We start from the raw sequence: 56,697 nt of genomic DNA on the forward strand, positions 1-56,697 counted from the left end.
GGGGGCAGCGGAGTGAGATAGTTCCACGCAGTGTCGGGTTCAATGGTGCCGGTATAGACCCGACTGTCGGAGAAGATGCACTCCACAAGTTCCAGAACTTCCTCGCGGCCTGCACAGTTCGCGTTATAGTCATTCGCCCCGGGTGCTCCTGTCAGGGGTATCCAGTCCCGCATCTCATGAATCTCGTCCAGTACGTTTCGCACCGTGCCCCGGTTCGGCGCCATGACCTCAACGCCTCCTTTGATCGACAGCCATGTCTGACCGTACCCCGAAAGTATTACCGGCCTTCGTCCTGGCGAACTGACAAAACCCCAGGTCGCGGAAAGTTCAACCGGCAGAAACCGGTAACACTTTCACCGACCCGGGGTTTCCCCCGTGATTGGAAGCCGCCCAGGCCCCTACAGCACCCCGATGAGGTACAGCACGATCAACGGGATGAGGATGACCAGGAAGATCGTGATCGCCCACGTCGAGGAGATCACCCGCGACTCCATCATGTGCCGTGCCACCCAGGAGATGAAGACCTGCGCGTCCAGGGGCAGGGACTGCCCCGCACCCTCGAACTGCACGTGGATGTTCTTCAGCGCCCCGGACTCTGACTGGAACTGACCGATCTTCGTCGCCGCGGCGAGATCCAGCTCCTCCTGCCCCGGACCACCCTTACCGGAGGCGTCGAGGATGATGAACTCCTTGCGCGACTCCTGGTGCACCACCACCTGGTGACGGTCGACCGTGCAGAGCACGTTCTTCGACCGGCCGAAGGACTCGGCGTCCCCGGTGGCGGTGAAGACCTGGGAGCCGGTGTCCGGCGAGGTGGTCGCCCGCATCACCGGCTGCTTACCCGCCTCCAGCTGCCAGGTGTCCCCGGCGAAGCGGAGGGTGGCCGTGTCGCGCTCGACGCAGAACTCACCGACCCGCTCCATGTCGGCGACAGCGCCGGCGTAGATCGGGAAGGTGTGACCGTCTGACGGCGCGGTCCAGCGGATGTCCGGATTCGGCATGTCGTGTCCGGACTAGCAGCCGGCGAGCTCGGCGGCGAGGTAGCTCTGCAGCTTGTCCAGGCTGACGCGCTCCTGGTTCATCGTGTCGCGCTCGCGCACGGTCACCGCGTTGTCCTCGAGGGTGTCGAAGTCGACGGTCACGCAGAACGGGGTGCCGATCTCGTCCTGGCGACGGTAGCGGCGTCCGATGGCACCGGAGGTGTCGTAGTCGACGTTCCACAGCGCGCGGAGGTCATCGGCGATCTTCTCGGCGGTCGGGGTCAACGTCTCCTTCTTGGACAGCGGGAGCACGGCGACCTTCACCGGGGAGAGGCGACGGTCCAGGCGCAGGACGACACGCTTGTCGACGCCACCCTTGGTGTTCGGGGCCTCGTCCTCGGAGTAGGCGTCCACCAGGAAGGCCATCATGGCGCGACCCAGGCCCGCCGCCGGCTCGATCACGTAGGGGATCCAGCGCTCGCCGGTGGCCTGGTCGAAGAACGACAGGTCCTCACCGGAGTGCTCCATGTGGGTCTTCAGATCGTAGTCGGTGCGGTTGGCGATGCCCTCCAGCTCGCCCCACTTGGAGCCGGTGAAGCCGAAGGCGTACTCCACGTCCACGGTGCGCTTGGAGTAGTGGGACAGCTTCTCCTGCGGGTGCTCGAACAGACGCAGGTTCTCCGGGTCGATACCCAGGTTGACGTACCAGTTGTACCGGTCGTCGATCCACTTCTGGTGCCATTCCTCGTCCTCACCCGGCTTGACGAAGAACTCCATCTCCATCTGCTCGAACTCGCGTGTACGGAAGATGAAGTTGCCCGGGGTGATCTCGTTGCGGAAAGACTTGCCGGTGTTCGCGATACCGAACGGCGGCTTCGACCGGGACGCACCCATGACGTTCTTGAAGTTGATGAAGATGCCCTGGGCGGTCTCCGGACGCAGGTAGTGCAGACCCTCCTTGTCGTCCACCGGACCCAGGTAGGTCTTCATCAGACCGGAGAAGGCCTTCGGCTCGGTCCACTTGCCGGGCTGGCCGGTGTCCGGGTCGTTGATGTCCGCCAGGCCGTTGGGGGCCTCGTGGCCGTGCTTCTCCTCGTAGGCCTCGAGGAGGTGGTCGGCACGGTAACGCTTGTGGGTGTAGAGGGACTCGACCAGGGGGTCGGTGAAGACCTTGACGTGGCCGGAGGCCTCCCAGACCTGACGCGGCTGGATGACCGAGGTGTCCACACCGACGACATCCTTGCGGGAGGTCACCATGTGACGCCACCACTGGCGCTTGATGTTCTCCTTGAGCTCCACGCCCAGGGGACCGTAGTCCCAGGCGGAGCGGGTACCGCCGTAGATCTCGCCGGCCGGGAAGACCAGGCCCCTGCGCTTACAGAGGTTGACGACGGTATCGATGCTGCTGGACGTCATGTGTTTCGGCACGCTCCTCGAGAGGCTCACGGTGGATAATCAGGACCATCCTACCGGGGTTCCACGCCGAAGCCACTTCCCGGGGTACCCACCGGAAAAAGGCATTAAAAAAGGGCCCGCGAAGTTGGGGGGGATTATCGCGGGCCCCGGCCACGCTGTCCTCGAAAGGATGGGGCCTTGTCCCCCGTAAAGTGGCCGCGGGCGTTGGGGGGGGGTTAACGCCCGCGACCGGGGAACTGCCACTAATCTACGTTCCGTCGGAAGGTCTGTCAAATACTTCGTCCGGGGATTAGGGTGGGGTCATCATGGACACTGCACGAGACACATCAGGAGCCCTCCCCCGCATCGGTCAGCGCACCACGAAGCAACGCACCGCGGTGGTCGCGGCACTCGGTGAACTGACCAGTTTCACCAGTGCCCAGGACATCCACTCCGCCCTCACCGCCGACGGCCGGAAAGTTGGCCTGACCACGGTGTACCGCACCCTCCAGCAGCTCACTGCCGCGGGCATGGTCGACACTCTCCAGGACGATTCCGGGGAGATGCTCTACCGCAGCTGCACCACCGACCATCACCATCACCACCTGGTCTGCACCTCGTGCCGGAAGACCGTCGAGATCGACGGTGGACCGGTCGAATCCTGGGCCGCCACAGTCGCCGCCGCGCACGGGTTCACCGTCACCGGGCACACTGCCGACGTCTTCGGTCTGTGCCCGGACTGCGCGGCCTCCGCTAGCCGGTAGCTACGTCGAAGACGTTACCCAACGCGAAGGTCACGGCGGCCGCCCCCAGGCCGATCGCCAGCTGACGCAGCGCACGCATCAGCGGCGGCTTGCCGGACAGCAGCCCCACCAGGGCACCGGTGCACAGCAGGGCGACGCCCACGAGCACCGCAGCCACCACCATCGAACTGAGTCCGGTCATGCCGAAGATCAGCGGCAGCACCGGGATGACCGATCCTGCGGCGAAGCACAGGAAGCTCGACAGTGCCGCGGACAGCCCCGACCCGCCCTGCTCGACCTCGGCCTGCGCGCCGTCAGCCACGGGCTCCCCGTCGGTCTCCACGGCAAGGGCGTCGTTGACGTCACTCATCCGTTCGAAGACGAGGTGCGCCTTCTCCTGCGCGGCCTCGGGCTCCATGCCGCGGGCACGGTAGACGAGTTCCAGCTCATTGCGTTCCACGTCGAGCTTCGGCAGCGCCTCCTTCGTCCCCGGATCCGGGATGGACGCGTCCAGCAGTTCCTTCTGGGAGGTCACCGACACATACTCGCCGGCCGCCATCGACAGCGCGCCGGAGAGCAGGCCGGCGATACCGGCGGCGAGCATGGTCGACTGCCCGGCACCGGCACCGTACATGCCCAGCACGAGGGCGAAGTTGGAGACCAGCCCGTCATTCGCGCCGAAGATCGCCGCCCGGAAGTCGCCGGACATCCGCGAGCGGCCCCGGGTCGCCAGGCCACGGACGATCTCTGCGTGGATCTTCTCGTCGGCGGCCATCGTCGCCAGATCGTCACTGCGCTCGGAGTCGGTGAGGTAGTTGTTCCGGTCCTCGGCGGACTGCATGAGTGCCAGGACGAACACCGACCCGAACCGTCGGGCCATCCACGCGGTCAATCGGGTACTCAGGCTGGCACGCAGCGGCAGCCCGACCTCGTCGCCCAGGCGGTCACGCCAGTACTGCTCGTGGCGGGACTCCGCCTCCGCGATCCCCAGCAGGATCTCGCGCTCCTCACCGGTCTTCTTCCGGGCGAGTTCGCGGTACACCGCCCCCTCGGCACGTTCGTCGGCGAGGTAGCGGCGCCACCGCCTGAGCTCCTGTCGCGTGGGCTGCTTCTCCGGCTCCGTCATTTCACACCTCCGAAGCGCCGGTCGCGCCGCGCGTACTCGTACACGGCGTCCTTCAGGTCCGCCCGCGTGTAGTCCGGGAACAGCACGTCCTGGTACACCATCTCGGCGTAGGCGGACTGCCACAGCAGAAAGTTCGAGATCCGCTGCTCCCCGGAGGGACGCAGGAACAGGTCGACATCCGGCAGCCCCGGCTCATCGAGATAACTCTCGACGACGTTCTCGTTGACCTCGCGGGGTTTCAGCTTCCCGGCGGCGACATCACCGGCGATCGCCCGGGCGGCGTCCGTCAGTTCCGCGCGCCCACCGTAGTTCACGCACATCACGAGGGTCATCCTCGTGTTGTCCTTCGTCTGTACCTCGGCCTTCTCCAGCTCGGAGATCACCGAGCGCCACAGCCGGGGTCGCCGCCCGGCCCAGCGCACGCGCACGCCCTTGGCGTCCAGTTCGTCCCGGCGTCGCCGCAGCACGTCCCGGTTGAAGCCCATGAGGAAGCGCACCTCATCGGCGCTGCGACGCCAGTTCTCCGTGGAGAAGGCGTAGGCGCTGAGCACGTCCACCCCCAGCTCCAGGCACTCGTCGACCATGTCCATGAGTACGGCCTCGCCCCGCTTGTGCCCCTCGGTGCGCGGCAGCCCCTGTTGGGTGGCCCACCTGCCGTTACCGTCCATCACCAGGGCGATGTGGCGGGGGATCAGTTCGGCAGGGATCTCGGGGCGCGACTCGGAGGCATTCACGGCACCTGAGTCTACAGGGCCGCGTAGGCCGGACAGCCGCTCTCCGTCTGGTACCTTGTGTGCGCCAGCAGCAGCCGGTGGGAGGACGCCAGGGTCTGCGTCCCCCCGGGCGAGGCCGCCAGTTCAGCCACCGCCGCCTCTCGCCCGTGCGCCAACCACCACAGGGCACGCACCGCCGCGGGATCAGGCTCCACCGCACCCGGCGGCCGGCAGCGCACACACACCGCTCCCCCGGCGTGCGGGTGGAAGGCCCGGTGTGGCCCCCGCGCCCCGCACTGGGCACAGTCCACCAGGGAGGACGCCCAACCGGCGACCTCCAGTACCTGCAGTACGAGACGGTCCGCCTGCGTTCGGGGGGGCAGCGGCGAGACCCCGAGATCCCGCAGTGCGGCGTCCAGCAGGTCGAAGATCCGGGTGGCGTCCTCCCCCTCCCCGTAGTCCCCGCGGACCGTCAGTTCGGCGATCTCCAGCATTGCCACCGCAGCGTAGTACCGGTCGACGTCGGCGACGATCGGCGGGGCGTAGGTCCGCACCGCGGCGGTGTCCGACAGAGTCGCCAGTCCACCGTCGATCTTCGCCCGGTTGCGGCCCGGGTAGATGAGCACATCCACCCGGCAGAACCGGTCGAGCCGGGCGCCGAACCGCGACTTCGTCCGGCGCACCCCCTTGGCCACGCCACGGACGATGCCGTGGTGGCGGGTGAGCAGGACGATGATCTGGTCGGCCTCGCCCAGGTCGTGGGTGCGGACGACGAAGGCCTCGTCCCGGTAGTTGGGACGGGCCATCTCTCAGAACCCGAGCTTGCCGAGCTGCTTCGGGTCGGACTGCCAGTTCTTCGCGACCTTCATCCGCAGGTCGAGGAAGACGTTCTGGCCCAGCAGGTCAATGAGCGATTTCCGGGAGTTGTGGATGATCCGGCCCCAACGACGGTTGTCCTTACCGCGCAGGATCCTCTTCTGGCCCTCACGCTCGAGGAAGATCACGGCGTGGATCTCGAGGACGCCCTCGCGCTCCTCGGAGGGGAAGACCTCGTCGATCTGCACGGCCACCGAGTGCGGCAGCTCGTCGTGCAGGCCGGACAGGGCGGCCTCACGGATCAGCTCGGACATGCGGGTGTCGCGGTCGTCGTCGGTGATGTGGTCGTCGGGGTAGAACTTCGGGCCCTCCGGCAGTTGCTCGGTGATGACGTCCAGCAGGACGTCCAGCTGCACCTGCTCCTTGGCGGAGACCGGGATCACCTCGCCACCGTCCAGCAGATCGTGCAGCTCCATGAGCTGCGCACCGACCTGGTCCTTGGACGTCTTGTCGAGCTTGGTGACGATGCCGATGACCGGGGTCTTCGGTGCCGAGGCCCGCACCGCGTCGAGGATCCACCGGTCACCGGGGCCGATCTTCTCGTCGGCGGGGATACACAGGCCGATGACGTCGACGTCGGCGTAGGTCTCCTTGACGACCTCGTTGAGCCGCTCGCCGAGCAGGGTGCGCGGCCGGTGCAGACCAGGGGTGTCGACGACGATGACCTGGGAGTCCCGCCGGTGGACGATACCGCGGATCGGGTGGCGGGTCGTCTCCGGCTGATCGGCGGTGATCGCGATCTTCTCCCCGACCAGGGCGTTGGTCAGCGTGGACTTGCCGGTGTTCGGCCGACCCACGAAGCTCACGAAGCCACTGCGGAAGCCGTCCGGCGTGCTGAAGTCGACCGGTGCCGCGGCAGCGTCGGGCAGGTCCTCCGGGATATCGGGGAAGTCGAAACTGTCACTGCTCATCGGTTGCTCCGTTGTCTGTGTCTGGCGCGCTGTTCACGCGGTTGTCTTCGCTCTGCTCGGGCCGTACCGGCCCGGTCACCACGATGGTGCGTACCTTGATCCTGCCACGTCGGTCCCGTCCGCCCTCACACACGAGGTGCAGTCCGGCGACATCGACCTCCGCGCCCGGCAGCGGGACACGGTCGAGTTCGAAGGCGACGAGGCCGGCGACGGTCTCGACATCCTCGTACTCTTCCTCGTCGAACTCCACGCCGGTGTCCTCGTAGAGTTCCCTCAGGTCGTCGAGGCTAAGCCAGGACACGACCCGGAACTCGCCGGGGCCGAGAGCCTCGACATCGCCGACGTCGCCGTGATCGTACTCGTCGCTGATCTCACCGACGATCTCCTCCAGGATGTCCTCGATACTCACCAGCCCGGAGGTGCCGCCGTACTCGTCGATGAGGACGGCGATGTGGATCTGGTCGCGTTGCATGTCCTCCAGCAGATCGGCCAGCATCCGGGAGTCCGGGACGAAGAAGGGTTCGCGCATGAGATCGCTGACCGGGACCGAGCGCTGCTCCGCCGGGGCGTCGAAGGTGGCGGTGACGAGGTCCTTGAGGTAGACCACGCCGACGACGTCGTCGACGCTTTCCCCGACCACCGGCACACGCGACAGTCCGGACCGGATGCACAGCCGTGTCGCCTGGTCGGCGGTCTTGTGCTGTTCGATCCACACCATTTCCGGCCGCGGCACCATCACCGTGCGCACGGTCGTGGTCCCGAGGTCGAAGACGGACTGGATCATCTTCTGCTCGTCGACCTCCACGACGCCGCGCTCCGAGGCGATGTCCACGGCCTCGCGCAGCTCGATCTCGGAGGCGAACGGGCCGGCCTTCAATGCACCGCCACCGGCGAACAGGCCGCCGACGCGGATGAGCAGCCGGGAGATCGGCGACAGGATCTTCGCCGATACCAGCAGCACCGGTGCCGCCTTCAGCGACAGCGAGTAAGGGTTGCGGCGTCCTGCGGTCCGCGAGATGACGCCGACGATGACGTAGATCAGCAGGGACGCCACGACCACCGCCACGGCGACGGCCCATCCCGTGGGTTCGATGAGGTCCTCGGCGACGATGGTCACCAGGACTGCGGCGCCGGCCTCCAGCACGGTGCGGATGAGCACCAGGAGGTTGATGTGGTCGGGTCGGTTGTCGATGACCCGCTGCAGCCGGGCGGCCCCGGGGCGTTCATCCTTGACGAGCGACTCGACGCGGGCGACCGAGAGCTGCGCGAGCGCGGTCTCCACCGAGGAGACCACACCGGCCACCGGCACCACCACGGCGGCGACGGCGAGCAGGACGACAAGGGTGAGTCCGGTCATGAGTCGGCGGAGTCGTCCCTGTCAGCGGCGGTCGGGAACGCCCCGGCGCCGGTGGGCTTCGGGGCGAAGCTCACGCCCCGCTCCTCCTGCGAGTCGTACCAGTTGGCGAGGATCTCGTTCTGCAGCGCGAACATGCGCTGCTCCTCCTCCGGCACGACATGGTCGAAACCGAGGAGATGGAGGACGCCGTGCACGGTGAGCAGGTCGAGCTCATGGGCCAGCGGGTGGCCTGCCTTGTCCGCCTGCCCCTGGGCGAAATCGGGGCACAGCATGATGTCGCCGAGCACACCGGGCCCCGGCGGCGGGCCGTCCTTGCGTCCCCAGCCGGGGGTGAGCTCGTCCATCGGGAAACTCATCACATCGGTCGGTCCCGGCAGGTCGAGCCAGCGGACGTGGAGGTCGGCGATCGTCTCCAGGTCCACGATGTGGATCGACAGTTCCGCACTGGAGTGGACGTCCAGGCTCCACAGGGCGAAGCGGGCGACGTCGATGAGCTCCTCCTCGTTCACCTCGCCCATGCCGGACTCGTTGTAGACCTCGATACTCATGCCTTGTCTCCTTCCTGTTCCGCCTCGAACAGGTCATAGGCCTCGATGATGCGTCCGACCAGGTGGTGGCGGACCACGTCGGAACTGTCGAACCGGGTGACGGTGACCCCGTCGATGCCCGACAGCACCTGCCGGGCCACGGTCAGGCCGCTGACCTGGTGGCGGGGCAGGTCGACCTGGGACAGGTCACCAGTCACGACGATCTTCGACCCGAAGCCCAGCCGGGTGAGGAACATCTTCATCTGCGCCGGGGTGGTGTTCTGTGCCTCGTCGAGGATGACGAACGCACCGTTGAGGGTGCGGCCGCGCATGTACGCCAGCGGGGCGATCTCGATGACACCGGACTCGATGAGCTTGGGCACGGCCTCCGGGTCGAGCATGTCCCCCAGGGCGTCGTACAGCGGGCGCAGGTAGGGGTCGATCTTCTCACCGAGGGTGCCCGGCAGGAAGCCGAGCTTCTCGCCGGCCTCCACCGCGGGCCGGGTGAGGATGATACGGGTGACCTCGCGCTTCTGCAGGGCCTGGACGGCCTTGGCGACGGCGAGGTAGGTCTTGCCGGTACCGGCCGGGCCGACACCGACGACGACGGTCGACCGGTCGATGGCGTCGACGTAGTCGCGCTGGCCCTGGGACTTCGGGCGCACGGACTTCCCCCGACGGGTGACAATGGCGTCTCCGGCGATGCTGGTCAGGGTCGTGGCCGCGGTCACCGGCGTGGTCTCGGCGTCATCGTCGTCGACGAGGTCGACGGCGCGTCGCGTGAGATCGGGGGTGATGACGTGCCCACGGGAGGCCATGGACTCGAGTTCCCGCAGGACGCGGCGGGCGCGGGAGACCTGGGCGGCCTCGCCGCGCAGGGTGACGTGGTTGCCGCGGCTCAGCAGGTCGGCGGCGACATGGTCCTCGATGATGCGCAGGTTCTCGTCGGCGGTGCCGGCGACGGCCTGTGCGGTGGCCGGGTCGAGTTCGACCGTGGTGGAGGCGATGCGCCTCGGTGGTTGCTTCACATTTCTCCTGTGTACTTCTTCCGACCGTTGCAGTCTATCGCGCCCACCGCGAGGTGAGCACTCCGATCGCACCGAGGGCGACGGCGGCGGCGCTGGCGGTCCGGTACACTTCCGGTCCCAGCACGACCGGCTGCCCGGCCTCCACCTCACGCGGCGAGACCCCGCCCTCTGGTCCGATGACGAGGACGATCTCGTCGACGTCGAGGTCGAGCTGCACCAGCGGGGTCGCAGCCTCCTCGTGCAGCACCAGGATCAGGACGCTGTCGACGGGCTCCGCCCACGGCCGGTCGGCGAGGGCGTCCGCCAGGTCGTCGATGTCGGTGAGCAGGTCACCGACATGGGCCCCGTCGAGCCGACGGGACTGCTTCATCGCGGAGACCGCCGCGGCCTCCCACTTCGCCCGGGCCTTCTCGGCCTTACCGGGCTTCCCGTCCCACTTCGCGATACAGCGGTCGGACTGCCACGGGATGATCCGGTCTGCCCCGGCCTGCACGGCCAGATCGACGGCGAGCTCGGAACGCTCGGACTTCGGGATCGCCTGCACCACCGTGACCCGCGGACGCGGCGACCGGGCCGGCAGCACACCGGAACCTGTCACCGTGTCCGCGGTGCCGAACGCGGCACTGACCCCCCGCCCGGAACCGTCGGTGAGCACCACCGGTTCCCCGGTGCGGATCCGCTTGACGGCGGCGTGCTTCGCCTCGGCGGCGGGCAGTGTGAACTGACCGACCTCCCCGACCCGTTCCAGCTGGTCGGCGAGGTCCGGGACGAGAAAGACGGGATCAGTCACCGGTTACCTGCTGAACTTCCCGCGCAGCCGCGAGAACAGGCCGCCGGAGCGCTCGTTCTCGGTGGTGCGCACACCGGCGGTCTCGCCGGACCTGTTCTGCAGTTCCTCGAGGAGCTCACGGGAACGCTTGTCGAGGTCGGTAGGCACGGTGACATCGACATGCGCGATGAGGTGGCCGGCGCCCTCGCGGCGCAGGTGCGGCATACCGGCACCCTTGACGCGCACCACGGCCTCCGGCTGGGTGCCGGGATCCACGGCGACGGTGGTGGTCGAGCCGTCGAGCATCCCCACGTCGACACTGGTACCCAGGGCGGCGTCCACCATCGGGACGTGGACGGTCACGTGCAGGTCGTCGTCCTCCCGCACGAAGCACGGGTGCTCGGCGACATTGACCTCGACGTAGAGGTCACCGGCAGGTCCACCGCCGGGGCCGACCTCACCCTTGCCGGACATGCGGATACGCATACCGTCGCGGATACCGGCGGGGATGTTCACCGGGATGTCACGGCGGGCCTTGACCCGGCCGTCACCGGCGCACTCCTCACAGGGATCCGGGATGATCTCGCCGGTGCCCTGGCACCGCGGGCAGGCCCGGGCGACCTGGACACGGCCGAGGATGGACTGCTGGATCTCCATGACCTGGCCCTGACCCTGACAGGTCGGGCAGGTGTCCGGATCGGCCTTCGTCTTCGAGCCGGTGCCGTCGCAGACGTCACAGAGCACGGCGGTGTCCACCGTCACCTCACGCTGGACACCGCTGAAGCACTCCTCCAGCGTGAGCTCCATGCGCAGCAGTGCGTCATTGCCGGGACGCACCCGGGAGGCCCGCGGGCCGCCACCGGTTGCTCCGCCACCGAAGAAGGCGTCGAAGATGTCACCGAATCCGCCGCCGCCGAAGCCGCCGGGGGCACCTCGGCCGTAGCCGGGATCCTGGGGGTCTCCGCCGGCGTCGACGATGCGTCGCTTCTCGGGGTCGGTCAGGACCTCCTGCGCGACGGACGCCTCGCGGAACTTTTCCGCGGCTTCCTCGGAGGGGTTCACGTCCGGGTGGTACTTGCGGGCGAGTCGACGGTAGGCCTTCTTGATCTCGGCGTCCGTCGCGTCATGCTCGACGCCGAGGGTGGCGTAGTAGTCACGAGCCAAGGGAATACTGCTTCCTTTACGTTCTAGGAGTGGTTCCAGAGCATTCTACTCCCCCGCCAGTATCCTGCTCACATAGTGGGCGACCGCATGCACCGAACTGATTGTCCCAGGGTAGTCGAGGTACGTCGGACCCAGCACACCCATGCCGCCGAGCACCGCCTCGCGCGAGCCGTACCCGGTCGACACCACCGTCGCGGACTGCAGCTCGGCGGTCGAGTTCTCCTCGCCGATGGTGACGTTGACGCTGAGGTCACCGAGGTCGCGGACACCGGACAACAGTCGCAGCACCACGACCTGCTCCTCCAGTGCATCGAGGACGCCCTCGAGCTCCCCGACCCGCACGATATTCGGCGTGCCGGCGATGACCAGCCGGTCGTTCGGCCGGTTGAGCAGGGTGTCGACCAGGACAGTGGCGCAGGTCAGGGCGGCGTCCTGCAGTTCGGCGGGGACGCGCGGATCATCACCGGCGGCCATCGCGGCGATCTCCGCCGACGCGTCGTCGAGGGTGTGGCCGACGAGTGTGTCGTTGATGAGGTCCCGTAGCCGCGGCAGGTCCTCGGCGGGCAGGGCCGTCATCAGGTCCACGTTGCGCTGGTCGACCTGGCCGGTGTCCGTGATGAGCACGAGCAGCAGGCGGGTGTCCGCGAGCTGCACGACCTCACAGTGCTTGACCCGACCACGCCGCAGGTCGGGCAGCTGGGCGACGGCGACCTGGCGGGTGAGCTGGGCGAGCAGCTGCACACTGCGGCGCAGCACGTCCTCCATGTCCACCCCGTCCTCGAGGAAACTGAGCACCGCCCGGCGTTCCGGCGGGCTCAGCGGCTTGATCCGGTGGATGCCGTCGACGAAGACCCGGTAGGCCTTCTCGGTCGGGATCCGCCCGGAGCTGGCGTGCTGCTGGATGATGAATCCCTCGGACTCCAGCACCGCCATGTCATTGCGCACCGTCGCCGAGGACACCCCGAGACTGTGCCTGTCGACGAGCGCCTTCGACCCCACCGGTTCCTGCGTGGAGATGAAGTCGGCGACGATGGCCCGCAGGACTTCACTGCGCCGCTGATCCGCCGTACTCACTTTCGCCATGCCCGACAGTCTAGTCGTCTCAGTCGTCCTCTTCGACGAGGATGTCGGTGATGATGCCGTCGGCCAGCAGGCGTCCTGCGTCGGTCAGCCGCGTCCGTCCGTCGACCTGCTCCAGCAGGCCGAGCCCGACGTGCCGGGCGACAGCCTGCGGTGCGTGGGCGACCATGTCGTCCGGCAGTCCCTCGGCCAGTCGCAGACCCGTCATGATGCGTTCGGTGTGCACGTCGGCGTCACTGAGCGGCTCGGTGGTGACCACCGGAGAGTCGCCCGACGCCAGGGCCTCGGCATAGCGGCGCGGCAGTTTCGCGTTGACCAGGCGGGTGATGCCGGTGCTGCTGCCGTCACCGTGCAGCCGGACACAGCCGTGGGCGCCGGGGCCGGCACCCCACCACTGCCCGCCACGCCAGTAGACGAGGTTGTGGCGGCACTCCCCGCCCTGCCTCGACCAGTTGGAGACCTCGTACCAGCCCATGCCGGCGTCCTGCAGGGCCGCGTCGATCATCTCGTATCGGTCGGCGTAGACGTCCTCGTCCGGGGCAGGCAGCTGCCCCTTGCGCACCTTGCGGGCCATCGCGGTGCCGTCCTCGACGATGAGCGAGTAGGCCGAGATGTGGTCCACCCCGGTCGACAGCGCGGCGTCGATACTTCGTCGCAGGTCATCGTCGGTTTCCGTCGGCGTTCCGTAGATGAGGTCGAGGTTGACGTGGTCGAAGCCGGCAGCGAGTGCCTCCTGCGCCGCGGCGGTCGCCCGCCCCGGGGTGTGGTTGCGTTCCAGCACCTTGAGGACATGGGCGGACGCCGACTGCATGCCCAACGAGATCCGGGTGTACCCCGCCTCGAGCAGGGCGCTGAAGAACTCCGGGGAGGTCGATTCCGGGTTCGACTCCGTGGTGACCTCCGCACCGGGGGCGAGTCCCAGGCTGCGTCGGACCGCGCCCAGGACGCGGGTCAGGCCGTCCGCCCCCAGCAGCGAGGGCGTCCCTCCCCCGAGGAAGACGGTGGACGGCGGTCCCGGCCGGTCCCACTCGGCCGCGGCCCGGTCGAGCTCGGCCTCCAGCGCGTTGAGGTACGTCCCGACCGACGAGGTGCCGTCCTCGCCGGGGGTGTAGGTGTTGAAGTCACAGTATCCGCAGCGGGTGGTGCAGAACGGGACGTGAATGTACAGGCCGGTGTCCACGGGGTCGAGGGTACTCACCCGGCCGCTGAACGCCGACGCCGGGCCCGGACCCTGGCCAGGACCCGCTCGACCCGGGCACGTTCGGCGAGGAACTCCGGCGGTGCCTCACCACGCATCTCGGCAACGAGAACGGGATGGTCGCCGACCACCTCACGTTTCCAGGCGGCGACGGTCTCCCGGGTCTGCGTCCACGACCGGGCGAAGGACTGGGGCAGCAGCACACTCTGGTGCTCGACCGCCTCCCCGGTCTGCGCGACAACCCACTCCGCGAGCTCTGTGAGATCGGCGGCAAGTTCGGTGTTCCGCCGGCGCAGCGACATCCGCAGCGTGGCGGTGCTGACCACCGGGCTGGTGGGTACGGCGGCCGGCACGGTCACCGGCGGCGGGTCCTGGTGCGGATGGAGAAAGGAGAGGGTGCGACCCGGGTGGAAGTAGTTCCCTTCAGAGGCCGACAGCGTGCCGGAGTTCACGCCGGAGACGAAGGCCTGGCGCAGACCGTTGATCTCCGCGAGGTACTGCCGCACCTCGCCGCGTCCCTGCTCGACAGCGTCGGAGAGTTCGTGCATGCAGTCGTCGACGAGTCCGGTGTCCCAGTCCGCCATGGACGCCGCGACATTGTCGATGCCTTCCGCGATCTCGTCGCCGATGTCGTAGACCCCCTGGGTGAGATCGCGGAGACGCAGGCGCGCGGCATCGTGCACGTCGGTCTCCTCTCGTCAGGGGGTCTTGCCGGTGTGGAACGTGACAACCATAAGACAGCGGACACCCCGGCACCGGGAGGCGGGGCCGGGGTGGGACGGGTGTGAAAGGTGTGTCAGTGGGAGTTGTAGATCCAGGCGATGTCGTCAGCGAAGTGCTGGGAGACGACGAAGCGCTTGACCTTCATCGACGGGGTCATCTCGCCGTCCTCCTCGGTGAAGTCGCGGGCGCAGATGCGGAACTTCTTTATCCCCTCGGCGTGGGACACGGTCTCGTTCGCCTCGTTGATCGCGTCCTGGATCTCGGCGCGCAGCACCGGGTTCTTCGCCAGCTCGAGGACGCCGGTGTGCTCCGGGACGTTGTTGCGCTTCTTCCAGGCGGGGAGGGCGTCCTCGTCGAGGGTGATGAGGCTGCCGATGAACTTCTGGTCGTCGCCGACGACCATGGCCTGGGAGATCAGCGGCGCAGAACGGAGGATGTCCTCCAACGGCCCCGGGGAGACATTCTTGCCGCCGGCGGTGACGATGATCTCCTTCTTGCGGCCGGTGATCTTGAGGTGACCGGTGGGCAGCAGCGCGCCGAGGTCACCGGATCTGAGGAAGCCGTCCCCGTCGAAGGTGTCCTTCGTGGCCTCCTCGTTGTTCCAGTAGCCGTCGAAGACGACGGTGCCCTTCATGAGGATCTCGCCGTCCTCGGCGATGCGGACGGTGTTGCCCCCGACCGGCTTGCCGACGGTGCCGATGATGTTGTCCGGTTCGAAGTTCACCGCAATAGCCGCGGTAGTCTCGGTCATGCCGTAACCCTCGTAGATCCGGACGCCGATGCCACGGAAGAAGTGCATGAGTTCCGGGTTCAGCGCGGAACCGCCGGAGATGCAGTACTGCAGGGAACCACCCATGGCGGCGCGGACCTTGCCGTAGACGAGCTTGTCGAAGACGGCACGCTTCGCCTTGAGCAACGCACCGGGGCCCTGCTTCGTGTCGAGAGCCTTGGAGTACTCCACGGCGGTCTTCTCGGCGAGCGGGAAGATCTTCGCACCGATGCCGCCACCGTCGACGGCCTTGGACTTCACACCGGCGTGGACCTTCTCGAAGACGCGGGGGACGCCGAGGATGAGGTGCGGCTGAGCACGGGCGAACTCCGGGACCAGGGTGGCCATCTCGGACCAGTGGGACTGGGTCGCGCCACCGAGGGTCGAGGCCAGGGACACGGCACGGGAGAGGACGTGCGCCAGCGGCAGGAAGGTCAACGCACGGTTGCCCTCGACGGCGATGCCGCCGATGGGGTGGGTGAGGATGGCACGTGCCTCACCGAGCCAGTTGGAGTGCAGCAGGCGACAGCCCTTGGGCCGACCGGTGGTCCCGGAGGTGTACACCAGCGAGGCGACATCGGAGGACTTCGTCGCGGCGATACGGGCCTCGACCTCGTCGTCGGAGATGTCCTTACCCTCGGCGGTGAGGGTCTCGACGGCACCGTCGGTGATCGACAACACCCGGTCCAGGTGCGCACCCTCGGCAGGGGCGGTCGCGTGGACGAAGGTGTTCAGGCGGGTGGCGTGCCCGGACTTCTCGGCGATTCCGATGACGGCACCGGAATCCTCGACGATCCACTCGCACTGGGAGGTGGAGGAGGAGGGGTAGACCGGCACGGAGACGGCACCGGCGGCCATGATGGCGAAGTCGAAGAGGTTCCACTCGTAGCGGGTGTCCGACATGAGGACGACGCGGTCCCCCTGGCCGACACCGTTGGCGATGAGACCCTTGGCCACGTCGTACACCTCGCGGAGGAACTCGTCGGCGCGGACGTCGACCCACTCGAATTTCCGGGGCCGGCTGTACAGGACCGTCTGCGGGCGACGACGGGTGTTCTCCCGCAGCACGGTCAGACAGGTCTCGTTCTCACCGATCGTGTACAAGGCCTCCGAGGAGTACTCCTGCATGTCTCTCCTTACATTCAGTGTCTGAGTGTGGCTCGTGACACATTATTAATCCAACGACATGTGAACTTACCGGTCGGACACCGGTCGCGGGCAAAAACGCCGAATCCGGAATCAGAAAAATGCAGTTGCCGCCCAAACTATTACAAGGAAAATAATAAGGAGAACAAGAGCTTGCCGCACCCGTGAATGATGTTTCACTGCGCGTCACCTCCTCCCTTCTTTTCCCCGAACACCTCTCGCTCGGATTCGTCCCGTGGCAGCACACGGAACAGGACCCACAGCAGAGCCGTGGCAACCGCCACCGCCGCCAGGGCCAACGCGGCCAGGACCAGCGGAGTCTGGAACCACACCGGCAGGCCGACCACCCACTGCTCGAATCCGTCCGTCACCCGGCTGATACTACCCGGTCGGGATCAGGAACCGGCCAGCCCCCGACGGCGCAGCAGCGGCTCCACACTGCGCTGCTGACCACGGAACATCCAGAAGGCGTCGTCGTAGTCGATCGTCGCTCCCCGGGACAGGATCATCCGACGGAACCGGTCTCCGGCGAAGCGGACATCATCGGCGTCCGGGTGCTGTGTCCCCGCTGCATCCGTGTCGACGAAACCCTGGAAACCGTCGGCGTCGAGCACCTCCGCCCACAGGTAGCTCCAGTAGTCCGCGGAGTAACCGCCCGCGAAGATGTGGTTGAAATACGTCGACGAATAGCGGGGGGCCAGTCCCGGTACGGCGAGCCCGGAGTCCTCCAGTGCCTGCCGTTCGAACGCCGCCACATCGGTGACCTGCTCCGCCTGCGCGGTGGTCAGCCGGTGCCAGGCCAGATCGACCCGGCAGGCCGCGAGGTACTCCGTCGTCGCGAAGCCCTGCCCCCACCGCGCCTCGGCGGTCACCGCGGCAACGAGGTCCGGCGGCAGCTGCTCACCGGTCTCCACGTGCCGCGCGTAGTTCGCCAGAACCTCCGGCTCCAGGGCCCAGTTCTCGTTGATCTGACTGGGGAACTCCACGAAATCCCGCGGGACATTCGTGCCCGACAGGCTCGGGTACCGCACATCGGAGAGCAGCCCGTGCAGCCCGTGGCCGAATTCATGGAACAGGGTGGTGACCTCGTCCAGGCTGAGCAGCGCCTCCTCCCCTTCCGCCGGCTTGGCGATGTTGAGTACGTTGACCACGACCGGGGACTGCCCGATGAGGTTGTTCTGGTCGACGAAGCTGCTCATCCACGCTCCGCCGCGCTTCGTGGACCGGGCGAAGAGGTCCGTGAGCAGCAGGCCGATCGCCGTGCCGTCCGCGTCAGTCACCTCCCAGACCTGCACGTCAGGGTGGTAGCCGACGAGATCGGTCCGCAGCGTCACCCGGATGCCGTAGAGCCGTTCCGCGGCGAAGAAGACACCGTCGCGCAGCACGCGCGTGAGTGGGAAGTACTTCTTCAGCTCAGTGGTGTCCACTGCCAGATCCTCGGCGCGGAGCTTCCCCGCCCAGTACGGCCAGTCCGACTCCCCCAGGTCTTCGGCAACCACACCGTTGACGTGTGCGAGATCCAGGGCACGCTTGTACTCGCCGTGGGCGTTGTCCACCGCGGCGGGAGTGACAGTCTCCAGTAGCTCGTCGACAGCCGCGACGGTGCGCGCGGTCTCCTCTGCGGCGACGAAGTCCGCATGACTCCCGAATCCGAGCAGCTCCGCGCGTCGTGCCCGCAACCGGGCTGTCTCCAGCACGATGTCGCTGTTGTTTCCGGCACCGCGCGCACGCGATGCCTCGGAGACCTCACGGCGCAGGTCGGCGTCCGCCAGATCCTCAAGGATCGGCTGCACGCTGGGCAGACCGAGGCGGATCAACCAGCCGTCCTCACCTTCGGACGCCGCGTCCTCCCGGAGCTGGGCCTTCCTCGCCGCGCTGAGTCCGGCGAGCCGCTGCTCGTCGGTGACGAGTACAGCGTGGTCGGCGGTGGAGGTCATGAGGTTGCGGCCGAAACTGGTGGACAGTTCGGCGAGCCGGGTGTCGATACCGGAAAGTTCCTCACGTCCGGCGTCGTCGAGGTCCGCGCCGCCGCGGCGGAAGGTCCGCAGCCAGTGCGCCAGCAGGGCCTCGTTCTCACTGCCCTCCGGCTGCGCGGGCATGGCCTGCACGCGCGCGTAGAGGTCCCGGTTGAGCAGGATGCGGGTCCAGTGCGCGGAGAGCTCCGGAGCGACGGTCTCCTCGACGGCGACGACCTCGTCGGTGGCGTCCGTACCGGCGTAGTTGAAGATGATCGCCAGGACGCGCTGCAGCATCTGGCCGGACAACTCGAGAGCGTCCATCGTGTTCTCCCAGCTAGGAGCGTCAGCGAGGGCGGTGATCGCGGCGATCTCCGCGTCATGGTCATCAAGCGCGGTCCGGAAGGTGGGGACCAGGTCGGCGACGTCGATCGCGGCGAAATCAGGGAGTTCATGGTCAAGCGCGGAGGGTTCGAGCAGCGGATTCATGCCCCCAGCGTAACCGGGGGCCTTACAGTGGTCGCCATGGCGCAGCCCCGTTTCCCTCTGTTCACCACTCCGTACGGCCCCGTGTCCGGGTCATCGCGTGACGGGGTGGCCGTGTTCCGCGCCGTGCCGGTGGCGCACACCCACCATTTCGGGGAGCCGGAGCCGCCGCAACCGTGGAAGGAAATGCTGTCCTGCGCGGACACCCACGAGCGCCGTGAGCTACGGCTTCCCACGACCGTCTCCGTGTACGCCCCGGAGGACGCCTCGCCGGACGATCATCTGCCGGTGATCGCGTGGATCCACGGTGGACGCTACGAGGAGGGCCACGGCGACGACGGCTGGTACGACGGCACCACTCTCGCCGCGTCCGGCTGCGTCGTCGTGACACTGAACTACCGCATGTGTCTGGAGGGCTTCCTGCCGCTCGACGAAGACGAGCCCGGGTCCTTCCGCGGCGTCGATGACCTGGTCCATCAGCTGCAGTGGATCCAGGACGCCGTGTCGCAGGTCGGCGGGGATGTCGCGAATGTCACCCTCGTCGGACAGTCCGCCGGTGGTGGTCTGGTGATGAAACTGCTCACCGACCGGCGGGCGGACGACCTGTTCCACCGCGCGATGGTCCTCTCCCCCGGTCTGCCCCGGATTCTTCCGCGGATCGGCTGGTCGGCGCGCCGTACGGTGGCACGCCTGAGCCTGGGATCGCGGTTGACGCGGGAAAAGGTGAGCCGACTGAGTACGGCACGGTGCACGCGGGCGTACCGGAGGATGGCGCTGATCTATTCCTCGGACTGTGCGCTCGGGCCGGGACCCGTGGACCTCGACAGGCTGAGGGAGGTGCCGCTCATCGTCTCGACGATGGAGGATGAGTTCATCCGCTTCCCCGGGGTGAGAAAACTCGACCGGGTGGTGGCGCGGGCGGGTCTGCCGTCGTGGGTGATGGTGCCGGGGATGCGTCTGCTCGGGGTACCGCGGCGGATGCTGGCGGGGTGGTGCCGGTATGTCGATGATGACCGCCCGATGGGCCGGACCGTCGGCGACACGATGATCCGCCGCTGGGCCTCGACGCTGCTGGAGACGATGCCCGGTGACCGGGTGTGGTCGTGCGAGTTCCGTGGCGGGACGTGGCGGGGTTCGCGCGTGGACGCACAACACTGCGGCGAACTCCCGATGCTCTTCGGGACGCTGGATGTGGGGCGCAGGCTGGTGGAGTCCACCTGTGGTCCGGACGCACAGGAGCGGCTCGCCGGCCCCGGTGCACACTTCCGCGCCTCGGTGCTGTCTTTCGCCCGTGGTGTAGAGCCAGGGTGGGAACCGTTCGGCGATCAGCGGACGTCGCGGGTATTCAGCCTCCTCGGTGATGCTGGCGGTGAAGACCGGGATGTCTACCGGTCGATCCGGACAATGCTGCCGGCCTAGAAAGGAATGTCGCGGACGCCTCGTTTTCCGTCGTAGGTGCGGGCGAGGGTCAGGGCCATGCTGGTGATCGCCTTCCATGTCTGCCGGGCTTCTTCATGTTCGGCCCGAGCGGCGACCCTTCTCGCCAGGGACTCGTCGAAGGTGGTGATCGCCCTGCCCATCGGGCCGGTCGGCACCGTGGTGACGGTATGCCCGTCATCGATGCTGGTGACCGAGGTGGTGCCGTCGGGATGCCGGGTGTAGTCCAGCAGGCCTCGGGTCTTGGCGTTGTGGCAGCCCCGGCACAGGGACTGCATCTTCTCGGTGTCGGTGCGATCGGTGTCCTGGTTGTCGGGGTGGTCACTGTCGAACCGGTGGACGTGGTCGGCGTCGGCGGTGGCGGCGGGGTTCTCACACCCCGGCGCCCGGCAGGTGCCGTCAATACCGGCGAGCAGGGCGCGCTGGTTGTCGGTGATGAACCGGGAATCATGGGCGGAGTGCGACGGCACGGTCAGGTGGGTGACCCGTCGGATCCACCGTTCCTCGGCGATCCCGGCCAGCCACCGGTTTTCCAGGTAGGTCTGCCCGGTGTCGATGTTGCGGTAACAGTTCAGTGTCACCTGCACGTCCCCGACGGCCCCGTGGCACAGTTCGGTGAACGCGGTGGCCCGCGAGCAGTCGTGGGCGTCGGCGACGGCGTCGACGATGCGGGTGACGCCGGTGCCTTCGTCGGCGGGGACGGCGATGTGGAAGACGGTGTAGTCGTCGTTGCGGGTGTCGATGCTGAAGTCAGTCTGCAGTGCCGGTGGTGGCACGTCCTGGTCGTCGGGGTCGACCGGTAGGGCGGTGGGTTGACAGGTGCCGACAATGGCGGTGACACTCCGGCGCAGGATCACGGGCCCGGGGATGACCTGGTCGGGTCGGGTGGGGGTGAGCAGGGCGGCGATGCCGGTGTCGACGGCATCCAGGTAGGTGGCGGCGACACAGCAGGTCACGTCGGCGATGATGCGCAGCAGGTCGAGGCTGAACGCGCCGCCGGCTACGGCGTCGGCGGTGGCGGGCAGGCGGGTGAGCATCGTGCCGATCTCGCAGTAGGTCAGTGCTTTACCGCGGGTGATGCCCAGGCGGCGGGCGATGGTGGCGGTGGTGCGGCGGATCTCGTCGGTCCCGTCGGGGGTCACGGCGGCGGCCAGGGACAGGTCGAGCAGGTTCGCCGTGGTTTTCGCCGTGGACAGTGGGTCGGGGTTGGTCAGGATCGCCCAGCCGGCGGGTGCGTCGGGGTCCTGGCGGTGGTCGGGGGTGGGGCGGTGTGTGGTCAGTTCGCCGTCGGGGTCGGCGATGTAGTTGAGGGTCAGGTCGAGGAGTGCGCCCTCGCCGAGGTCGATGTCGGTGGTGATCTGGTCGAACAGGGCGTTGAATGCCATCTCCTGGATGGCGTGGCGTTTGGTGGTGGTGACGGTAGTGGTGACGGTGGTCATGGTGTCCCCCTGGGGAGCATGAGCAGAGCGTGGATGGTGTGGTGGAGAGAGGTGCGGTGAGGTGTCGGGCGTCTGCTGCCGATAATACATCGAAGTCGGAAACAATACAAGTGTTCGTACGAACAAATTTTCTGGTACCGTCGTCGATACCCGCTCCTCTCCCCCGCCCCCACTGCACATAGACTGGTCAACATGGCTCTCACCTTCCCTTCCCTGGACACCCTCCGCACCCGTGGCACGATGAAATGGACAAAGTACGACCCCGACGTCCTGCCCTTGTGGGTCGCCGAAACCGACTTCGAGACCTGCCCTGCCGTCGCCGCGGCCGTGAAGGACGCTGTCGACCGTGAGTACTTCGGCTATCCGGAGATGGGTGCGGCGTCCCGCGAGCTCGCCGAGGCGCTGGCGTCCTTCTCCCGGGCTCGCCACGGCTGGACGATCGACCCCGCAAACGTCACCTACTGCCCCGACGTCGTCAAGGGCGTCATGGTGGCGATCGAGGCACTCACAGAGGAGGGATCGACCATCGTCATCCCAATGCCCGCCTATCCCCCGTTCCAGAAAGTGCCGCAGGCCACCCGCCGGCCGGCCGTGTACGTCCCGATGGGCGGGAACGGTTTCGACCTCGAGGCACTTGAGCAGGCCTTCTCCTCGGAATCCAACCCGCACGGTGTCGGCTCGATGATCCTGTGCAACCCCTTCAACCCGCTCGGCCGTGCGTTCACCGCCGAGGAACTGAGCGCAGTCGTCGATCTCGCCGCCACCCACCACGTGCGCGTCATCTCCGACGAGATCCACGCCCCGCTGGTCTACTCCGGCAACCACGTCCCCACCGCCACCGTCTCGGAGACCGCCGCAGCGAACACCGTCACGGTCACCGCCACCTCCAAGGGCTGGAACACCGCCGGCCTGAAGTGCGCACAGATCATCGCGTCGAATGCGGAGGACGCCAAGATCATCGGCCGACTGTCCAACCTGCTCACCGGTGAAGCCTCCACCATCGGCCTGAAGGCGGCGACCGCCGCCTACACCGAGGGGTACGACTGGCTCGTCGAGGAGGTCGACCACCTGGCGGCCAACTGGGCCCACCTGGAGAAGCGGCTGCCCGAGGTCCTCCCCGGCATCCGGCTGCCACAGCAGGAGGCGACGTTCCTCGCCTGGCTGGACCTCTCCGGGGTCGACCGGCTGCGCGACGGGGACGGCACCGTCACCCGTCCGGCCGAGAGACTGCGGACGCTGGCCAAGGTCGCCTTCAACGAGGGCACCGACTTCAGCCCGGTCGGGGCAGGGCACGCTCGGTTGAACTTCGGGACATCAAGGGCCATTCTCGACGAAGCACTTGACCGCATCGCCGCCGCCGACCTCCGTGGCGGCGAGCCCGTCCCCGGAGACCTGTGAACAGTCTGACCCGAATACTCCGCTCGACCCGCCAGCTGTGGCCGTACTACGTCATGATCATCGTGGCGTCCACGGCAACCGCACTGCTGAATCTGGCGGCACCCTTCCTCATCAAGGCGGCGACCGACGTCATCGTCGACGCCATCAACGGCCTGCGTGATGTCGATGACGCCGCCACCGTCGTCATCTTCATCGCGCTGGCACTGTTCGCCGCCGAGCTGGCCTACACCGTCGTGCACAATATCGGCGGCTGGTTCGGCGACGTCATGGCGCTGAAGATGCGCCAGCTGCTGTCCGACCGGTACTTCGCCAAACTGCTGTCCCTGCCGCAGTCCTACTTCGACAAGCAGGTCACCGGCACCGTCATCTCACGGCTCGACCGCTCCATCCTGGGCCTCACCCAGTTCATCCAGAGCTTCGCGAACAACTTCTTCTCGATGATGCTCACCGTGATCCTCGTGCTGGCGGTGACCTCCTGGTACTACTGGCCGCTCACCCTGCTGCTCCTCATCGTCTTCCCGCTGTACCTGTGGCTCACCGCCCTGACCAGTAAGCGCTGGATGGTGTGGGAGAAGGACAAGAACCACCACATCGACACCGCCCAGGGTCGCTTCGCCGAGGTCATCGGCCAGGTCAAGGTCGTGAAATCCTTCGTCACCGAACGTCGCGAACTCCGCGGATTCCAGGAGCATTTCGCCGAAACTGTCGACCTGACGAAGTCACAGTCACGCTGGTGGCACCTTATGGACGCCATCCGCACCGGCGGCATGAACCTCATCTTCCTGGCCATCTACCTGGTGCTGTTCATCCGTACCCTGCACGGGCACTTCAGTCTCGGCGACATGGTCCTGCTCGTCCAGCTGGTCGCCACCATCCGTGGCCCCGCGTCCATGATGAGTTGGATGGTCGATTCGGCGCAGAAGGCCGCCGGCGGATCCCGCGACTACTTCGCCGCGATGGACGAGATCCCCGAGCCCACCGCCGACGCCGCCCTGCTGGACGCCGCGTCCCCGCACGGTGCCGCCCTCGTCGAGCCCCTGCCGGCCATCGAGCCTCTTCCCGCGACGTCACCGGACGCCTCGGTCATCGACTTTGACAAGGTGTCTTTCGGCTACGATTCGGACGCCCCGGAGGATGAGGTCATCCACAAGATGTCGTTCACCGCCCACCACAACGAGAAGGTCGCACTGGTCGGCGAGTCCGGTGGCGGAAAGTCCACCCTGGTCAACCTGCTGCTCGGGTTGTACCGGCCGACCGCCGGTACCCTGCGTATCAACGGTCATGACAGCGAGGACCTCACTGCCGCACAGCTGCGCAGCATGGTCGGCGTGGTCTTCCAGGAGCCGTCGCTGTTCTCCGGCACCATCCGCGAGAACATCGCCTACGGACGCCCCGATGCCTCCGAGGAGGAGATCCTCGACGTCGCCCGACGGGCCAACGCCGACGTCTTCATCAGCAGGTTCAGCGGCGGCTACGACACGGTCATCGGCGAGCGTGGCCTCCGACTGTCCGGCGGGCAGAAGCAGCGCATCGCCGTCGCCCGCGCGATGCTGAAGGACGCCCCCATCCTCGTCCTCGACGAGGCGACCTCTGCCCTCGACACCCGCGCCGAGCAGGCAGTCCAGGCAGGTCTGGAGGAACTGATGGTGGGACGCACCACGCTGGTCATCGCCCACCGCCTGTCGACTATCGCCACGGTGGACACGATCGTCACCCTCGACGGCGGGCATGTCGGGGAGATCGGCTCCCCTGCCGAACTGGCGACCTCCGGTGGCATCTACGCGGAACTGCTGCGACTGACCGCCAGCACCTCGGCCGCAGACCGGAAGCGACTGCGCAGCTTCGGTTTCCATGACGGAACCCCCGTCGACGACGAGGAGGAACCTGTCGTCGACGGGGGTCCGGCGAAAGCCGCGGACTAGTCGGGGCTAGTCGTCCTTGCCGCTGCCGATGATCTTGTTGGCGGCGTCGGTGGACTTGTCCTTGAGCTCCTCGCCCTTCTGCTTGGCATCGGACTTGACCTGGTCGGCCTTGCCTTCGTCCTTGAGGGACTCGTTGTCGGAGGCGTTACCGAGAGCCTCCTTGGCCTTACCAGCCAGACCCTCGGCCTTGTTCTTCAGATCGTCGATTCCGGACATGCTGACCAACTCCTTGGGTTCGGGGATGTACCCTTCCAGTTGTACCGGAGAAAATCGCGGCCTGCATCGGATTCCGGGGTCGGAACAGAAGTGAACGGGGCCAACTTCTGGACTAGGCGCTGTAGTCGTAGAAACCCTTGCCGGACTTGCGGCCGAGCTGACCGGCCTGCACCATACGGCGCAGCAGCGGCGGGCAGGCGTAGGACGGGTCGCCGTACTCCTCGTGCATGACGTCGGCGATGAAGGCGCAGGTGTCCAGGCCGACCATGTCGGCGAGGGTCAGCGGGCCCATCGGGTGGGATGCACCGAGCTTCATACCGGTGTCGATGTCCTCCTTGGTGGCCACACCCTGCTCGACCATGCGGATGGCGGAGAGCAGGTAGGGCACCAGGAGGAAGTTGACGATGAAGCCGGAACGGTCCTTGGCTAGGATGGCGGTCTTGCCGAGCACCTCGGCGGCGTAGGTACGGGCGGTCTCGACCGTCTCCCCGGTGGTGGTGAGGGCCGGGATGACCTCCACGAGCTTGAGGACCGGCACCGGGTTGAAGAAGTGCAGGCCGATGACGCGGCCCGGGTTCTCGGTGGCCGAGGCGATGGTCTGGATCGGCAGCGAGGAGGTGTTGGAGCACAGCGGGGCGGTCTTGTCCGTCACGATGGCGTCGAGCTTGGCGAAGACGTCCTTCTTGATGTCCTCGTTCTCGATGATCGCCTCCATGACCAGCTCACGGTCGGCGAAGTCCTCGAGGTCGGTGGTGAAGGTGAGGCGTCCGAGGGCGGCGTCCCGGTCCTCCTCGGAGAGCTTGCCGCGCTCGACAGCCTTGGCGAGGGACTTCTCGATCTTGGCCTTGCCGAAGTCCAGGAACTCCTGCTTGGCCTCCCACACCAGGACGTCGCTGCCGGACTTGGCGGCCACCTCGGCGATGCCGCCGCCCATCTGGCCGGCTCCGATGACACCTACACGCTGAACCATGTTGTTCTCCTTGTCGCAAGACGGATTGTTATATCTGCATAGTGTAACCGGGGTCACTGCTCCCCGTGACATCAGACTCTAACGGAGGTCCTCGTAGTCCTCGGGGTCGGCGTCCTCAACCTCCCCGACCACGCCCAGGTCGCCGGCGACGATGATGTTGCCGGGAACGATGAGGTTGCCGTCGGCGTCGTAGGACGCGGTAGGCAGCTCCTGGCCGGCGTTGTCGTAGCCGGGAGCGGGCTTGCGCTCATTCTCCTCCAGCGCCTCCGGGGTGTGCGTCTTCTCCCACTGCCGCGTCCGCGGTTCGGGACGGGCGTGGTAGTCGGCGTTCATGCCCTTGAGGATCGAGTACATCATCACGAAGAACATGAGGAAGAACGGCAGACCGATGATGATGGACACTTCCTGCAGGGCGTCGATGCCGGCATCCGGTGACATGATGAGGATCGCCGCGGCGACCGCGCCGATGGAGACCGCCCACAGGACGCGCTGCCAGGTCGGGGTCACGTTCTCCTCACCGACGGCGAACATGTCGGTGACCAGGGCTGCGGAGTCGATCGAGGTGACGAAGAAGATTGCCACGATCACCAGGGCGAAACCGCTGACCACCGTCGTCCAGGGCATGGTGTCGAGCAGGATGAACAGTGAGGACGCCGCGTCCCCGTCCTCCACCACGGGCCCGGAGACGCTGCCGGGGTTGTTGCGCTCGGCGTTGATGCCGGCGAACCCGAAGACGGAGAACCAGACGAGAATGAACAGGGCTGGTAGGGCCAGCACACCGCCGACGAACTCGCGGACCGTGCGTCCCTTGGAGATGCGGGCGACGAACATGCCGATGAAGGGCGACCAGCAGATCGTCCAGGCCCAGTAGAAGACGGTCCAGGTGCCCTGCCAGCCTTCGGTGGTGATCTCGTCGGCGTCCGACCAGAACATCAGCCGGGGCAGCCACTCGGCGTAGAGCGAGGCGGTGTCCAGGGTGCCGCGAAGCAGCAGGAGCGTCGGGCCGGCGATGAGGACGAAGACCATGAGGACCACGGCCATGATGATGTTGATATTCGAGAGGTTCTTGATGCCCTTGTCCAGGCCCGCGACGACCGACCAGCAGGACGCCGCGACGATAACCACGATGATCCCCACCAGCAGCAGCGTGGAGCTTTCGATACCGAAGACGGTCCCCAGACCGGACTCGATCTGGAGGACGCCGAGCCCCAGGGACACGGCGATACCGAAGACCGTGCCGATGATGGCGAGGGCGTCGATGAGTTTGCCGGGCCAGGCGTAGATCGCACCGCCGAGGACCGGTGCGAACGCCGAGGAGACGCGCGGCGGCAGGTTGCGCTTGTAGATGAAGTACCCGAGCGCGAGCCCCGGCAGGGCGAAGATCACCCACATGTGGACACCGAAGTGGTACATCGTGAAGCCCATGGCCTGGTTGACGGCCTCGTGGGACATCGGCTCCTCGTTCTGCATGGGCACGTTGACCGCGTGGTTGATCGGCTCGGCCACCCCCCAGAACATCAGGACGCTACCCAGACCACCGGCGAAGAGCATCGCGAACCAGCTCTTGAGCGAGTACTCGGGGCCCTCGCCGTCCGGCCCCAGGCGCATCCGGCCGAAGTGACTGACCGCCAGGACAAGCAGGAAGATCAGCGCGAGCGTGACGCCACCGATGTACATCCAGTTGAGGTTGGTCATCAACCAGTCGGAGATCGTGCCGAAGACGTCACGGGCGCCTTCGCTGAAGAGGATGCACACGGCCACGAAGGCGACGATGAATCCTGCCGAGGTCCACAGGATGAGCGGATCAGGGCCCCTCTTCGCGTCCTTCACCTCCTCCCCCGTGGACGGGGTCGTTCCGGTGTCAGGTGAAGTGGTCACAACGTGTCCGGTTCCTCCGGGTCACCCCGGATGGTAGAGGTCAGGTGAACTGGTGACACCGGAGTCTACATGGACACACAGAACACCCCCGGCACCTGACATGGCCGGGGGTGTTCTGCTGACGTTTCAAGAGGAGAATGCGCAGCTGCCGTATAGAAAGTTCCTTCCGATTCCGTTTCACCCCGTCTCTCTCGGGGACACCACTGAATTTACGACCCGTCCCTGGCAGCTAGCTGGCAGGGCGCTGCAGTGTCGCTATGACATTCTGTACCCTCTCAGGCACCCACGCGGTGCAGGTGGTTCTGCGTTCCGTCGAAGACGTTGAACAGCACCGGAGAGCCGTTCGAGAGGGCGCCGACGACATGGGTCTTACCGTCCGGGCCGAGGACGTAGAGCGGGCTGCCCGAGTCACCGGCGATGGCCGGGATGGCCGCGAAGACCTCCTGGCTGTTCGTGTTGACGGAGATCACCGGACCACAGGTCCGTCCGGTCTTGGCGCCGTCCTTGCAGACGATGCCGCCGACGAGGTTCTGGGTCACCGGGACCGGGGCACCGGTCTCGATGCGCTGACCGGTGAGCAGCGGGTCGAGCAGCGGGATGCCGGTGTCCGCGGTGCTGGAGATGCCGTTGAGGTCCGGGTCGACCGAGTCGTCGAGACGGAACCAGCCGAAGTCGTTGAGGCCGGCATTCGGCTGAAGGTAGTTCGCACCGCCGTCGAGGAGGTGACCGCCGGCGGCGATGTCCTCGGCGTCCGCGAGGAGCTCACCGCTCTCGGTGGTGACCTTGACCGGCTGGCCGCCGAACTCCTCCGGGTCGAGGCAGTGACCGGCGGTGACGCCGTAGACGTCGTCCCCGCTCTTGACGACCGAGTTCAGGGTGCACATACCCTCGGCACCGTTGTCGGCGGCGATGACGATGGGCGCTCCGCCGTGGGTGGTGGTGGCACCGGCGGCTGCCGGGGAAACGGCGGTCGCGGTGAGTGCCAGCGCACCAAGGACAGTGGTTTTACGGAGAAAGCTCATGACTCCGCAGTCTAGACTGTCCTCGCCACAGGAGGTACCGATGCACGGAAAAGCCGGAGTTCACATGTACAGCACATTCAACCACCGTCGCGTCGTCGGACACGGGGAGGACGCCTACGCCCGATGCGTCTCCGCACTGCTGTCAGGACGCGCCCACCGGGCGGCCGGTGCCCCACTCACCGGGCCGTTCACCGTCGGCAGGGTGGTGACCATCCGTCCGCTCGGCCTACGGTCACTCAGCTCACCCTGCCGCATCCTCGTCCGGGAGTCGGGACCGGAGAGCACTCTCCTGGTCTACGGCACACTGCCCGGGCACCTGGAGGAGGGTGAGGAGACCTTCCGGGTGGAGCTGACGGACGCCGACGAGGTGGTCGTCACCGTCTCTGCGTTTTCCCGGCCCGCGCACTGGCTCACCCGACTCGGCGGGCCGGTCGCCCTGGCCGCCCAACGGCTCATGGCGCGCCGGTACGCCACCGCGATCGGACGTCAGTAGGCGGCGTCCACATCGAGCTCGGTGGGCATCCGCTCCCCCGCCAGGAAGGCGCGGTAGTTCTCCACGACCGGGCCCGCGAGCTGGGGGTCCATCGAGGAGACGGTGTTCGCCGAGTGTGTCGTGACGGTGACGTTGTCCATGTCCCACAGCGGGTGGCCGTCCGGCAGCGGCTCCGGATCCGTGACATCCAGCCCCGCCCCGGAGACCTGACCGGAGTTCAAGGCGTCCACCAGGTCATCGGTGACGACGAGCGGACCGCGCGCCACGTTGACCAGCGTCACACCGCGACGGCAGGACGCCAGGGCATCGGCGTCGATGAGACCACGGGTGTCGTCGGTGAGTGGGGCGGAGACGATGATGTGGTCGGCGTCCGGGAGGACCTCCCCCAGCCGGTCGAAGGCGACGGTCTGTCGGGCGCCGTCGACCGGGCGTCCTGAATGGTTGACGGCGATGAACTCCACGCCGAAGGGGGTGAGCATGTCGATGAGGTGGCGCCCGATACCGCCGGCACCGACGATGAGCACCGTGGAGCCGGCCAGCCATCGGGTGCCCTTGTCCACCTCACGCCAGACACTCCAGGTCTTCTGGCGGGCGATGCGGACATGCATGTGCGTCACCGAGAGGAGCAGACCGACTGCAGCTTCCGCGACCTGGCGCCCGTAGATGCCCGAGGCGTTCGACCAGCGGCGGTCACCGGAGGGACCGGCGGTGACGACGCCTGCGTCGAGGAATCCCTCGATCCCCGCCTGACAGAGCTGCACCCACTTCACCCGTTCGGGCAGGTCGGGGAACTTGTCCGGCGACATCGCGACGCAGAGGAAGGCGTCCGCGTCCGCGATGTCGTCGACGATCTCCGCCCCAGCCGCCTCCAGGGCTGCGGCGGTCTCGGGCAGGGGGATGGCTGCGATGTTGATTTTCATGCCACCCCTTTGTACCCGGTCAGTTGTTGAGCCGGTCGTTGAGATCGTTGAGGAAGTTGTCGACATCGTCGCCGAGCTGGTTCCCCCAGTCCTCGAGATCCTCCTGGCTGGGCAACTCACTGGGTAGCTCACTGGGGAGCTGGATTCCGGAGTCGTCATTGCCGGTGTCGTCACCCTCGTCCGGTTCCGGGGCGGGGGCCGGGGTGGTCTCGGGCGCGGTCGTGGTCTCCTCGACCGTGTGCGTCACCGTGGCCCCGGAGGAGTCGTCATCTTCGCGGTTATTGAGCCAGAGGACGAAGAAGAGCAGGGCGATCAGCGCGGCGAGGAGCAGGATCACCGAGATCCACACACCGGTGCTGCTGCGGCGCGGCGTCTGCTGGTACTGAGGCTGGTACTGAGGCTGGTAACCGAACTGCTCCGTCGGTGCGTCCTCCGGCAGACGCCGGTAGTCCGGTGGCTGCGGTCGGTCGCGGTCGGGGTAGTTGTCACGTGAATCCATCGTTCGAGTGTAACCGGCCCCGCAACCCCGAACGGGTATGCGCGTTCTGTTCCCAGGCACCGACCATTTAAGATGGGGCGCGAAGTGACGAGACGTTCCACGACTGCACCGATGAACCAGGAGACGTTCAGATGACCCGCATCAGCCGTACCGCTGCCCTTTCCGCCGCCGCCGTTCTGGCACTGGGGATCACGGCGTGCTCCCCGCCGCACCAGAAGAACAGCGACTCCACCCACGTCACCGACGTCACCCCGGAGTCCGGCTACACCGGTGGCGGCGTCCCGGAGACCTCCGCCAGCGAGTCCGCTGAGGCCACCGGGGCTGAGCTGGAGACCGGTGTCGAGTCCGGCTTCGTCACGACCGAAGAGCCGGTCGCACAGTAGCCAACGGCAGGTCGCGCTCGGCGGCCCACTGTTCCCACGCGTCCTGACCGCGTCGGAGGAACGCCCCCTCCAGGGAGTCACGGTCCATCGGATCGACACCGAGCTCCTCCCCCAGCCGCATGATGAAGTGCGGCTCGATCGCCGCCAGAGCGATCCACCCGTCGTCCGCGGTGCGGTAGATGCCGTAGGTCGGCAGCCCGCCACCCAGCGGCGTCCCCGGACCGCACAGGCCCGACCTCACCGAGGCCGCGGCGTCCTCCACCACCTGCGCCAGCGCAACCTCACGGTAGCCGCCGGTACCGCTGCGGGACGCATGGAACAGCAGCGCCGTGGCGTCCCCCACCACCCGTTCGGCACCGGCCAGGTCGGCAACCGGGATCACCGGCATCATCGGCGGGCTCAGCGTCCCCGCCTCCGCCTGGTAGGTCAGGTCATGGCCGGGGCGGTCGGCATCCGTGTCGGCATGACCGACCACCGCGACCTGACTCAGCCGTGGGTGCCGGGGATGAAGATCTGCCCAGGCCAGCCCCAGTTTCTCCAGGGCGCGGGGACGCGACGAGGTGATCAGCAGATCGGCGTCTTCCAGCAGAGACTCCAACGCCTCACGCCCCGCGGCATCCTTGAGATCGAGCGTCCGCACCTCCTGCCCTTCGGCGAGGAGACGGTAGTAGTCGGGGGACGCGACGGCCAGCGGATCACCCGCCGGCGGTTCGACCTTGGTGACGGTCGCCCCCAGCGTGACCAGACGGTTTGCGGCCACCGGGCCGGGGAGATTCGGTGCGAGGGTGACGACGCGGACGCCGGACAGCGGAGATTCAGCGGTAGAAACAGACACCTGTCTGATCCTAATGACGGCACCGGTTATTCTGGTCCGCATGCGAGTCTTCGGTTTCGGCAGTTACGGCGGACCTGAGGTCGCCGGTTTCCTCGACGTCCCGGCCCCCGACCCCGCCACCGTGCCCGACGGCAGCGTACTCGTCGCGACCACGGTCACCTCGGTGAACCCCGCGGACATCAAGGTCCGTTCCGGGGAGAGGCAGGGCAGTTTCCCGGTGCGTTTCCCCATGGCGATGGGTCGTGAGGCCGCCGGTATCGTGCTCGCGGCTGATCCGGTGACCGGTATCGCCCCGGGCATGGCGGTGTTCGGGAACACCGTCTCCCGTACCGGTTCCTTCGCCGAGAAGGTCTACCTCGACGGCGTCGGAGCCACCCCGGTTCCCGAAGGCGTCACCCCGGCGCAGGCAGCCTGCATCCCGGTGTCCGCCGGAACAGCCTGGGACATACTCAACGAACTGCGCCACGACGGACTGGAGACCGGTGGCACGGTGCTGGTCCTCGGCGCCGGCGGCGGAGTCGGACACTGTGCGGTGCAGCTCGCCCGGGCCCTCGGCATGGAAGTCACCGGTGTGGCCGGCGCGGACAAGCACGACTTCGTCGAGTCGCTCGGTGCGACCCACGTCGCCGCCGGTGACGACTGGATGTCGACGGTGAACGAGATCGGACCGGTGGACGCCGTCATCGACCTCGTCGGTGGTGAAGTCCTCGTCGACGCACTCGGGATGACCGCCGGTCCGGTGCGCAGCGTCGCCGCCCCGTCCGTCGGTGGCGGCGTGACCCGCCGCCGCAGCCGCACCGTGTTCTCCGAACTCGCCGGGCTGATCGCCGACGGAACGTTCACGCCGCACATCTCGGCGTCCTTCCCCTTCCCCCGTGCCGCCGACGCGGTCGCCGCGGTGGAGAACGGGCATGCACTGGGGAAGACCGTCGTCAGGTTCTGACCACCCCCGCCTGAATCCTGATTCACGGGTACTCTCGCGGGCATGAGCGAAATTCAGAATGTCACCGTACTGGGGGCCGGCGTCCTCGGCTCCCAGATCGTCATGCAGGCCGCCTACGCAGGGAAGAAAGTCGTCGCCTACGACATCAAGCAGGAGTTCCTCGACAAGCTCCCCGCCCGTTGGGAGTGGATGCGCGGCCACTACGCCAAAGACCTGTCCGACTTCACCGCCGAGAAGTTCGATGACGCCGTCGGCCGCATCACCACCTCCACCGACATCGCCGAGGCCGTCGGCGATGCAGACGTCGTCATCGAAGCCGTTCCCGAGAACCTCGACCTCAAGAAGGAGGTCTGGGGCAACGTGGGTAAGGCGGTGAAGGACTCGGCCATCCTGCTGACCAACTCCTCCTCGCTGCGTCCCTCCGACTTCGCGGACGCCACCGGGCGCGCCGACCGCTTCCTCGCCCTGCACTTCGCGAACATGGTGTGGCGCTCCAACACCGGTGAGGTCATGGCGACCCCGAAGACCGATCCGGCGGTCTTCGACCGCACCGTGGAGTTCGCCCGCGAGATCAACCTGCAGCCCTTCCCGGTCCACAAGGAGACCCCGGGCTACCTGCTCAACAGCCTGCTCATCCCGTGGCTGGACGCCGCCGGTGATCTCTATGCCAACGAGGTCGCCAACCCGCACGTCATCGACGAGGACTGGAAGGTCTCCACCGGTGCCCCGAAGGGTCCGTTCGAGACCTACGACATCGTCGGGTTCAATGTCGCCGTGAACATCGGCCGTAACCGGCCGGATGCCACGGAGTCCCAGAAGAAGTTCAACAACCTCCTCCAGGAGCGCGGTATCGACCAGGGCAAGGCCGGCCTCGGCGACGGCTGCGGCTTCTACGAGTACGACGGGAACGGCAGGATCGTCCGGCCGAACCCGGACTGGATCATCTACGAGGACTGACCGGCCACTACGATCAGGCACCATGCCCAAGAAAGTCGACCATGACCTGAGACGCCACGAGATCATCGGCTCGGTCTGGCGACTGATCGCCGACGAGGGGATCGACGCGGTGACCACCCGACGCATCGCAGAGGTCACCGGCTACTCCAACGGGTTGCTGCGCTACTACTTCCCCGGCAAGGACTCGGTCATCACCGAGGCCTACCGGTACGTCGTCGAGGCCACCGACATCCGCGCCGCCCTGTCCAGCACCGAGCGGGGGCTCGTCGGACTGCGGACGCTCGCCCTCGAGATCATGCCGCTCGACGATGTCCGACGGGCGGAGGCCCGGGTCGCCCTGGCCTTCTGGCAACGGGCGCTGAACCACTCGGATGAAGCCGCCCTGTTCGCCACGAGTTTCAGTTCCTGGCGGGACTTCTTCACCGCCCGCTTCACGGAGGCGGTGGCCGACGGGGAGGTCGCGGCGGACACGGACACCGCTGCGGCAGTGGATGATCTGCAGAATCTGCTGATGGGGACGCAGATCACCGCAGCTTTCGGCGCGCCGGAGGGGGACGTCGACCGGCTCACCGCACTGCTCGACCGTTTCATTGCCCGTTTTTCTCCGTCCGTACAATAACGTCACCGCGCAGCAACCGGCCAGAAACACGGCGGCTGTTGACTGTCCACCATGACAGCAACGATCAGCACCGCACTCCAGACCCGCTACTTCTCCGAGCCCGACATGATCGCCGCCGGAGTCACCGACATGCCGGCCTGCGTCGACACCATGGAGAAGACCTTCGCCCTGCTGGGCGTCGACGACTACCGGATGGGCGGAGCCAACCACAACTCCCACGGCTCCGAGGTCCTCTTCCCCGACGACTCCCCGCACCCGCGGATGCCCGTCAACGGCCCCGACCGCCGCTTCATGGCGATGCCCGCCTACCTCGGCGGCGAGTTCCACACCGCCGGTGTGAAGTGGTACGGCTCCAACATCGACAACCGTCGCTCCGGACTGCCCCGGTCGATCCACACCTTCATCCTCAACGACGCCGACACCGGCGCCCCGCTGGCCATCATGAACGCCAACCTCCTCTCCTCCTACCGCACCGGCGCGGTCTCCGGGGTCGGCGCCCGACACCTCACCACACCCGGCGCGACCGTCGCCGCAGTCATCGGCCCGGGTGTGATGGGCAAGACCGCGCTCGAGGCCTTCGCCGCCGGCGTCCCCACCCTGCACACGGTCCGCGTCAAGGGCCGCAGTCAGGCCGGCATCGAGAACTTCGTGACCTGGGTACACGAGACCCTGCCGCAGTTCACCACCGTCGAGATCTGTCAGACCGCCGAGGAGGCCGTCCGCGGCGCCGAGGTCATCGCCTACGCCACCACCGCGCCGACCGGCGCGGCGAACTACCCGGCCATCGACCCGGCATGGCTCTCCCCCGGCGCCTTCGTCTCCGCCCCGGCCTGCATCAACCTGCCGGACGAGTGGCTGGCCGGCGGCGCAGGACGCCTCGTGCTCGACAACCGCAGCCTCTACGAGGCCTGGCACGAGGAGTTCGGCGACGACGCCTACGAGACCGTCGGCATCATCGGCAACAAGTTCCTCTCCCTGGAGAAGAACGGGGCGATCCCCGAGGGCACCGTCGTCGATATCGCCGATATCATCAACGGTGAAGTCGTGGGCCGGCGCAGCGACGACGACATCGTCATCTACTCCGTCGGCGGCATGCCGGTCGAGGACGTGGCCTGGGCGACGACGCTGTACCGCCGCGCCTGCGAGGAGAACATCGGCACCGTGCTTCCGGTGTGGGATACCCCGGAGATGGCATGATGACCACTCCCGCACACTACGACTACGTCGTCATCGGCTGCGGCTCCATCGGTTCGATGGCGCTGTGGCAGCTCACCGAACTCGCGCCCGGGGCCAGCGTCCTCGGTATCGAACGCTTCGACCGCGTCCACACGAAGGGCTCCTACTCCGGCGAGTCGCGGCTGTTCCGCGTCGCGCTGAAGGAGGGCGGCATCTACATCCCCCTGGTGCAGCAGGCCCGTGGGATGTGGCTGGAGATGAACGAACGTTCCGGCCGCGACATCTTCCTGCCGGTCGGCGCGATCTCCGTCGGCCCGGCCGACTTCCCCACCATGGTGCAGACCATGGAGGTCATCGAGGAATTCGGCCTCGACCACGAGGTACTGGACGCCGCGGAGCTCGCCGAACGCTTCCCGGTCTTCGCCGCGTCCTCCCCCGGTGCCGTGCCGGACGCCGCGATCATCGACCCGGCAGGCGGCGGGATCCGCCCCGAACTGTCCGTCGCCTACGCCCAGCAGTTCGCGATCGACGCCGGTGCGCAGCTGTGGGACAACACCCGCGTCCTGGCCGTGGAGCCCGGCGCGGAGAGCACGCTGATCCGCACGGAGAGGGGTGAGATCACCGCCGGCAAGGTGATCGTGGCCAACGGGTCCTGGACCGCCGACCTCTACCCGGACCTCGCCGGGCACATCAGTGTCCAGAGCATCCCCCTGACCTGGTACCTGCCGCTGGACATCACCGGCTTCCTCCCGGAGAACCTGCCGATCTTCATGCGCGACATCGTCCGCGACAACGGCGAGATCTGGCACTGCTACGGCGCTCCGACCATCGACGGCTACTCCGTGAAGATCTCCCACGGGGACTTCGTCGGTGAGGGCACGACCCCCGACGATCTCGAAGTGCTGCGTACCGGTGAGATCCCGGCGGAGGTACTGCAGGTCTTCTCCGAACGTGCCTCCACCTTCTTCACCGGCATGCTCGACGCCCCGGTACGGATCTCCCTGCACCACGACGGCTTCACCACCGACCACGCCCCGGTACTCGGCCACGCACCGGGCACCGACGGAGCCGTCACCGTCGCCACCGGCATGAGCGGCAACGGCATGAAGTTCGCCCCGGTCTACGGCCGGATCGCCGCCGAGCTGGCGGTGACCGGAGACTCCCCGCTGCGTCCTGCCGCCTTCGACTACCCGGTGACCGCCCGCGAGCCCTCTGCCACCATCATCCCCGCCGCGATCCACTAGGAGCTTCCCGTGAGCACCACGACAGCAACCACCGCACCCGCGACCCCCGGACAGGGCCTGAAATCCGGGTCGCTGACCACCGCGTCCATCGTCTTCATGGTCATCGCCGCTGCCGCGCCACTGACCGTCATCGGCGGCGCACTGCCGATCGGCATGTCCATCGGCAACGGCCCCGGCTACCCCGCGATGTACGCCCTCGGCGCCGTCATCCTCATCCTCTTCTCGGTGGGCCTGACCACCATGTCGAGGTTCATCGACGAGCCGGGCGCCTTCTACTCCTACGTCGAGACCGCGTTCGGACGCCGCCTCGGGATGGGTACCGCCTACCTCGCCCTGCTGACCTACACCGCCATCCAGTTCGCGGTCTACGGCTTCCTCGGCGCACAACTGTCCTCCCTCATCGCCCCGCTGGTCGACATCCCCTGGTGGGTGTACTCGCTGGCCGTCGCCGGCGTGGTCGGCTACCTCGGCTACCGCAACATCGAGCTGAGCTCGAAGGCCCTGGGCATCCTGCTCATCGCCGAGATCGCCATCGTCGTGCTCATCGATGTCTTCGTCACCGGCAAGGGCGGTGCCGAGGGGCTCAACGCCGACCCCTTCCTGCCGGAGAACATGTTCTCCGGGTCGATGGGCATCGGCCTGATGATGGCGATGGCCGGCTTCATCGGTTTCGAGGCCACCACCGTCTTCCGCTCCGAGGCGAAGGACCCGGACAGGACCATCCCGCGGGCGACCTACATCTCCGTCGCCGTCATCGGCATCTTCTACACCGTCTCCGGCTGGGCCGTGGTCCAGGCCTGGGGCACCGACAACGTGCTGGCCGAGGCCACGAAAGACCCGGACAACATGATCGCGAACACCGCGGAGAACTACCTCGGGTCCTGGGCCGGTCCGGTAGTCGATGTCCTGCTGCTGACCAGCCTGTTCGCCTGCGTCCTGTCCTTCCACAATGTGCTCACCCGCTACCAGCACGCCATCTCGCACAAGCGCGGCCTGCCCCGGGCGCTGCGTGCGGTCCACCTGACGCACCGCTCGCCGCACATGTCCTCCATCGTCCAGACCTCGACGATCCTGCTGCTCACCGTGGTCTGCGCGGTCATCGGACTGGATCCGGTGGCAGAGATCTTCACCTGGTTCTCCGGCCTGGCGACCTTCACCATCGTCATCCTCATGCTGCTGGTGTCGGTGGCCGTGGTGGCCTGGTTCCGAACCCGGTCTGACCTGCCGGTGTCCGCATGGAAGCGGCTCATCGCCCCGGTGCTGTCCTTCCTCGGACTCGGCACCGCCCTGTTCTTCATCATGACGAACTTCACCGTGCTCTTCGGCAGCGCGTCCGTCGCCTGGGTCATGGCGGTCTCCGCACCGGTGGTCTTCCTCCTCGGCACGGTCTTCGCCACCTTCGTCCCCGAGTACGACGACAAGGTCATCACCCGCAACATGGCGAGGCGGATGGCTCGTGATGAGCGCGCGGATCAGTCCTGACGGGCCACCATCTCGGTGATCCACACCGGGGCGAACGGCGAGACACAGTTCTTCGCCGTCGGATAGTCCCGGAACACCCCGAGCTTCTCACCGACCGCCAGTGCGCGGTCGCGGAGCTCGGGGTGGCGTATGCCGATCTGTGCCAGGACCTCGTTCTGGGACCACTGCAGCACCTCCGGGGAGGACGCCATCTCCGCCTCGATCAGGTCGAGGAGCGCTGTGAGGTCATGCGGTCCGGCGTCCCTGCCTGCTGTGATGTCGCGGGCGGTGAGTGACCATCCGGCAGCGGCGATGACCGGGTCGGCGTCCCCGAACCAGCGGTCGCGCAGTGCGGCGGCGTGCCCGGACTTCACGACGACATAGCTGAGCAGCCAGGCGCGTTCCTTGGGGGTGGACGCCTCACGGTACATCCGGTCCAGGTCATCGGCGGCGCAGCTCTTCGGCCGCAGTAGCAGGGTCGCGGCGAGACTCGCGGCGGAGTCGCCGTTCTGCCACAGGGCGAGACCGACCTCATGCCGGGCGGCGGGTTTCATGCCCGTCGTGGCGTCCTTCACGGCGTTCCGCAGTGCAGTGAGATTCACGGCGTGCTCGTCGCCGTGCCGACGGTTGACGGCGAGAATACCGGGATCAGCCAGCGCGGTGAGATCGGCGCGGATCCGATCGGCGGTGTCAGTCACAGCTGCTGGTATCCGTCCGTCGTGAGCTGCACCGCGGCACCGGTGGAATTGTCCGTGACAGTGAGGGAGTCTCCGGCGGTGGCGTCCACGGTGTAGCGCTCACCGACGTTGGTCACCCCGTCGGCGGGCAGGCGGTCGGCCGGGCTGATGCCGGAGTTGCCGAGCAGAGCGTAGACCTCGGGATCACCGCCCGGACGGTATGCCACGGCATTGGCTTCGCCGCCGTCGGTCGCACCCCAGCCGAGGTGGGCAGGTGCCTCGCAGGCCCAGGCGTAGCCCTCGGTCTCAGGCTGGTCGACGAAGTCGCAGAGCAGGGTGTACTCCCCCATCGGTACCTGGTAGCTGCCGGCGGCGACCGTGGTGGTGGTCGGGGCCTGCGCGGTGTCCGGCTGGGACGGGGTGGGCTGCGGGGCGACGTCCCGGCCCTCGGTCGGTTGCGGGGCAGCCTCGTCCTCGGGGGATTCAGCGGGGGTCGAGGAGCTCAGTGCCGTGTCGACATGGTTGTCGTCGCTGCCGGCGTCCTCCACCCCTTTCCCGTCGTTGTCGCACCCGCCGAGCAGCAGGGCGCCGCCGAGCACGCCGATAGCGGCGACGGCGGACAGACGGACGGTGCGGCGTTCACGGTGTGACACGGCGGGACTCCTCGTTGACTGTTTCTTTACCCCACCACCGTGCCACAACTGTGGGGTGGGCGGTGGCGGTGGGTGTCTGTCGCAGAAGACGTCACAGAAGAAGAGGCGGTCACGACCGAGAAGTCTGATGCCCTGGTAAGTTTCCCACCGGAACTACCGCGAGAGGGCCTCATGATGATCCGAAGAAGCCTCGGCACCGTCGGAGGCGTCCTCCTGCTCGCGTCGACGTCGCCGACTACACCACCGGTTCCCTCGTCAGCTCGACGCTCGAGGGACCGGGCCTGAACTGCTACATCAACAAGTATTCAAGTTCGGACTCGATGGGCTGCACCCTCGACTTCACCGAGGACGTGCGTGACACTTCCAACGGGGAGGCCGCCGGCGCGGTCGACTGGGGCTCCGACAGCCGCTTCGAGCCGAAGATGCAGACCGGTGGCGGTGACAGCTCCGCCTCCGTGAAGTCCCTGCGTCCCGCCCAGCGGATCAGTGCGGCGGGAGCGACCTGCGTGGCCTCGGGCGACCGCGCGATGGCATGCGAGCGTGACGGTAAGCAGTTCACCTACGACGGCGGCGACTTCAGTGCCACGGACCGGACGCTGGACGAGCGCAATCTCGTCGAGGGCAGCCATGACGCCGGCAGCTTCTGCGGGGAGGCGAACAACGGACTCTACGCCGACAAGTGGATCACGCGCGTGTTCGTCACCGAGGGCACGGTGGACTGCCGGGAGGCGGTCGACACCCTCGACGGCTACCTCTCGACCTGGCAGGACGGCTCGCGGAGCGACCCCCTGCTGACCACGCTGTCCAACGGGTGGACCTGTTCCATGCCCACGGCTGCGACGTCCCGGGCGGAGAACATCAAGGTGAGCTGCGGGAAGGGGTCGATGACGGTGAAGATCCCGGCCTCCACGCCGGGCATTATATCCAACTGAACTGTCTATTCGAACGGGTGATTGACTCTGTACGGTCACCTGTGTATCCTTTGTGTCACTGAAGCAAAGGAGGGTCCCGACCATGACCACCACCCTCGAAGACCGTCACCGCCAGATCTCCGACCACATCTCGAAGTCCATCATCCCCCTGATAAACACCATGGACATGAGCCTGGTTGCCGCACTCACCACCACCGACAGAGCCGCCCGCACCACCACGGCACTCGCCTGGCGCGGACGCACCCGCGCCGACGCCGTCCGCTTCACCCACGCCGCCGATATTGCCGAACGTATGGGCGACCTGTTCACCACCGCGTCTGAGCGCACCCGTCTGACCGTCGATCACCTCGACCTCATCTGGTCGCGTATCCACCGGCACCTGGTGACCGTGCCCGCCTCTCTCGTGAGCGACGTGCGGACGAGCCTCGACACCGCCGTCGAACCCGCCGTCTCCGACTGGCTTGACGACCACCCCGGCACCGGCACCGTCAACCTCGCCGACCTCCGCGACCATCTCGACCTCATCCTCGCCGACATCGCACCCGGTCTGACCAACGCCACCGCCCGCGCCGAACGCGAAGCCGCCAATCTCACCCGCCGCGGCAACGTCCTCACCCTGACCTGCGGCGACACCATCATGGCCGCGGGCATCGACAATGCCCTCACCGATCGTGCGAAGAACATCCTCACCGATCTCCGCAAGATCAGGGACAACAATCCCGAGAGCACACCGGAGCTGCCGACCCGGGCCGAGGTCAAGGCCCAGGTCCTCCTCGACCTGCTCGGCGACAATCCCGACAGCCTCGCCGTGACCGTCAATCTCTTCCGCACCACCACGGACGGCGTGCACGGCGCCGGCACCGCCTACAGCCCGGACATCGGCTGGCTCGATGTCGACACCGCCGACCGCCTCGAGTCCGCCGCCCGCACCTCCCCCAACGGCCGCATCCGTACTCTGCCGGACAGCCCCGATGACCTCACCGTCACCGAGGCCTACAAGTTCCCCGTTCTCGTCCAGATCGCCGCCGAAGCACGCGACGGCCACTGCCGCTTCCCCGGTTGCACCGTCCCCGCCACCCGCTGTGAAAAGGACCATATCGAAAACTCACCGCACACCGACCCCACCAGCGACGGGGCGACCAGTATCGACAACCTCGAGAACCTCTGCCCCGAACACCACCGGGCCAAGACCCTCGGCATCTGGAAAGCCGCCTCACCCGACAGAGGGCTCACCATCCACTGGACCGGCCCGCTCGGCGAGAAGTACACGACCTACGCTTCCGGGCCTACCGCCCCGTACATCCGCCTACGCGCAGAGACGCAATCCGAGGAACCTGAACCGGAGGATCCTCCCCGACAGGAGTAGATGTCACCACCCCGGTTTCCCGGACCTCGCGTAGAGGTGCTCGGGCCGTCCGGACTGCCCGTACTTCAGCCGCACCGTGACCACGCCACGGCCAGCCATGGCCGCCAGGCGTCTCTGGGCAGTGGCCCGGGACACCCCGGACAGTTCAGCCACCTCAGCGGCGGACCGTTCGCCGTCCCCCAGCGCATCGAGGACGAGCTGCTCCGTCGCTGAACCTCCCGCACTCGCCGGCCGGGTACTCCCGTGCATCAGCGACAGTGCCTTGTCGATGTCCTTCTGGTTGAGCGCGTGCGGGGTGTCCACGATCCGTCGGTACCGGGCGAAGCGGTCCAGCCGTTCCGTCAGGGACTGCCTGGTGAAAGGCTTGACCAGGTACGCATGCACCCCGGCAGCCAGAGCACAACGGACCGTTGCCGGCTCCGTGGCCGCGGACAGGACAAAAGCGTCCATCCCCGACGCCCGGACCAGGTCGATGCCGTTCCCGTCGGGCAGGTACACGTCCGCGAGCAGCAGGTCAGGCTGGCGCGTTGCGATGAGTTCGCGGGCCTCCGCTACTGTCCGCGCGGTGTCCACCACCTCGAACCCCCTGGTCGCGGTGACGACATCAGCGTGAATCTGCGCCACCCGGAAATCGTCGTCGACCACGAGCACCTGTAGTAGCCGTCCGGCCTTCTTCGCTGTCATTCGTCCGCTCCTTCCGCTGGATCACCTGTACTCACGATGTGCGGCAACCGCACCCCGAACACCGCTCCGGAGCTCTCGCCACCGGCATCGATGACCCAGAGTTCGCCACCACGGCGATTCACGAGGTCCCGGGACAACGTCATGCCGATCCCGTGACCGTGGACCGGGTCGGATCCAGGGTCAGGGCCAGTATTCAATCCCGCTGACCGCAACCCCGCCCCGGAATCCGCGACGACGAAGGTCAGACCGTCGGCGTCCTGCAGGGCAGTGACCTCGACCCAGGCATCGCCACCTGTCTCAGAGCCACCTACCGCAGCGGTCACCGCGTTGTCGACCAGATTACCGAGCACCGTGGCGACATCCTCCACGGCGGAGACCGGCGCAATGGTGCCGAGGACCAGGGTCTCCTCGCCGATGCGCAGCACTACACCACGTTCAGCGGCCTCGGTGGACTTCGCCCCGAGGAAGGACTGCAGGAAAGGTTCGGTGAGCAGGCCTGCATTCTCCAGGGGGAAGTCCACCGGCCCGCGCTCGGTCATCTCCCCGAGGAACTCACGGGCGTCGTCGGTGCGTCCTGCATCGAGCAGGCCGGTGGCGACGTGGATCCGGTTGGCGAATTCATGACGCTGCACCCGCAGTGCACCACCCAGTGCCTGGACCGACCCGAGGCGTCGACTGAGGGTCAGCAGGTCGGTCCGGTCACGCACGACGATGACCGTGCCGAGCAGCCGGCCGTCCCGCAGCACCGGGTGTGCGTCCAGGTAGAGCACCCGTTCGCCGACGACAACCTGGTCACAGGGCTCGCCTGCACGGAGTCGCTGCAGCACATCCGGAGGAAGACCGAGGTCGGCGAAAGGTCTTCCCGCGGCGTCCTTCACCTGCAGCAGGGTTTCCGCCGCCGGGTTGAGGACCCGCACCACCTCGTCGGTGTCAAGGGAGAGGACGCCGTCATCCACACCGTCCAGCACCGCGGACTGTGCACGGACCAGTTCCGTGAGCTCCTCCGGCTGGAGCCCGAGGGTGACCCGCTCCCACCGGCGTCGCATGATCACCGAAGCGACGAGACCGAGAACGACCGCTCCCACTGCCGCGCCGCCGACGCCGGCGAGCAGGCGGGGCAGGTCGTCGAAGACCTGTTCCTGCCGGAATCCCACGCTGACCTCGCCGACGGGTTCGTCACTGCCCGGCGCGTACACCGGGACCTTCGCCCGGGCGGACCGGCCGAGCGTGCCTGACTCCCAGGCGGTCACCTCGTCCCCGCGCAGTGCGGCCTCGTGGTCGGTGCTGACCTCCTCACCGATGCGGTCGGGGTCCGGGTGCGCCAGCCGTATGCCGTCCCGGTCGGTGACCACGACGAAGAGCGCGCCGGTGCGGTCGCTGGTGTCGCGCGCGAACGACTGGAGGGCACTGTCCGCCGACGGCGCGTCACCGGACGCCACCTCCTCCCTGACCTGCGGGGAGGACGCCACGCTGCGGGCGATACCGACGGCGGACGTCGCCGCCTCGTCCCTCAGACGGTCGTAGGTGATCCAGGAGAACACCCCGGCACACACGGCCACGACGGCGACGACGGTCGCCAGCTGCAGCAGCAGGACCCGGGTGGAGTATCGCATTCCGGAGATTTTAGCCCCCACACCATTGCTGCACACAATGCGCAGAAGTACCAGTGTGCGCAGAACTCCGACTAATGCGCACAACCGCCGTCCTGTGTGGCGGATCACTTTAGAGTGCCAACGCTCCCGACAACACACATTGACACACTCAAGGAGGAGAAGAGATGTCCGCCACCGGCCTTCTCACACTCGCCGCCGACGCCTCGGACGCCGGCTACGACCTGAGCCACACCCTCTCCGACGGCATTCTCGTCGCCCTCGGATTCCTCATGATCCTCACCTTCATGGCGCTGATCATGACCGGTCGGATGACCCCGATACTGGCGCTGATCCTGGTACCCACTGTCTTCGGACTCATCGGCGGCGCCGGGCTCGGCCTCGGCGACATGGTCATCGACGCAGTGAAGGACATGGCCCCCACCGCGGCACTCCTGATGTTCGCGATCATGTACTTCGGGATCATGATCGACGTCGGACTCTTCGACCCGTTGATCAGGATGATCACCCGCATCCTCGGTAACGACCCGGCGAAGATCGTGCTCGGTACCGCCGTGCTCGCCGGTGTGGTCTCCCTCGACGGCGACGGTTCCACCACCTACATCATCACCACCTCCGCCATGCTGCCGCTCTACCTTCGCCTCGGCATGAGCCCCGTTGTCCTGACCTGTGTCGCCGGCCTCATCAACGGCACCGTGAACATCCTCCCCTGGGGCGGTCCGACGGTCCGTGCCGCCGCCGCCCTCGGCCTGGAGCCCTCTGAGGTCTTCGTGCCGATGATCCCCTCCCTCATCGCCGGTGTCGTCGTCTGTCTCGGCTTCGCCTGGATGCTGGGCCTCGCCGAGCGCAGGCGTCTCGGCACCGTCGGTGTCCCGGTCGCCGCAGGTGACTCAGACACCGACCAGACCTCCATGTCCGGCACCATGCTGAACCCCGACCGCGAGACACTGCGTCCGCAGCTGATCTGGTTCAACCTGATCCTCACGGTTGCGGTGATGGTCCTGCTGGTCATCGACATCTTTCCCCTCGCCTACGTCTTCATGGTCGGTGCGGCGATCGCCCTGGTCGTCAACTTCCCGAAGGTCAAGGATCAGGCCCATGAGATGGTCGCCCACTCCAGCTCGATCGTCGCCGTCTCCGGCATGGTCTTCGCCGCGGCTTGCCTCGTCGGCGTCCTGTCCGGTACCGGCATGGTGGACGCCATGGCCGAGTGGATCACCACGGTGATCCCGGACTCCCTCGGCGGCTACCTCGCGCCGATCACCGGCCTGCTGTCGATGCCCTTCACGTTCTTCATGTCGAACGACGCCTTCTACTTCGGCGTCCTGCCGGTGCTCTCCGAGAGTGCCGCGCACTACGGCATCGAGCCGGTGCAGATGGCCCAGGCCTCCATCACCGGCCAGCCGGTCCACATGCAGTCCCCCCTGGTCCCCGCCATCCTCCTGCTGGTCTCCCTGGCCAATGTCGGCCTGGGTGCCCACCACCGCAAGGTGCTGTGGCGTGCCGTGGTGGTCTCACTGGTGATGCTCGCCGTCGGGATCCTGTTCGGCGTCATCCCCTTCCACGCGGGGTAGGAACCGGGTCTGAGGATCGCAGCAGTTCCATGATCTGTTCCACCACCTCCGCGGGAAGCTCCGAGACCGGCACGGCGTCCCCGTCGTAGGCCTGTTCGGCGTGCTCCGCAGAGTCGATGCCGATGCTCTCGTCCTTCGCGGTGATGCGGATCGGGCTGACCTTGTCCATCAGCCAGGCGATCGCATAGGTCGCACAGAACGAGAACCCGACGGTGACCAGGATCGCGACAAGTTCGCGCCACAGCATGTCCCAGCCACCACCGAAGAAGATGCCGGTGTGGTGCGCGGGGGCGTCCGGCGAGCCGACGAACACCACGAGCATCGCCGCGGCCATGCCGGCCACACCGTGGACGGCGAAGACGTCCGCCGAATCGTCGATTCCGAACCTGTGTGCCAGCCGGACCGCGCCGAACGCGGCTGCGGCGCCGACCACGCCGACGAGGATCGCGAAGACCGGGTCCACCGCATCCGCCGTCGGGGTGATCGCCACCAGACCGGCGATCGCACCGGTACCCAGGCCCATCAGGGTGTAGGAGCCGTCGACGATGCGCTGCATGACGATGTAGCCGATCATGCCGCCGGCCAGGGCGAGCAGCGTGGTCATCACGGTGTACTCGGCGACGAAGTTGGCCCCGCCGGCCGAACCGCCGTTGAAGCCCATCCAGCCCATCGCGAGCATGCCCACGCCGATGAGTGTCAGCGGCAGGTTGTGCGGACGCTGGTCGTGCTCGGCGCGGCGTCCCAGGAAGATCGCCAGGGCCAGGCCCGCGGCACCGGCGTTCATGTGCACCGGGGTACCGCCGGCGTAGTCGTGGACCTCGAGGACGGTGCGGAACCAGCCGTCGTCGGCGAAGGCCCAGTGGGCGACCGGGGCGTAGACCACGAGCACCCAGATCACCGCGAAGCCCATCCAGGCGTCGAACTTCATACGCCCCGCCGCGCCGGAGGAGACCAGTGCCACCGAGATCGCGGCGAACAGGGTGTAGAAGGCCGTGGTGACGGTTGTCCCCGCCCCGTCGTCACTGGTCAGTGTGCTGAAGAAGGTGAAGCTCGTCGGGTCACCGATGACCCCCACCCCACCGGCGGACTCGCCGAGCACCAGCCCGTGCCCGATGAGAACGTAGACGATGACGGTGACGGCCAGTGAGGTCATCACCATCATCATCATGTTGAGGACGCTGCGACCGTTGAGCATTCCTCCGTAGAGCATCGCCAGCCCCGGGAACATCAGGAGCATCAGGGCGAAAGCGGTACACATCCACGCAATGTCAGCTGCACTCATGGAGTTAAACAGTAGGAAACACGCATTTCGGGCAGGTCTGCCGCAGATTACCCGGAGGTTACGGCGTTCATTTCACGGTGTAGTCTGCACCGGCACTGATCTCCCGGTCGGCGGCGTCGCTGCCGGCCTCGTTCTCATCGCTGCCGGAGCGGTCGTAGGCGACCTCCTCGTGGACGGCGGCGTCGATGCCGATGCTCTCGTCCTTGGCGGTGATGCGGATCGGGTGGACCTTGTTCATCAGCCAGGCGATGGCGAAGGTGGCACAGAAGCTGTAGCCGACGGTGACGATGATGGCCACCGGCTCACGCCAGAGCATGTCCAGGTCGCCGCCGAAGAAGATGCCTGCGTGCTCGGCGGGGGCGTCCGGGTCGCCGACGAAGACGACGAACATCGCACCGACCATACCGGCGACGCCGTGGACGGCGAAGACATCGGCGGAGTCGTCGATCCCGAACCTGTGGGCCAGCCTGATCGCACCGAAGGCACCGGCGGAGCCGAGGGCACCGACGATGATCGAGCAGACCGGGTTGAGCGCGTCCGCACTGGGCGTGATGGCGACGAGGCCGGCGATCGCACCGGTACCCAGGCCCATGAGGGTGTAGGCGCCGTCGAAGATGCGCTGCATGATGATGAATCCGAGCATGCCGCCGGCCAGGGCCAGGATGGAGGTCATGACCACGTACTGGGCGAGGAAGTCGGCCGCTCCGGCGGTGCCGCCGTTGAACCCGAGCCAGCCCATCGCCAGCATGCCGACGCCGATCAGCATGATCGGCAGGTTGTGCGGCTTCTCCTTCTTGGCCATGTTGCGGCGGCCCAGGAAGATGGCGAGTGCCAGGCCCGCGGCGCCGGCGTTCATGTGGACCGCGGTACCACCGGCGTAGTCGTGCAGGCCGAGGTCGGCGAGCATCCAGCCGTCCGGGTTGAAGACCCAGTGGGCGACCGGACCGTAGACGACGATGACCCAGATCGCGGCAAAGCCCATCCAGGCGTCGAACTTCATACGGCCGGCGGCACCGGAGGAGACCAGGGCGACGGAGATCGCGGCGAAGAGGATGAAGAAGGCCGCGGAGATCGTGGTCCCTTCCCCGTCGTCGGCGACGAGGTCACTGAAGAACGAGAAGCCGAGCGGGTCACCGATGATCCCGCTCTTCGACTCCCCCATCACCAGGCCGTGGCCGATGATGACGTAGACGACGGTGGTGATCGCCAGTGAACTCATCACCATCATCATCATGTTGATGACGCTCCGGCCGGACAGCATTCCGCCGTAGAGCATGGCGACTCCGGGGAACATCAGCAGGACCAGCGCGGTGGCGGTCAGGATCCATGCAACGGAAGCAGCATCCATGGTCAGCTCCTTTGTAGTTTCTCTGTAGGTTCGTTGAAACGGTCAGTTATCAAGGTAAAAGGCGTTCATTTCCGGACAGTGCAGCCGATGTTTCCTGTGGGTGACAAGAGTTAAGTATCAGTTACCGGTGTCGGGACGCGTCGCCGCGTCCACTGCCCCGTAGGTCTCCAACCACTCCACCGCCGGCCAGCGAGTGCGGTCGACACCCTTGTATTCGGCCATGTCCTCGGGCAGTTCGGCGAGCACGTCGCGCACCCGCAGCGCCCATTCCGGGATCTGGGCGATCGCACTCAGCGGCTCCAGGTAGGTACGGATGAGGAACATCACCGCACCCGACCACTGCAGCCGTATGAGGTGCTGGACCTCGACCCGCAGGAAGACCCGGTCGCCGACCTCGGTCAGCGGACCGTTGACCACGCTGAGCCGGTCGGGGCCCCACTCCGGGTAGGACTCGGTGCCGGTGTCCAGTCGACCGTCGATGGTCAGCGTCCAGTTGGTGCGCCGGAACCGTTGGCCGGGTTGCAGGCCCATGATGAATTCCTGGGCCCGCTCGACGATCCCGGCCTCGTGCACCCGCGGTACCGGGCCATGGATCTCCGGGAAACTCATCCCCGCGTCAAAAGCCGGCGACCAGTCCGCGGCGAAGGTCACGACCATCGAGTCACCCCACAGCATGCCGTCGCGTTCAGCGAGCAGGGCGATGTCCTCCTGCACCTGGCGTCCGGCGAACTCCAGCGGGGCACACGGCAGGGTCGAGGTGTCTCCGACGGTGAAGTCCTGCTCCACCGGCGGGTCGGACAGCCGGTTCGACCAGTGCCGGTCATCGCCGGTGCCCGAGAGGGTGAAGTGGTCCGGGTAGACGGTCGCCAGTTCGTTGAGGATCGCGAGCAGCGCGTCCCATTCGGCGGAGATCATCCGCGGCAGCGCGACATAGCGCTGCGGGTCGACGGTGAGGACGCGGTCCTTCTCCCGCAGCTCAGCGGTATAGTGACGGTCGATGTCGATGACCGTTTCACCCCACTGACCTGCGGCGGACCGTCGGACCTGTTCGGCTGGCTCCACATTGGCGCTGTAACGGTAGGTCTCGTGCGGGAAGGGGAAGGGGAAGCCGGCGAGCGAGGACAGGGCGTCCTCGCGGGACGCCGGCAGCGGCTGACGGTAGACACCGTCGGTGATGGTGGTCATGGCAGTGCAACCTCCAGGGTCTCGCCCTCACAACGGGAGACGCACGGCAGCCAGGAGGTACCTGCGGAGCGCTCGTCGTCGGTGAGGACCGTGTCACGGTGGACGGGGACGCCGGCGGTGACGGAGAGGCGGCATTCGCCGCACACCCCCTGCCGGCACATGTTGGGGACGCGGTAGCCGGCGTCCTCCAGTGCGCTCAGTGCGCTGACGCCGGCGGGGACGTTGATACTGCGACCGGACGCCGTGTCGATGACGTCGAAGGGCTCGCCGGCGTCGAGTTCCGGGGCGGCGAAGGCCTCGAAGTGCACCCGGGACGCCGGCCACCGGTAGTCGGCGGCGCGGGCCCGGAAGGCCTCGATCATCGGGCCGGGGCCGCAGATGTAGGCGTGGGTACCGATCGGACTGGACGACAGGACGCGGTCGAGTGCGGCCTGTGTCTGCTCCGGCCCGCCGACCTCGGTGAAGGTGGAGCCGGGCCGGTCGCACAGCGCACGCAGTTCCTCGGCGTGGGCGGCAGCATCGGGGCGGTGGGAGTAGATGACGTCGACGGGGCGTCCCCACCGGGCGGCGTCGCGGGCATGCGACAGGACCGGGGTGACGCCGATGCCGCCGGCGACCAGAACCTCGCGGGTGGCGGTGTTCGCCCGGCGGAAGAGACTGCGCGGACGGGTCACGGTGACCCGGTCACCGACGGACAGCCGGTGGACCCACTGCGAGCCGCCGGCACCCCCGGGGTCACGACGGACCGAGATCTCGTAGGTGGTGGGACCTGCGCCGTCATTGGTCAGGGAGTAGGCGTTGGCGCCGGTGGTGCCGTCCTCGCCGGTCCAGTGGACGGCGATATGGCTGCCGGCGTCGAAGGGCGGGAGCGGCCCGTCTCCGACGAAGACGACGTGACGGATGTCCCCGGTGAGCGGTTCGACGGCGGCGACGGTCATCGGGAGTGTCATGACTCCTCCTCGGGCTGGTAGGCGAGGTAACTGGCGGTACGGCGGGAGAAGTGGTGGTAGACGACGATGCCGCGTCCGCAGTCCGGGCACTCCACCCCGTCACCGACGGCGACAGCGTGCGTCGAGACCGTGTGGCAGTGGCAGCAGGTCACGCGGCGCAGGTCCGGGTCCGTGAACGGGCTGCCCGGGGTGGTGCAGGTGAGGGTGAGTTCGGCGTCGTCGAAGCCGAGTTCCCGCAGCAGGGCCGCGGCCCGGAGCAGTTCCTCCTCCGGGCCGGTGAGATGCACCCTGTCCCCGACGACGGCCACCGCACACAGCGCCCGGAGCTCCACGGCGGTGGTGTCGAAGTCCCCGGCGGGAACCTCGACCTCGTGGTCGCGGAAGCGGGCGTCGGCGGGACGCTCCGGCACATCGGTCGCAGGACCTGTGGCGGTGAACCGCGGGACGGTCGTCGTCGACATCTGGACAGGCACGGTGGTGGTCTCCTATTCCGGCAGGTCTTCGCAACGGGCGTAGAACGCCAGGGCGAAGGGGTCCTCGGTGGAGAAGAGGATGCGGGAGCCCTTGGGGAAGAAGATGGCGTCGGTCGGGCCGGCGTACTCGACCTGACCGGTGTCCGCGTTCTCGAGGCGGAAGGTGCCCTGCAGGACGACCTTCATCTCGTTGTAGGTGTAGAGGTAGTCCAGCGGGGCGTCGGTGTGGTTCAGCTTGAAGTAGCCGGACCACAGCGAGGAGTCGGAGGGGTCACGGTAGACATCGTCGATGAAGCCCTCGGTGCCGGGGTACTCCTCGACGGGCATCTGCGGCAGGGTCTCGTGGAAGCCCTTGGTGACGAGGAACGGGTCGACGGTGGTGGCGGTGGGTTCAGACATTGGATCTCTCCTTGGTGGATTGGGTTGAACACTAAGAAACCTATGGCGCTACTTTTACCCCGCGGTCTCCGGCCAGTTTCCGGATGGTAAACGTTGAATCAGTTCGTGCAACCCGCGGCCCTGGCGCGGAGCCACGCCATCGCCTCGTCCCGCCAGTCCACGAAGCCCTTGTAGGTCGCGATGTCCGCCGGCAGTTCCTCGACGATGTCCGCGAGCTGCTCCGCCCATTCCGGGACCGTCGCGATCTCCGCCAGGGAGATCATGCAGGTGCGGATACTGAACAGGTGTGCGCCGGTGACGGGCAGACGGACGAAGTGCTCCAGCTCGATGCGCAGCTGGACCCGGCCCCAGTCCTTGTCCGCCACGATCCGGGCCGGTTCCCAGCCCCAGCGGTCGTAGGTCTCCAGGGACGCGTCCATCCGCTTCGAACCGATCCCGGAGAAGGTCCAGTTCACCCGGCGGAAGGTCTGCTCCCCGGTCATCATCATCATGAACTTCTCCGCGCGGGAGGTGATCCCCTCGCCGGTGAACCGCGGGATCGGCCCGTGGATCTCAGCGAAGCTCATGCCGACGTCGAACTTCACCGACCAGTCGTTGGCGAAGGTCACCAGGCCGGCGTCGAGGAAGATCTGCCCCTCCCGTTCGGTGGCGAGCAGCAGATCCTCGGGGACCTGGCGTCCGATGAACAGCAGCGGATTCTCGCCGAGGGACGACTCGTCTCCGACGGAGAAGGTCCGGTCGATGTCGAGCAGGTCGTTGCGCCAGCGGTACTCCCCCGCCCCGACACCCACGCCGAGCCGGTCGAGGTGCATGATCTCCGGATGGTCGGCGGCGAGCTGCGTCATGAGCCAGAGCATGACGTCCCAGCACGCCGGCCCCATATGGTCGGCGACAGCGAGCCGACCCGGATCGGCGCGCAGCACATTCTCCCGCGCGGCGATCAGTGCGGGATAGTCCTCGTCGACGGCGACGATGTGGCGTCCCCATTCGCCGGCGGCGGTGGGTTGGGGCAGGCGTGCCTCGCCGACGTTGACGGAGTAGCGGAAGGTGCGTTCACCGTCGCTGAAGGGCCAGGGGAAGCCGGCGAGCCGGTCGGTGAGTCGGGTGGTCTGTTGCGTGGTCACGGCAGTGTTACCTCCAGGATTCCGTTCCCGGTTCCCCGGGAGACACAGGTGAGAATGCAGTCGCCGGCCTCGCGCTCGGTGTCGTCGAGGACATGGTCGCGGTGGTCGAGGTCCTCGGCGGACGCGGCGACCTCCAGCCGGCACTGCCCGCACACGCCCTGACGGCACAGGTACGGTGCGGGACGCCCCTCCCCGAGCAGGGCGTCGAGCAGGCTGACCCCCGGTTCCACCCGGCGCGTCCGCACGTCGGGGTCCCCGGCGACGCGGTACTCGAAGGCACTGCCGGGTGGCAGGTCAGCGACGCCGAAGTGCTCCCAGTGCAGCCGCTCATCAGGCCAGCCCTGACTCGCGGCGACGCTGCGGTAGAGCTCGATCATCCCCTCGGGGCCGCAGGCGTAGGCACGGGTACCCAGCGGCTGGCGCTGGAGCCGGTCGGTGAGCACGGCGGTGAGTTCGTCGCGGTGGCCGACCTCGGTGAAACGTCCTCCGGCGGTGGTGGTGAGTTCGCGGAGTTCGGCGGCGAAGGCGTCCTCCGGAGCGGAGTGGCTGTAGACGACCTCCAGGTCCCAGCCGTGGAAGACGGCGGCGCGGGCGTAGGCGACGATCGGGGTGACGCCGATGCCGCCGGCGACGAGGAAGACCCGGCGTCCGCTGAGGTCGGGGGCGAAGGCGTTCTCCGGGCCACGGACCTCGACCTCGCTGCCGACGGCGAGATTCCCGTGGATCCACCGGGACCCGCCACCCTGGTCGAGCACCCCGACGGAGTACTCCGAGGGCGCGATCCCCAGGCCGGTCAGGGAATAGGAGTTCCACTTCCCGCCGGCGTTGATCTGCAGGTTCGCACCCGGGGAATAGCCGGGGAGGACGCCGCCGTCCGGTGCGGCGAGGTGGAGGACGCGGACCCGGTCGGTGGGCTGTTCCACGGCGGTGACGACGAGGGTGCTGACGCGGGAGGTGGGGACAGTGGCAGTCATGTGAGCGCCCCTGCCGTCGCATCGGAGCCGAGATACCGGGCCTGCGAACTGTTGACGTGCGGGTGGATGTCGAGCAGTCGGGCGCAGCCGGCGCAACGGACCGTGGTGCCGGGTGTCGCCGCCGGTGACAGGGTCTCGGCCTCGCAGTGGGCACAGAAGACGATGAGCGGGACGGCGTCCCCGGAGATGCCCGGGGCGGTGGCGACGGCCCGGATCTCCGAGCGCAGCATCCCGGCCTCCAGGGCGGCGGCGATGACGGTGAGGACCTGCCATTCGGTGCCGGTGACCAGCAGGCGCAGACCGACGGTGGCGGTGTCGAGCATGCGGCGCAGCTGGGGCAGTCCGGTGAGGCCGCGGTCGGTGCCGGGGCGCAGCAGTGCAGGGGTGGTGACCCGTGGTGCGCGGACCCGGACCTGGAGCGGTTCGATGCCGCGGGCGCGGAGGTCGCGGAGCCAGTGGTCTCCGGCGCCGTCGTCCCCGTCGCCGAGGACGAGCATCTGCTCGCTGGAGGTGTCGTCGACGGGTGGGGGTGTCTCGGACCAGCGCGGCAGGCTGGTGGCCGGTGGTGCGGGGGCAGTGTCTGCTGTGGTCGCTGTCATGAGTTCATTGTCATGACCTCCCGTTTCACAGCGTGAGCCGCCCGGTTAAAGGACGGTGACGTCCCCGGGCGGCTCGCGAAACACGGTGGCAATCTACGCCAGTTCAGGCTTCTCCCACAGGTTGAGCACCTGGCCGATGTTCTTCTCCTCGGCGGTGGCGTAGAGGTCGGTCGCCCAGGCGACGTCCTCGACCGGCATGCCGCCGACGGAGTAGATCGTCACCGTCTCGGGGTCCCAGCCCGGGGCCTTGCCCTCGGCGACATCGGCGACGACCTCGATCTTGGACTTGTCGAGCTTGCCCTCGCGGGCCAGGTCGTACCACTTGGTGCCCGGGATGCCGAGCAGGACGAAGGCCTGGTCGCCGTACTCCTCCTCCCAGGCCTCGTAAAGACCGTAGGCGTCGAGCACCAGGCGGGCGTTGCCCGAGAGGAACTCGTCGTCGAAGCGGGCGGCGGCCGGGGCGGCGACGAGGCAGCCCGGCTTGAGCCACTCCTCCTTGAAGTAGGGGAAGGCGGACGGGCCGGCGGCATCGGTGGTGGTGGACGCCATGACGATGTCCGCGTCCTTCACGGCTTCCTCGATGGAGTCGCAGCCGACGACCGTCACGTCCGGGTACTTCTCGTTGATGTAGGCGGCGAAGTTGTCGATGCCGCGCTGGGACCGGCCCTTGACCTTGATGGTCTCGATGCCGGGTCGCAGAGCGATGATGGCGTCGGTGTTGGTCTTGGCCATGACGCCCGGGCCGACGACGGCGAGGATCTTGGAGTCCGGGTTGGACAGGTACTTCACACCGACGCCGGGGACGGCACCGGTGCGCACGGCGGAGAGGATGTTGGCGCTCATGATCGCCTTCGGGGCACCGGTGACGGTGTCGTTGAGGACGAAGACGTGGATGGAGCGCGGCAGGCCGTCCTTCTTGTTCTCAGCGTTGGAGCCGTACCACTTCACACCGGTGTTGTTGAAGCGACCGCCGAGGTAGGCCGGCATCGCCATGAAGCGGCGGTCCGGACCGTCGGCGGGCATGCCCTCGAACTCGGGCTTCTCCGGGAAGGAGATCATCGCACCGTGGGAGTTGTGGTTGAGACCGGCCATCATGTAGTCGCCCTTGTTGAGCAGGATGAGGGTCTCCTCCATGACGTCGACACAGCGGGCGATGTCCTGCACACCTGCGGCGATCATGTCGGGTTCGCTGAGGTAGCGGAAGTTGATGGTCGTGTCTGCGGTGATGGCGGTAGTCATGTGCGGGCGCTCCTTGCGATTCCCTTGAGTGGCGGACGTTGAATAATATGAAACTTACGGAGGGCGCTTTTCCGTCCCGTCAACGAGTTGTTTCGCGTCGGTTAATCATTTCCGGCGAGTGCGGCCAGCGACCGCGTCAGCGCGCGGAGACCTGCGATGACGTCATCGTCCGCGGCATCCTCCAGCGGAGAGTGGGAGATGCCGTGCGGCGAGCGGACGAAGAGCATCGAGGTCGGCATGACCGGCGCGAGAATGCCGGAATCATGGCCGGCCTGGGTCGGCACCTCCGGCAGGTACTCCCCCGCCTCGGCGGCGAGCTTGCCGTGCAGGTCCCGCAACTCCTCGTCGAACTCGACGACCGGGGCATGCGAGATCTTCGCCACCGTCACCTCCACCCCGTGACCCTCTCCCGCTTCACGGGCGGCGGACGCGATCCGGTCGACCATCTCGACGAGCACCTCATCGGTCGCAGCGCGGGCATCGAGCAGTGCCACCACCCGTGCCGGAACGACGTTCGGCCCGCCGGGCTCGACATGGAAGCGTCCGAACGTGGCGCGGGCGTCCAGCTCCTCAGCGACCGCCCGGGCGGCGAGAACAGTGGACGCGAAGGGCAGGGCGGCGTCCTTCCGGTCGAACAGACGGGCGGTGCCGGCATGGTCGGCGACACCGTCGAAGGTGAACGACCAGCGACCGTGCGGCCAGATCGCCGAGGCCACGCCGACCGGCGCCTCCAGGCCGACGAGCTGCTTCCCCTGCTCGATGTGCACCTCGACCTGGGCCCCGGAGCGGGTGATCTCGGCGTCGTCCCGGCCGATGCGGTCCGGGTCCGCTCCGGCGGCACGCATCGCCTCGGCGAGACTCACCCCGTCG

At 67.4% G+C, this 56,697-nt stretch carries 55 protein-coding genes and 1 pseudogene (1 of these 56 only partly in view); 15 read left to right on the top strand and 41 right to left on the bottom strand.

What is annotated here, in order from left to right; genetic code table 11:
* The 3 genes from CVA01_RS15125 to CVA01_RS12875 all read right to left on the bottom strand — a co-directional run.
* A partial coding sequence (locus CVA01_RS15125; protein WP_218024588.1) for a hypothetical protein occupies positions 1–224 on the bottom strand: 224 nt, incomplete at its 3' end.
* 174 nt (positions 225–398) lie between these two features.
* The gene (locus tag CVA01_RS12870; RefSeq protein ID WP_073884690.1) at positions 399–1,001 is read right to left on the bottom strand and encodes a hypothetical protein; all 603 of its coding nucleotides are present in this window, start codon (positions 999–1,001) and stop codon (positions 399–401) included.
* A 12-nt stretch (positions 1,002–1,013) separates the two neighbouring features.
* Positions 1,014–2,396: a glycine--tRNA ligase gene (locus CVA01_RS12875; protein ID WP_014009607.1), complete on the bottom strand. Its 1,383-nt coding sequence runs from the start codon at positions 2,394–2,396 to the stop codon at positions 1,014–1,016.
* A gap of 305 nt (positions 2,397–2,701) precedes the next feature.
* Here CVA01_RS12875 and CVA01_RS12880 point away from each other — a divergent pair, with 305 nt between their 5' ends.
* Positions 2,702–3,139, top strand: coding sequence for a Fur family transcriptional regulator (locus CVA01_RS12880; protein ID WP_014009606.1), 438 nt, complete (start codon positions 2,702–2,704; stop codon positions 3,137–3,139).
* Here CVA01_RS12880 and CVA01_RS12885 read toward each other — a convergent pair.
* The 15 genes from CVA01_RS12885 to CVA01_RS12955 form a co-directional block, all read right to left on the bottom strand.
* The gene (locus CVA01_RS12885; RefSeq protein ID WP_141331243.1) at positions 3,129–4,244 is read right to left on the bottom strand and encodes a VIT1/CCC1 transporter family protein; all 1,116 of its coding nucleotides are present in this window, start codon (positions 4,242–4,244) and stop codon (positions 3,129–3,131) included. The genes CVA01_RS12880 and CVA01_RS12885 overlap by 11 nt on opposite strands.
* A complete protein-coding gene (locus tag CVA01_RS12890) occupies positions 4,241–4,978 on the bottom strand; it encodes an isoprenyl transferase (RefSeq protein ID WP_141331245.1) in 738 nt (245 codons plus the stop codon). Before CVA01_RS12890 ends, CVA01_RS12885 begins: the two co-directional genes overlap by 4 nt.
* Before the next feature lie 11 nt (positions 4,979–4,989).
* Positions 4,990–5,763: a DNA repair protein RecO gene (gene recO, locus CVA01_RS12895; protein WP_141331247.1), complete on the bottom strand. Its 774-nt coding sequence runs from the start codon at positions 5,761–5,763 to the stop codon at positions 4,990–4,992.
* A gap of 3 nt (positions 5,764–5,766) precedes the next feature.
* Positions 5,767–6,744 (bottom strand): GTPase Era, encoded by a 978-nt coding sequence (era, locus tag CVA01_RS12900; RefSeq protein WP_244938307.1) that lies wholly within the window; start codon positions 6,742–6,744, stop codon positions 5,767–5,769.
* Complete coding sequence (locus CVA01_RS12905) at positions 6,734–8,101, bottom strand: hemolysin family protein (RefSeq protein ID WP_041629907.1); 1,368 nt, start codon at positions 8,099–8,101, stop codon at positions 6,734–6,736. The genes era and CVA01_RS12905 overlap by 11 nt, the downstream gene beginning before the upstream one ends.
* Positions 8,098–8,649 carry an rRNA maturation RNase YbeY gene (ybeY, locus tag CVA01_RS12910; RefSeq protein WP_041629906.1) on the bottom strand — a complete coding sequence of 184 codons (552 nt, stop codon included), beginning with the start codon at positions 8,647–8,649 and terminating at the stop codon, positions 8,098–8,100. The genes CVA01_RS12905 and ybeY overlap by 4 nt, the downstream gene beginning before the upstream one ends.
* Positions 8,646–9,656 carry a PhoH family protein gene (locus tag CVA01_RS12915; protein ID WP_141331249.1) on the bottom strand — a complete coding sequence of 337 codons (1,011 nt, stop codon included), beginning with the start codon at positions 9,654–9,656 and terminating at the stop codon, positions 8,646–8,648. The genes ybeY and CVA01_RS12915 overlap by 4 nt, the downstream gene beginning before the upstream one ends.
* Positions 9,657–9,690: 34 nt before the next feature.
* Positions 9,691–10,446: a 16S rRNA (uracil(1498)-N(3))-methyltransferase gene (locus CVA01_RS12920; protein ID WP_141331251.1), complete on the bottom strand. Its 756-nt coding sequence runs from the start codon at positions 10,444–10,446 to the stop codon at positions 9,691–9,693.
* 3 nt (positions 10,447–10,449) lie between these two features.
* Entirely contained in the window at positions 10,450–11,589 is a 1,140-nt protein-coding gene (dnaJ, locus tag CVA01_RS12925) for a molecular chaperone DnaJ (protein ID WP_041629905.1), read from the bottom strand.
* A 45-nt stretch (positions 11,590–11,634) separates the two neighbouring features.
* Complete coding sequence (gene hrcA / locus CVA01_RS12930; RefSeq protein ID WP_141331253.1) at positions 11,635–12,672, bottom strand: heat-inducible transcriptional repressor HrcA; 1,038 nt, start codon at positions 12,670–12,672, stop codon at positions 11,635–11,637.
* A 19-nt stretch (positions 12,673–12,691) separates the two neighbouring features.
* A complete protein-coding gene (gene hemW, locus CVA01_RS12935) occupies positions 12,692–13,849 on the bottom strand; it encodes a radical SAM family heme chaperone HemW (RefSeq protein WP_141331255.1) in 1,158 nt (385 codons plus the stop codon).
* Between the two features lie 14 nt (positions 13,850–13,863).
* Entirely contained in the window at positions 13,864–14,550 is a 687-nt protein-coding gene (locus tag CVA01_RS12940) for a hypothetical protein (RefSeq protein WP_014009594.1), read from the bottom strand.
* 113 nt (positions 14,551–14,663) lie between these two features.
* Positions 14,664–16,487 carry an AMP-dependent synthetase/ligase gene (locus CVA01_RS12945; RefSeq protein WP_141331258.1) on the bottom strand — a complete coding sequence of 608 codons (1,824 nt, stop codon included), beginning with the start codon at positions 16,485–16,487 and terminating at the stop codon, positions 14,664–14,666.
* A 194-nt stretch (positions 16,488–16,681) separates the two neighbouring features.
* Complete coding sequence (locus CVA01_RS12950; protein ID WP_014009592.1) at positions 16,682–16,876, bottom strand: hypothetical protein; 195 nt, start codon at positions 16,874–16,876, stop codon at positions 16,682–16,684.
* Positions 16,877–16,900: 24 nt separating this feature from the next.
* A complete protein-coding gene (locus CVA01_RS12955) occupies positions 16,901–18,949 on the bottom strand; it encodes a M3 family metallopeptidase (RefSeq protein ID WP_141331260.1) in 2,049 nt (682 codons plus the stop codon).
* A gap of 36 nt (positions 18,950–18,985) precedes the next feature.
* Here CVA01_RS12955 and CVA01_RS12960 point away from each other — a divergent pair, with 36 nt between their 5' ends.
* Positions 18,986–20,365 carry a carboxylesterase family protein gene (locus CVA01_RS12960; protein WP_244938308.1) on the top strand — a complete coding sequence of 460 codons (1,380 nt, stop codon included), beginning with the start codon at positions 18,986–18,988 and terminating at the stop codon, positions 20,363–20,365.
* Here the strand turns inward: CVA01_RS12960 and CVA01_RS12965 are convergent.
* Complete coding sequence (locus tag CVA01_RS12965; RefSeq protein WP_141331264.1) at positions 20,362–21,822, bottom strand: HNH endonuclease signature motif containing protein; 1,461 nt, start codon at positions 21,820–21,822, stop codon at positions 20,362–20,364. The genes CVA01_RS12960 and CVA01_RS12965 overlap by 4 nt on opposite strands.
* 192 nt (positions 21,823–22,014) lie before the next feature.
* Here CVA01_RS12965 and CVA01_RS12970 point away from each other — a divergent pair, with 192 nt between their 5' ends.
* Entirely contained in the window at positions 22,015–23,220 is a 1,206-nt protein-coding gene (locus CVA01_RS12970; protein WP_141331266.1) for a MalY/PatB family protein, read from the top strand.
* Positions 23,217–25,142, top strand: a complete 1,926-nt coding sequence (locus CVA01_RS12975; protein WP_244938309.1) for an ABC transporter ATP-binding protein — start codon at positions 23,217–23,219, stop codon at positions 25,140–25,142. The genes CVA01_RS12970 and CVA01_RS12975 overlap by 4 nt, the downstream gene beginning before the upstream one ends.
* Before the next feature lie 6 nt (positions 25,143–25,148).
* On the opposite strand, the gene CVA01_RS12980 is transcribed toward CVA01_RS12975, so the two are convergent.
* The 4 genes from CVA01_RS12980 to CVA01_RS12995 form a co-directional block, all read right to left on the bottom strand.
* Positions 25,149–25,358, bottom strand: coding sequence for a CsbD family protein (locus CVA01_RS12980; protein WP_141331268.1), 210 nt, complete (start codon positions 25,356–25,358; stop codon positions 25,149–25,151).
* 112 nt (positions 25,359–25,470) lie between these two features.
* Entirely contained in the window at positions 25,471–26,328 is an 858-nt protein-coding gene (locus tag CVA01_RS12985; RefSeq protein WP_141331270.1) for a 3-hydroxybutyryl-CoA dehydrogenase, read from the bottom strand.
* Positions 26,329–26,406: 78 nt separating this feature from the next.
* The gene (locus tag CVA01_RS12990; RefSeq protein WP_141331272.1) at positions 26,407–28,206 is read right to left on the bottom strand and encodes a BCCT family transporter; all 1,800 of its coding nucleotides are present in this window, start codon (positions 28,204–28,206) and stop codon (positions 26,407–26,409) included.
* A 275-nt stretch (positions 28,207–28,481) separates the two neighbouring features.
* Positions 28,482–29,228: a chymotrypsin family serine protease gene (locus CVA01_RS12995; RefSeq protein ID WP_141331275.1), complete on the bottom strand. Its 747-nt coding sequence runs from the start codon at positions 29,226–29,228 to the stop codon at positions 28,482–28,484.
* A 64-nt stretch (positions 29,229–29,292) separates the two neighbouring features.
* Between CVA01_RS12995 and CVA01_RS13000 the strand changes: the two genes are divergently transcribed.
* Positions 29,293–29,721, top strand: a complete 429-nt coding sequence (locus CVA01_RS13000; protein ID WP_170209788.1) for a DUF1990 domain-containing protein — start codon at positions 29,293–29,295, stop codon at positions 29,719–29,721.
* On the opposite strand, the gene CVA01_RS13005 is transcribed toward CVA01_RS13000, so the two are convergent.
* Complete coding sequence (locus CVA01_RS13005) at positions 29,715–30,641, bottom strand: D-isomer specific 2-hydroxyacid dehydrogenase family protein (RefSeq protein ID WP_041629901.1); 927 nt, start codon at positions 30,639–30,641, stop codon at positions 29,715–29,717. The genes CVA01_RS13000 and CVA01_RS13005 overlap by 7 nt on opposite strands.
* Positions 30,642–30,660: 19 nt before the next feature.
* Positions 30,661–31,140 (bottom strand): hypothetical protein, encoded by a 480-nt coding sequence (locus tag CVA01_RS14980; protein ID WP_170209789.1) that lies wholly within the window; start codon positions 31,138–31,140, stop codon positions 30,661–30,663.
* A gap of 131 nt (positions 31,141–31,271) precedes the next feature.
* Between CVA01_RS14980 and CVA01_RS13010 the strand changes: the two genes are divergently transcribed.
* The gene (locus tag CVA01_RS13010; RefSeq protein WP_014009580.1) at positions 31,272–31,523 is read left to right on the top strand and encodes a hypothetical protein; all 252 of its coding nucleotides are present in this window, start codon (positions 31,272–31,274) and stop codon (positions 31,521–31,523) included.
* On the opposite strand, the gene CVA01_RS13015 is transcribed toward CVA01_RS13010, so the two are convergent.
* Entirely contained in the window at positions 31,495–32,358 is an 864-nt protein-coding gene (locus tag CVA01_RS13015; RefSeq protein ID WP_014009579.1) for a CoA transferase, read from the bottom strand. The genes CVA01_RS13010 and CVA01_RS13015 overlap by 29 nt on opposite strands.
* A gap of 40 nt (positions 32,359–32,398) precedes the next feature.
* Here CVA01_RS13015 and CVA01_RS13020 point away from each other — a divergent pair, with 40 nt between their 5' ends.
* From CVA01_RS13020 to CVA01_RS13045, 6 genes and pseudogenes are all read left to right on the top strand, one after another.
* Positions 32,399–33,301: an NADP-dependent oxidoreductase gene (locus CVA01_RS13020; protein ID WP_170209790.1), complete on the top strand. Its 903-nt coding sequence runs from the start codon at positions 32,399–32,401 to the stop codon at positions 33,299–33,301.
* Positions 33,302–33,340: 39 nt separating this feature from the next.
* A pseudogene (locus CVA01_RS13025) lies at positions 33,341–34,258 on the top strand (3-hydroxyacyl-CoA dehydrogenase); the annotation flags it as partial.
* Positions 34,259–34,280: 22 nt separating this feature from the next.
* The gene (locus CVA01_RS13030; RefSeq protein ID WP_141331288.1) at positions 34,281–34,877 is read left to right on the top strand and encodes a TetR/AcrR family transcriptional regulator; all 597 of its coding nucleotides are present in this window, start codon (positions 34,281–34,283) and stop codon (positions 34,875–34,877) included.
* 51 nt (positions 34,878–34,928) lie between these two features.
* Complete coding sequence (locus CVA01_RS13035; protein WP_141331290.1) at positions 34,929–36,074, top strand: tyramine oxidase subunit B; 1,146 nt, start codon at positions 34,929–34,931, stop codon at positions 36,072–36,074.
* Complete coding sequence (locus CVA01_RS13040; RefSeq protein WP_041630495.1) at positions 36,074–37,297, top strand: FAD-dependent oxidoreductase; 1,224 nt, start codon at positions 36,074–36,076, stop codon at positions 37,295–37,297. Before CVA01_RS13035 ends, CVA01_RS13040 begins: the two co-directional genes overlap by 1 nt.
* A 9-nt stretch (positions 37,298–37,306) precedes the next feature.
* The gene (locus CVA01_RS13045; protein WP_141331292.1) at positions 37,307–38,779 is read left to right on the top strand and encodes an APC family permease; all 1,473 of its coding nucleotides are present in this window, start codon (positions 37,307–37,309) and stop codon (positions 38,777–38,779) included.
* On the opposite strand, the gene CVA01_RS13050 is transcribed toward CVA01_RS13045, so the two are convergent.
* Together CVA01_RS13050 and CVA01_RS13055 are read right to left on the bottom strand one after the other, a co-directional pair.
* Positions 38,770–39,456, bottom strand: coding sequence for a DNA alkylation repair protein (locus tag CVA01_RS13050; RefSeq protein WP_141331294.1), 687 nt, complete (start codon positions 39,454–39,456; stop codon positions 38,770–38,772). The two genes, CVA01_RS13045 and CVA01_RS13050, sit on opposite strands and share 10 nt — an antisense overlap.
* A complete protein-coding gene (locus CVA01_RS13055; RefSeq protein WP_141331296.1) occupies positions 39,453–40,088 on the bottom strand; it encodes a hypothetical protein in 636 nt (211 codons plus the stop codon). Before CVA01_RS13055 ends, CVA01_RS13050 begins: the two co-directional genes overlap by 4 nt.
* 320 nt (positions 40,089–40,408) lie before the next feature.
* On the opposite strand from CVA01_RS13055, the gene CVA01_RS13060 reads away from it, so the two are divergent.
* Positions 40,409–41,020 carry a hypothetical protein gene (locus CVA01_RS13060; RefSeq protein ID WP_141331298.1) on the top strand — a complete coding sequence of 204 codons (612 nt, stop codon included), beginning with the start codon at positions 40,409–40,411 and terminating at the stop codon, positions 41,018–41,020.
* An 82-nt stretch (positions 41,021–41,102) separates the two neighbouring features.
* Entirely contained in the window at positions 41,103–42,386 is a 1,284-nt protein-coding gene (locus tag CVA01_RS13065) for an HNH endonuclease signature motif containing protein (protein ID WP_141331300.1), read from the top strand.
* 3 nt (positions 42,387–42,389) lie between these two features.
* On the opposite strand, the gene CVA01_RS13070 is transcribed toward CVA01_RS13065, so the two are convergent.
* Together CVA01_RS13070 and CVA01_RS13075 are read right to left on the bottom strand one after the other, a co-directional pair.
* On the bottom strand, positions 42,390–43,070 hold the full coding sequence (locus tag CVA01_RS13070; RefSeq protein ID WP_170209791.1) for a response regulator: 681 nt from the start codon (positions 43,068–43,070) through the stop codon (positions 42,390–42,392).
* Complete coding sequence (locus CVA01_RS13075; protein WP_014009567.1) at positions 43,067–44,683, bottom strand: sensor histidine kinase; 1,617 nt, start codon at positions 44,681–44,683, stop codon at positions 43,067–43,069. Before CVA01_RS13075 ends, CVA01_RS13070 begins: the two co-directional genes overlap by 4 nt.
* Before the next feature lie 164 nt (positions 44,684–44,847).
* Between CVA01_RS13075 and CVA01_RS13080 the strand changes: the two genes are divergently transcribed.
* Entirely contained in the window at positions 44,848–46,254 is a 1,407-nt protein-coding gene (locus CVA01_RS13080; protein ID WP_141331302.1) for a CitMHS family transporter, read from the top strand.
* Here CVA01_RS13080 and CVA01_RS13085 read toward each other — a convergent pair.
* The 11 genes from CVA01_RS13085 to CVA01_RS13135 form a co-directional block, all read right to left on the bottom strand.
* Entirely contained in the window at positions 46,232–47,536 is a 1,305-nt protein-coding gene (locus tag CVA01_RS13085) for an ammonium transporter (RefSeq protein WP_014009565.1), read from the bottom strand. The genes CVA01_RS13080 and CVA01_RS13085 overlap by 23 nt on opposite strands.
* Positions 47,537–47,603: 67 nt before the next feature.
* Complete coding sequence (locus CVA01_RS13090; RefSeq protein WP_141331304.1) at positions 47,604–48,884, bottom strand: ammonium transporter; 1,281 nt, start codon at positions 48,882–48,884, stop codon at positions 47,604–47,606.
* Positions 48,885–49,001: 117 nt separating this feature from the next.
* Positions 49,002–50,069 carry a heme-dependent oxidative N-demethylase family protein gene (locus CVA01_RS13095; RefSeq protein WP_244938310.1) on the bottom strand — a complete coding sequence of 356 codons (1,068 nt, stop codon included), beginning with the start codon at positions 50,067–50,069 and terminating at the stop codon, positions 49,002–49,004.
* Entirely contained in the window at positions 50,066–51,019 is a 954-nt protein-coding gene (locus tag CVA01_RS13100) for a PDR/VanB family oxidoreductase (RefSeq protein ID WP_244938311.1), read from the bottom strand. Before CVA01_RS13100 ends, CVA01_RS13095 begins: the two co-directional genes overlap by 4 nt.
* Entirely contained in the window at positions 51,016–51,492 is a 477-nt protein-coding gene (locus CVA01_RS13105) for a dimethylamine monooxygenase subunit DmmA family protein (protein ID WP_141331306.1), read from the bottom strand. The genes CVA01_RS13100 and CVA01_RS13105 overlap by 4 nt, the downstream gene beginning before the upstream one ends.
* A 12-nt stretch (positions 51,493–51,504) precedes the next feature.
* On the bottom strand, positions 51,505–51,891 hold the full coding sequence (locus CVA01_RS13110) for a EutQ-related cupin domain-containing protein (protein ID WP_014009560.1): 387 nt from the start codon (positions 51,889–51,891) through the stop codon (positions 51,505–51,507).
* A 98-nt stretch (positions 51,892–51,989) separates the two neighbouring features.
* Entirely contained in the window at positions 51,990–53,015 is a 1,026-nt protein-coding gene (locus tag CVA01_RS13115; RefSeq protein ID WP_141331308.1) for a heme-dependent oxidative N-demethylase family protein, read from the bottom strand.
* Complete coding sequence (locus tag CVA01_RS13120) at positions 53,012–53,989, bottom strand: PDR/VanB family oxidoreductase (RefSeq protein WP_073884662.1); 978 nt, start codon at positions 53,987–53,989, stop codon at positions 53,012–53,014. The genes CVA01_RS13115 and CVA01_RS13120 overlap by 4 nt, the downstream gene beginning before the upstream one ends.
* A complete protein-coding gene (locus CVA01_RS13125) occupies positions 53,986–54,588 on the bottom strand; it encodes a dimethylamine monooxygenase subunit DmmA family protein (RefSeq protein ID WP_141331310.1) in 603 nt (200 codons plus the stop codon). Before CVA01_RS13125 ends, CVA01_RS13120 begins: the two co-directional genes overlap by 4 nt.
* Positions 54,589–54,681: 93 nt before the next feature.
* Positions 54,682–55,827, bottom strand: a complete 1,146-nt coding sequence (locus tag CVA01_RS13130) for a tyramine oxidase subunit B (RefSeq protein ID WP_014009556.1) — start codon at positions 55,825–55,827, stop codon at positions 54,682–54,684.
* Between the two features lie 101 nt (positions 55,828–55,928).
* Positions 55,929–56,697 carry the 3' portion of an allantoate amidohydrolase gene (locus tag CVA01_RS13135; protein WP_141331312.1) on the bottom strand. Its footprint extends 491 nt past the window's final position, so the window shows 769 of its 1,260 coding nt (coding positions 492–1,260); its start codon lies off the right edge, out of view; its stop codon occupies positions 55,929–55,931.

This window comes from Corynebacterium variabile, from assembly GCF_006539825.1.
Taxonomy (GTDB): domain Bacteria; phylum Actinomycetota; class Actinomycetes; order Mycobacteriales; family Mycobacteriaceae; genus Corynebacterium; species Corynebacterium variabile.

What these genes read in the sequence shown, in the direction of transcription:
- CVA01_RS12870 (WP_073884690.1), bottom strand. Translation starts at nt 1,001, where the DNA reads ATGCCGAATCCGGACATCCGCTGGACCGCGCCGTCAGACGGTCACACC.
- CVA01_RS12875 (WP_014009607.1), bottom strand. Translation starts at nt 2,396, where the DNA reads ATGACGTCCAGCAGCATCGATACCGTCGTCAACCTCTGTAAGCGCAGG.
- CVA01_RS12880 (WP_014009606.1), top strand. Translation starts at nt 2,702, where the DNA reads ATGGACACTGCACGAGACACATCAGGAGCCCTCCCCCGCATCGGTCAG.
- CVA01_RS12885 (WP_141331243.1), bottom strand. Translation starts at nt 4,244, where the DNA reads ATGACGGAGCCGGAGAAGCAGCCCACGCGACAGGAGCTCAGGCGGTGG.
- recO (WP_141331247.1), bottom strand. Translation starts at nt 5,763, where the DNA reads ATGGCCCGTCCCAACTACCGGGACGAGGCCTTCGTCGTCCGCACCCAC.
- era (WP_244938307.1), bottom strand. Translation starts at nt 6,744, where the DNA reads ATGAGCAGTGACAGTTTCGACTTCCCCGATATCCCGGAGGACCTGCCC.
- CVA01_RS12905 (WP_041629907.1), bottom strand. Translation starts at nt 8,101, where the DNA reads ATGACCGGACTCACCCTTGTCGTCCTGCTCGCCGTCGCCGCCGTGGTG.
- ybeY (WP_041629906.1), bottom strand. Translation starts at nt 8,649, where the DNA reads ATGAGTATCGAGGTCTACAACGAGTCCGGCATGGGCGAGGTGAACGAG.
- hrcA (WP_141331253.1), bottom strand. Translation starts at nt 12,672, where the DNA reads ATGGCGAAAGTGAGTACGGCGGATCAGCGGCGCAGTGAAGTCCTGCGG.
- CVA01_RS12945 (WP_141331258.1), bottom strand. Translation starts at nt 16,487, where the DNA reads ATGCAGGAGTACTCCTCGGAGGCCTTGTACACGATCGGTGAGAACGAG.
- CVA01_RS12955 (WP_141331260.1), bottom strand. Translation starts at nt 18,949, where the DNA reads ATGAATCCGCTGCTCGAACCCTCCGCGCTTGACCATGAACTCCCTGAT.
- CVA01_RS12960 (WP_244938308.1), top strand. Translation starts at nt 18,986, where the DNA reads ATGGCGCAGCCCCGTTTCCCTCTGTTCACCACTCCGTACGGCCCCGTG.
- CVA01_RS12965 (WP_141331264.1), bottom strand. Translation starts at nt 21,822, where the DNA reads ATGACCACCGTCACCACTACCGTCACCACCACCAAACGCCACGCCATC.
- CVA01_RS12970 (WP_141331266.1), top strand. Translation starts at nt 22,015, where the DNA reads ATGGCTCTCACCTTCCCTTCCCTGGACACCCTCCGCACCCGTGGCACG.
- CVA01_RS12980 (WP_141331268.1), bottom strand. Translation starts at nt 25,358, where the DNA reads ATGTCCGGAATCGACGATCTGAAGAACAAGGCCGAGGGTCTGGCTGGT.
- CVA01_RS12985 (WP_141331270.1), bottom strand. Translation starts at nt 26,328, where the DNA reads ATGGTTCAGCGTGTAGGTGTCATCGGAGCCGGCCAGATGGGCGGCGGC.
- CVA01_RS12995 (WP_141331275.1), bottom strand. Translation starts at nt 29,228, where the DNA reads ATGAGCTTTCTCCGTAAAACCACTGTCCTTGGTGCGCTGGCACTCACC.
- CVA01_RS13000 (WP_170209788.1), top strand. Translation starts at nt 29,293, where the DNA reads ATGTACAGCACATTCAACCACCGTCGCGTCGTCGGACACGGGGAGGAC.
- CVA01_RS13005 (WP_041629901.1), bottom strand. Translation starts at nt 30,641, where the DNA reads ATGAAAATCAACATCGCAGCCATCCCCCTGCCCGAGACCGCCGCAGCC.
- CVA01_RS14980 (WP_170209789.1), bottom strand. Translation starts at nt 31,140, where the DNA reads ATGGATTCACGTGACAACTACCCCGACCGCGACCGACCGCAGCCACCG.
- CVA01_RS13010 (WP_014009580.1), top strand. Translation starts at nt 31,272, where the DNA reads ATGACCCGCATCAGCCGTACCGCTGCCCTTTCCGCCGCCGCCGTTCTG.
- CVA01_RS13020 (WP_170209790.1), top strand. Translation starts at nt 32,399, where the DNA reads ATGCGAGTCTTCGGTTTCGGCAGTTACGGCGGACCTGAGGTCGCCGGT.
- CVA01_RS13030 (WP_141331288.1), top strand. Translation starts at nt 34,281, where the DNA reads ATGCCCAAGAAAGTCGACCATGACCTGAGACGCCACGAGATCATCGGC.
- CVA01_RS13035 (WP_141331290.1), top strand. Translation starts at nt 34,929, where the DNA reads ATGACAGCAACGATCAGCACCGCACTCCAGACCCGCTACTTCTCCGAG.
- CVA01_RS13040 (WP_041630495.1), top strand. Translation starts at nt 36,074, where the DNA reads ATGACCACTCCCGCACACTACGACTACGTCGTCATCGGCTGCGGCTCC.
- CVA01_RS13060 (WP_141331298.1), top strand. Translation starts at nt 40,409, where the DNA reads ATGGGCTGCACCCTCGACTTCACCGAGGACGTGCGTGACACTTCCAAC.
- CVA01_RS13065 (WP_141331300.1), top strand. Translation starts at nt 41,103, where the DNA reads ATGACCACCACCCTCGAAGACCGTCACCGCCAGATCTCCGACCACATC.
- CVA01_RS13070 (WP_170209791.1), bottom strand. Translation starts at nt 43,070, where the DNA reads ATGACAGCGAAGAAGGCCGGACGGCTACTACAGGTGCTCGTGGTCGAC.
- CVA01_RS13075 (WP_014009567.1), bottom strand. Translation starts at nt 44,683, where the DNA reads ATGCGATACTCCACCCGGGTCCTGCTGCTGCAGCTGGCGACCGTCGTC.
- CVA01_RS13080 (WP_141331302.1), top strand. Translation starts at nt 44,848, where the DNA reads ATGTCCGCCACCGGCCTTCTCACACTCGCCGCCGACGCCTCGGACGCC.
- CVA01_RS13085 (WP_014009565.1), bottom strand. Translation starts at nt 47,536, where the DNA reads ATGAGTGCAGCTGACATTGCGTGGATGTGTACCGCTTTCGCCCTGATG.
- CVA01_RS13090 (WP_141331304.1), bottom strand. Translation starts at nt 48,884, where the DNA reads ATGGATGCTGCTTCCGTTGCATGGATCCTGACCGCCACCGCGCTGGTC.
- CVA01_RS13095 (WP_244938310.1), bottom strand. Translation starts at nt 50,069, where the DNA reads ATGACCACCATCACCGACGGTGTCTACCGTCAGCCGCTGCCGGCGTCC.
- CVA01_RS13100 (WP_244938311.1), bottom strand. Translation starts at nt 51,019, where the DNA reads ATGACACTCCCGATGACCGTCGCCGCCGTCGAACCGCTCACCGGGGAC.
- CVA01_RS13110 (WP_014009560.1), bottom strand. Translation starts at nt 51,891, where the DNA reads ATGTCTGAACCCACCGCCACCACCGTCGACCCGTTCCTCGTCACCAAG.
- CVA01_RS13120 (WP_073884662.1), bottom strand. Translation starts at nt 53,989, where the DNA reads ATGACTGCCACTGTCCCCACCTCCCGCGTCAGCACCCTCGTCGTCACC.
- CVA01_RS13125 (WP_141331310.1), bottom strand. Translation starts at nt 54,588, where the DNA reads ATGACAGCGACCACAGCAGACACTGCCCCCGCACCACCGGCCACCAGC.
- CVA01_RS13130 (WP_014009556.1), bottom strand. Translation starts at nt 55,827, where the DNA reads ATGACTACCGCCATCACCGCAGACACGACCATCAACTTCCGCTACCTC.